This is a genomic window from Lysinibacillus fusiformis (assembly GCF_003049525.1).
GTDB classification, from domain to species: Bacteria; Bacillota; Bacilli; order Bacillales_A; family Planococcaceae; genus Lysinibacillus; species Lysinibacillus fusiformis.
Window position 1 is genome coordinate 346,029 of sequence record NZ_PYWL01000003.1, and the last position, 57,671, is coordinate 403,699.

The following is a 57,671-nucleotide window of genomic DNA, read 5'->3' on the forward strand; positions in this document are numbered from 1 at the left end:
CAATTGCCTCATTTTGGAACTTTAATCTGAATGGCTTTTTAACAGGGATTGGCTTAACAGGAGTAGCGATTGCTTTTGGGATTCGCGATACATTAGCTCATGTGTTTGGTGGTATGTCCGTGGCGCTTGACAATCCCTTTCAAATTGGGGATTGGATTGCGACCGAAGATCAAAAAATTGAAGGAACCATTGAGGATATTAATCTTCGCAGTACGTTAATTCAAACAGGGGATAAAGGGCTTGTCTATGTGCCGAACTCTTATTTGGTTAATCGACCTATTTACAACTTATCGAGACGAGAAAAGCGTAAATGCGAACAATTTTTATATGTAGCTGCTACCAATGAAGAAGACATATTACGCAGTGCCTTAACGGCTATTCATAAGGGAATTTATTTACATGCTAACACAGAGAAAGACATGATCCATGTTTATATCGATGAATTTCATCATGATAGTTATCGTGTGCTTATTCGTTTCTTCGTCGCTACAAATGATACAGCCGTCATGCTAGAAGTACGCCAGGAAATCTTCTTTGCCATCCGCCAAATCATGGAGGAGCTATCCATTACTTTAGCATCCCCAGATGAGGATGAGGAACCAAGAAGGAAAAAATAAATTGAATTGTAAGATAGTTTGCATTACAATATAATCTAGCAATCAGCGCTGATGAAGAGTAGTAGCTATTAGTATTTGTCATAGAGAGCTAGTGGTTGGTGGAAACTAGTACAAATAAATGGTGAATGGACTTCGGAGCTCTAATCCAGAATGGCAGTATGGATTAGCGTATGCCTACGTTATAAGGCTTAGAGAGGGTCTACTTAGTAGACCAATGAAGGTGGCACCACGGCTTTTCCGTCCTTTTGTGATGGAAAGGCCTTTTTATATGCATTTGGTGTAGAAGAGCAGAGCATAGAGAAGGAGAGAAGAGAATGACAGTTGAGCTTAGAAAGTATGCCATGAAAGTATTACAGGGAGATATGATGACCCCTATTTCTGTCTATCAATCATTGAGAGGGCAGCATAAAATGTTGTTCGAATCGTCAGCCAAGCATGAGGAAAGTGGACGTTACTCCTTTATTGCAGTGGATCCAGTGGCTGAATTAAAAGGAAATAATGATGCGTATACCTTTCTTAAAGGGGAGGAAAAGGAAAAATCGAATGGGAATGTGCTCGATTATTTAAAGCAAGTGATGCCATTCCATGAAGAAACTTATCCATTCCACTTTTTTGGAGGCGCCATTGGTTTCTTTGGATATGAAACAGCTTTTTATACAGAAGAAATAGGAGAATATTTACAGGATGAATTAGCCATGCCGGATGTTCATGTTTTGTTCTATGATACATTTATTGTATTTGATCATGTGACACAGGAACTTACATTGGCTTCAATAGATTTATTTAAAGAAGGGCGTTCCTTAGAGGAAATGGAAGAGGCTATTTCAACGATGGAGCGGCAGCTTTATATGGGGACAACATTTGATGCCATGAAGGTAGATAGTCTTGATTTTAAGCCAATGATATCAAAGGAGCAATTTGTCACATTAGTGGAGCGTGCAAAGCAGCATATATTAAAAGGGGATATTTTCCAAATTGTGCTATCACAGCGCTTCTCAGCCTCGTTTACAGGCTCACCTTTTGCGCTATATCGGCAATTACGCACATCCAATCCCTCTCCATATATGTTCTACATGGATTATGGATCCTATATTATTTTAGGAACATCACCAGAAAGCCTTGTAAAGGTTAAAAATCGGCAGGTGACGACAAATCCAATCGCAGGCACCAAGCCTCGTGGTGAGACAATGGAGCAGGATGAAGCCATTGCAAATGCCCTATTGGAGGATGAAAAAGAAGTGGCGGAACATCGTATGCTAGTGGATTTAGGCCGCAATGATCTTGGCCGAATTGCAAAAGTGGGTTCTGTAAAGCTGAAGAAATTCATGAATATTGAACGCTATAAATATGTCATGCATATTGTGTCTGAGGTAGTAGCGGACCTACGAGATGATCTCCATGTTTTGGATGTCCTTCGTGCTTGTTTACCTGCGGGTACAGTGTCAGGAGCACCAAAGATTCGTGCGATGCAGCTTATAAATGGATTAGAGCCTGTAAAGCGTGGCGTCTATGCGGGAGCTGTTGGTTATATATCTACGACAGGCGATATGGATTTAGCCCTTGCTATTCGTACCATGATCATCAAAGATGAGAAAGCTCATGTACAGGCAGGAGCGGGTATTGTTCACGATTCGGTCCCATTATCTGAATATGAAGAAACACTTAATAAAGCTCGAGCACTATTGGAGGTAAAAAAATGATTTTAATAATTGATAATTATGATTCTTTTACCTACAATCTATTTCAACAAATAAGTATGCTTGGGAAAAACGTTAAAGTCGTGAGGAATGATGCAATTACAATAGAAGAAATTCAAAAAATGTCACCAGAAGCTATTGTTTTATCTCCCGGTCCAGGAACACCAGCCGAAGCAGGTATCACGGTTAATGTGATCGAGGAGCTATATCAAAAATTTCCTATATTAGGAATTTGTCTTGGACATCAATCCATTGGGTTCGCATTTGGAGCAAACATCGTGCAGGCTCAAACGATCATGCATGGCAAGCTGTCACCTCTACAATATGAACAAACAGGTTTATTTGCACAATTAGATGGAGATATTCAAGTAATGCGCTATCATTCTCTAGTTATTGAAGAACCTTCATTACACAGTGATTTTAACATTATCGCAACAGCGAGTGATGACGGAGAGATTATGGCTATCCAACACAAAAAATATCCTCTTTACGGTCTGCAATTTCATCCTGAATCAATCGGCACGAAAGAAGGAAGTAGGATGATGCAAGCCTTCTTTGAAAGTATTGCTTAAATAAAAAGGCTGTCGCCTCCTTAATTTGGATGTGGCGACAGCTTTTCTTTATTGCTTTTTACCTGTAATTAACTTCGCAATTTCCTCTAAAGACATGGAGGAATTGACTTCGTAGGACCCAATTTGCAAGCTTCGTGCATATTTTGCGTTTGCGAGTAGTAACTCCATTTCTACGCTGTTAGAAATAATGCCACCATCCTCTAGCTTTTGGGCCACAATATACGGTGTAATCCCACTATATATTTGCAATGTCATTGTTGTATCATCCGCATTGGTATCTTCTTTAACAGACGGTTCTGAAGAATCAGCAGTAGTAGTTTCTTCAGTAGTATGTACTTGTTTTTTTAACGCAGCAATTTCTTGATTAGCCTGATTGAGCTTATTTTGCAATTCTTCAACCTGCTGCTGATTGGAAGAATCTTTTTCAGGGAGCCCAATGTTCACATCGAAGCGGCTTGCAAGAGCAAGTATGGCACCGACTAGGAAAATGGCTACGCCAAATGAGCGGATGGAAGACTTGTTCATAAATTAACGACCCCCATTTGCAATCACTTGACGAACTTGTTCTTCTGTTAAATTTGAACGGATACTAATATCTCCTACAGAAAGTCCTTGTTTATTCAATTCCAGCACCTGACTTACGATAATTTGATGAATCGGCTTTGCTTGTGATGGATTAGGCGTTACTTTTGAAGCTTGTGCGGCTTGTTGGACAGCTTGCATAACTTGTTGAACTTTAGGATTTTGTATGCTAGGACTAGGTGTTGATTTTGATTTTACTTGAAACTCTGGTTCTAATAGTAGCTCTTCCTCTACAATTTTTAAACGGCGCTTTAAATTATTCGTTTCTTGGAATATGGAGATAGATAATTCTTCGACATCCTTCTCGACTTTTTTCGAGCTATTTTTGAAAAAGAACGATACTATAATCAAAAGAATCCCGAAACTCATTAGTATGATGGATAAATCCAATAGCTTCACCTCGTGTAGTATGTAATTATAAGATATTTTACCATATGCAAACTTAATATGAAATGAAGGTAGATTTTTTTTCAGTTTGTGTTATAATAGGTTAGTCGTATAAATCATGCTCAAATTTAAATTCTTGATATAGAGTGGGAGGGTTAATGATGCGCGTAAACATTACTTTAGCTTGCACAGATTGCGGCGAACGTAACTACATTTCTAAAAAGAACAAGCGTAACAATCCAGAGCGTCTTGAACTTAAAAAATATTGCTCTCGCGAGAAGAAATACACTCTTCACCGTGAAACTAAGTAATCGCTCATTAAGCCAAAACCACAAGTGGTTTTGGCTTTCTACATTTTATGAATGATTGAAGTTTTACTATATAGGAGGTAGCCTGCATGGATAAAACAACATTACGGAACAAGGTACGAGAAACACTTGCGATAATGAATGATGAAGTTTATCGCAGACAATCTAAAGCTGTAGTGCAAAGAGTGCTACAGGAACCATATATAATAGAAGCAAATACGATCGGCATTACCATTTCAAATCAGCCAGAAGTCGACACCATTCTTTTAATTGAAGAACTATGGCAGCTTGGGAAAAAGGTCGCTGTGCCAAAGTGCCACCCCAAAACAAGAGAAATGACATTTTACGCCATTGAATCATTTGCTCAGCTCGAAACAGTATATATGCATTTGCGTGAGCCTATTCCTGAACGATGTGAGTTAGTTGACGCAAATGAGATGGATATCATCTTAGTACCAGGGGTTGTTTTTGATCGGTTAGGCTATCGAATAGGGTATGGCGGTGGTTATTATGATCGCTATGTATTAAACTATAAAAAGGGTAAATTGATGTCATTACTTTTTGACGAGCAGATCGTTAATCGTGTTCCTACTGAAGAACATGATTGCCCTGTAGACATCATAGTGACACCGACAGAACGTATTGACTGTCTAGCACATCGAGGAGCGAACGAAAATGGATAAAATGTTAGATATTTATGAACTCTTGAAAACGTATGGTACTTTTATTTATACACGGGACCCTATTGGTGATTTGATGTTAATGGAGGATGAAATAAAAGAGCTCTATAAAGCGAATGTACTAGACATAAAAGATTACCAAATGGCATTATTACTAATTCGACAAGAAACAACAAGACTTCGTATAGAAGAGAATAAAAAGTAATGTTTGAAATATAATGTAATGGGGTATTGTAAAATTAATGTAACATGTATGTAATATTCTTAAAAACAGTGGATTTCCGCTGTTTTTATGTTTTTACGAAACTTTTTACAATGTAAAACGTATATATAGATATCTGGTGCATATACGAGCGATGAGAGTAAAATTTCCAAAAGATATGTGTTGATTATCTGTAAAAAATGGATTAAGATATATTTTGTTTCCGTAACAAAATGTAAAAAATTATTATTTTTTTGTAAGGAAGTAGGGAGGATGTTAGGAATGAGATCAATAAAGTGGCCTAAACATTCATTTATGATACTAGCAATTATAGCAACTTGGATCAAAACGGTCATTGTTTACCACACGAGCTTTGAGATGAAAATTGAAAATGCAATGCAACAATTTATTTTGTTTATTAACCCATTAAGTTTCTTGCTATTTACGTATGGTTTAGCACTTTTCTTTAAATCACCAAAGGCTAGAAATCGTTATTTAATTACAGTCAGCATTATTTTATCAATAGTCCTTTATGGAAATGTAGCGTTCTATCGTTTCTATAATGACTTTATTACACTACCTGTATTATTCCAAACAAGTAACTTTAGTGACTTAGGAACTTCTGTAGCTGCCATAATAGAGCCATGGGATGTATTGTATTTTGTTGATGTACTTATTTTAATCTTAGCGAATAAATTTATACCAAAAATGAAAAATTCGTTTAAAGTTAATGTGGAATTCCGCCGTGCATTTTTTGTGCTGGCAATCGCTATGTCATTCTTAAACTTAGGTTTAGCTGAAACAGAGCGTCCACAATTATTAACACGTAGTTTTGACCGCGAATTACTTGTAAAAAACATTGGTACGTACAATTACCATTTGTATGATATTTATATTCAAACAAAATCCTCTGCCCAACGTGCGTTAGCGGACGGTAGTGAATTAGTTGAAGTAAACAACTATGTTCGCTCTAATCAGGCAGCAGTCAACCCAGAAATGTTTGGGAAATATAAAGGCCGCAACTTAATTGTTGTGTCTATGGAGTCTTTACAAAACTTTGTCATTAACAATGACATGAATGGTCATGAAGTTACGCCATTCTTAAACTCTTTAACAAAAGATAAAGATACGTATTATTTCAGTAACTTCTATCACCAAACAGGTCTAGGAAAAACATCTGACTCTGAGTTTATCGTAGAAAATTCACTATTTGGTTTAGGACGTGGAGCAGTATTCTTCACACATGGTGGAAATACGTATAACTCAATGGCAGAGCGCCTTGGGGAAAATGGATACTTTACAAATGTCATGCACCCGAATAATAAATCATTCTGGAACCGTGACATTATGTATCAATCTTTAAAAATCAATAAGTTCTATGATATCGATTCTTATACAGTAGAAGAAGGGCAAGCTGTGAACTGGGGAATGAAAGATACGCCATTCTTAGAGCAATCTGCAGCATTAATGAAAGATATGCCACAACCATTCTACTCAAGACTTATTACGTTAACGAATCACTATCCATTTACATTGGATCCGGAAGATATTATGATTCCTGAATATGATTCAAACTCAGGTACATTAAATCGTTACTTCCAAACAGTACGCTATATGGATGAAGCTTTAAAAGATTTCTTCCAACAACTGAAAGATCAAGGTGTTTATGATAATTCTATTATCGTTATGTATGGTGACCACTACGGTATTTCAGAAAACCATAATAAAGCGATGGCACAGTATTTAGGAAAAGAACAAATTACACCATTTGATAATGCATTGCTACAGGAAGTACCTTTATTCATCCATATCCCAGGATCTGACGATGGTAAAGAGATGACTGAAATGGCAGGACAAATGGATTTACGTCCAACAATTTTACACCTACTTGGCATTGAAACGTCAAAAGATATGCAAATGGGTGCGGATTTATTCTCTCCAGAACATGAAAACTTTGTAGTGTTCCGTGACGGACGCTTTATCACAGATAAATATGTGTATGCGGGAGAGGCTTGCTATGATAAATCAACTGGCGAAGAAATAGATGGGGAGCCATGTCAGCCATACGCTGATCGTGCAACAATGGAGCTCGAAAATTCTGACGCCATCATCAATGGAGACCTTCTTCGTTTCTATGATGAAAAGACAGGTAATTTAAAACAAGAATCCGTTAAGTAAACAAAGAGAGATCTCGCCATGAGATCTCTCTTTTACTTTGAGCAATTGACAAATTTGTTGAAGTGATTATAATTAGTGTAAATATCTGCATAACGAAGATTTGTTTTTCACATTTCGGAGTATAAGAGTTAAAGGCATGGAAAAGAACAAGTAACTTTAATAAAAACTGACAGAGAGTAGCCGGTCGTTGAGAGGCGCAAGGGATATTAAAGTGAATACATCTTGGAGCTGCGTACCGAAATTTTAGTAGGCTACGACGGGTTTGCATCCGTAATCATTGCAATAGTATTGCTGCGGCTGTACTAATGGAGGAGTGCTATTTGAGTAGCTCTCGAAAAAAGGTGGTACCACGTTCATTAACGTCCTTAGGATTTATTCCTAAGGGCGTTTTTTTTGCATCTGAACGTCTAGTGCCAAATTGGGCGACAGTAATCCTGTCAAGAACTCTTATAGATCTTGCAATATTAACTTTTTAATATTACAAGGAGATGTTTTGTATGTTTTTAACACCAAAGGAGCAGTTAGCCATTATTAAAAAGGGGACTGACAAAATTGTTGATGAACCCGAGCTACTAAAAAAATTGGAGCACTCATTTCAAGAGCAAAAGCCCTTAACGATTAAATTGGGGCTCGATCCATCTGCACCAGATATTCATTTAGGCCATGCAGTCGTATTGCGAAAAATTAAACAGCTGCAGGACCTAGGGCATCATGCAGTCATTGTCATTGGTGATTTTACGGGCCGTATTGGCGATCCTACCGGGAAATCTAAGGGACGTGTAGCGTTAAGTGATGAATTGGTGAAGGAAAATGCCAAAACGTATTGTGAGCAAATTTTTAAAGTGTTGGACGAGGAAAAAATGACTGTTCGTTTCAATAGTGAATGGTTAGCAAAATTAACGTTTGAAGAAGTCATCCAGCTGGCTGCTACTACATCTGTTGCCCGTATTTTGGAGCGTGAAGACTTCCAAAAGCGGTACCATCACCAAATACCAATTGGCCTACATGAATTTTTCTACCCTCTCATGCAGGCGTATGATTCTGTAGAATTAAAGGCTGATATTGAATTAGGGGGAACCGATCAAACGTTTAATATTCTCATGGGACGCACCTTACAAAGGCATAGAGGGCTAGAAAAACAAATTGCTATTTTTATGCCATTACTTGAAGGATTAGATGGTATTGAAAAAATGAGTAAAAGCTTGGGGAATTATATTGGTGTCCATGAAGCGCCTGAAGTTATGTTTAAAAAAATTATGGAACTACCAGATTCGCTCATTATCAAATATTTTGAATTAGCGACAGATGAGCATCCACTTCAAGTGCAAGCCGTTCAAGAAAGGCTACAAAACGGAGAGAACCCACGTGATATAAAACTACAATTAGCAGAAATAGTGACAGCTTTATATCATGGTCATGCAGCTACGATGGATGCAAAATCTTATTTTGAAGCTGCTTTCCAGAAGAAGATGATTCCTGCTAACATTCCTGTATTGCTACTTGAAATTGATAAAGAAAGAATAGAGGATATCATTCCACAATTAATTTCTATCCAATTTATTCAAAGTAAAAGTGATTTTATAAGGCTCATTAAACAAAATGGGGTTTCATTAAATGGAGAAAAAATTGCTGTGGATGATCTATCTCAAGTATTAATGAATGAGGATGTCCTGCAAATTGGTAAGAAGAGATTTCTAAAATTGAATAAGTAAAATGGGATGATGTCCAAGAAAAAAGAGCAATCTCACATAGAGACTGCTCTTTTTTCTGTCTAAATTTTAGTGTAATTTTGGTGGATACCCGCCATGAACGATTGTCATAATGACAAACCATCCAAAGACGACAGCACTTAATAAGTTGAAAACAACGCTTAAAAGGTTCTTTTCTTTAATTGCTTGGAATGTACCATATACAGCAAAAATTGAAACTAGACCAAAAATAACCATTAATAAGTTCATTAAAAATAGACACTCCTTTCGACATCAGAAAATGAATGTCGTAAACAATATTCCTCCTTAATTGTAATCGTTCTACCTGTTTTTGTCGAGAACTAATATAGTGCAAACTATGAACATTTATCGTCAAATTGTGGCAAAGCCTGTATAATAGAGAAATGAGGTGATATCTATGATGAACGTACGTAGTTTTTCTCTTGGTCCAGTCCAAACGAATTGCTATATCGTATCGAATAAAGACAAAGAATGTATCGTATTTGATCCAGGTGAAGAAGCGGAGCGTCTTATTAAAACAATCCGTAGCAATGGTTTAAAACCGTTAGCCATTTTTTTAACGCATGCACATTTTGACCATATTGGTGCAGTGGATGCCGTACGGGAAGCATTTAATGTACCTGTATGGATTCATGAAAAAGAGGTTAGCTGGCTAGGAGATCCAGAAAAGAATGGCTCTAGTAAATATGCTGCATTACCAGACTATAGGGTAGCTGCACCAGATCAAGACACGATCATTAAAAAAGAGCAACAATTTGAAATGAGCAACTTTGTGTTTCAAGCTGTATTTACACCAGGACATTCACCTGGTAGCATTTCCTATGTATTTGAAAATGATGGCTTTGCGATTGTGGGAGACACATTATTTGAACAAGGTGTAGGGCGGACGGATTTAATTGGTGGGTCCACCAAAATATTATTAGCATCTATTCATGACAAATTATTAACATTACCTGAGGATACAATCATCTATCCGGGTCATGGAAATTATACAACTGTCAGTGCAGAAATGGAAACAAACCCGTTTTTAAATGGATTTTAAAATAAAAAAAGCGTATCTCGTTGATGAGATACGCTTTTTTAGTTGTATTAATGACCGCCACCAGGTACGTGAATGAATGTTGTATAGTACGTGAAGCCAGCGAAGAATACAGTTAAATATGCTCCGAAAATGTACATGTACATACGTTCTGAAAGGTTTAAGAAGCCTAATAATAAGAATAAACCTGTATTACCTAAGAATAATAGCGATACCTCGTTCATACCACCAAGGTAGAACATAACGGCAAAAATACCTGTCCAGAATGCCATAACTTTATACATATTATCCATGAAATTTCCCCTCCTTTTGCCCACGACACAATAATCTCTTACTCATTATAAATGATAGGAAAGGTGTCTGTAAACTGGAACTTCTCCGTCTTTGTGACAAACGAATGGATTTTTTAACTAGCTATCGATTTCTGTCACGTTTATTTCATATTTACATAAATCGCAATTATGTATCATACTCTCAATTTGCACAAATTCATTGCTTGAAAATAACGCATCTAACTGCCCTTTTAAATAGGATTCATGTAATGAGCAGACAATATCCGAATATGTTGTAAGTTGCTCTTGGAATGGACAATTAAAAATGGAGAATATCACCTTTTTGCCACGCTCTGTTTGTTGAATTTGTGGAACATAGCCAATTAATGCGGCATTGTCAGTTAATAGTTGAAGCTTCTCGTCGAAGGAAAGGGAATTATTGATTGTCAATTCAGCGTTTATATTTTGTTTCATTTGCTGATAACCATCTTGATAGCTAATTTCCTGACATTTTTCTAAGACAGATGGTCCAAGCTCTTCCACTAATTGAATCGTCCATTTCAGTAAACGATCTTCGTCGCGTCTTGGGAAAGTTAATGATACACCTTTTTCTGAAGCCTTATACACCCGGCCAGGTCGACCACCTTTACCCGTTTTCACATAGTCTGCGGAAATAATATTAATTTCTGAAAGCTTTGTTAAATGAAGTCGAGCAACATTTGGATGGATGCCAAACTGATCAGCAATATGTTGGACGGTCACTGTTTTTTTCTCTTGCAATATGTACTCATAAATAGAGTATCTTGTTTCATCAGCTAAAGTGCTGGTAATTTTCAATGGATGGATCATATGCTTCACCTCATTAGTTTTTTATAAAATTATGTTCGTCTACCAAGTGTTAGGAAAATAATCATGTTCATTCTATTATATTCCATTATTGAAAAAGATACAGTTCATTTCAGCATAAATATTAATTTTTTCATGTATTTATCTTCTGTTTTAGTGGGAAATTGCACTTTATCCACATTTTTATAGCAAAAAACATGAATGATAGGAAATTTTATAACAAATTTTTATTTTCAGAAAAGGGCTTTCTTCGTAGGAAGATCCTATTTATACTAGGAAATAACGAATACGCGGTCATATTCGAATGAACTAGAAGAGGGGTGCATATATGCAGAATTTTGAAATAGTCGTTGAACAAAAATGTGAGCAACTTTTACTAAAAGCCTATCATTTTGGGGCAACCGATTTATTATTGGTGCCAAGCAATATAAATTATCGGATCTATTTTCGGAAATATGACAAGCTTCTTCATGCGGGTGAACTACCAAACGATCTGGCGGAACGGATGATATCCTATTATAAGTTTCTGGCGCAATTAGATATAAGTGAGAGACGTAAACCTCAAAGCGGCTCATTCCAAAAGGCGATGGAGCAACAGTCATATGCCTTTCGAGTATCTACACTGCCTTCCGTATTTTTAAAAGAAAGCCTCATTATCCGCTTACTTCTCCAAAATCATTCTTTTCCACTAACTTCCTTATGTTTTTTTAAAAGCTCAGCCTACAAATTAATGGAACTAGTACAGAATCGTCAGGGCCTTTTGTTTTTTACAGGGGCGACAGGATCTGGTAAGTCCACTTCACTTTATTCTTTAATCCATTATTGTTCTACCGAATTAAATAGGCATGTAATTTCCTTGGAAGACCCAGTAGAAAATAACCAAGCCAATTTACTTCAAATTCAAGTGAATGAACGAGCAGGCGTTACATACGCTACGGGGTTAAAAGCAATTTTGCGACATTCACCTGATGTGATCATGATTGGGGAAATTCGAGATAAAGAAACAGCAAAAATTGCCATCGAGGCAAGCTTGACGGGCCATTTAGTTGTTTCAACCATCCACTCGAAGGATTCGATTAGCTGTCTTTACCGTTTAATGGACTTAGGGGTGTCGATAGATGAGCTTCAGCAAACGATCATTGGTATTGTTGCCCAAGTCCTTTTTCATTCATCAGCCTTACAGGATGATCGTCGTGCGTTGTACGAAATTTTATCGGATATTCATCTCAATCAGGCCATTACCGCTATTTTAAATAAGGGGAATTTTCAGCTACCATACGAATTAACCATAAAGGGACAAAAAGAATTAGTGGAGAGCCATTATGCAGTTACAAACATACATCGCTAAATTTCAATTATATTACAACAGAGCTACAAAATGGCGTGTAAAAGAGCAAGCGCAATTTATTCAACGTTTATCTGTATTAATGCAGGAGGGCTACTTATTTCCACAGGCTATCTCGATGCTACTCCCTCATCATATAGATGTTCATGAGGAAATTCAGCAACAAATTGATGAAAAACTTAGACAAGGAGAAGGCGTAACAAGCATTTTAGAAACATTGCAGTTAGCTAAACATCATTTAGTAGCCATCAAAGTGGCAGAAAACAATGGGCATTTGCTTGAAGTATTAAAAGGTGTGGCTAAGCAAATGATTGTCGGTGAGCAGACGAAGAAAAAGTTAATTAAATTGCTTGTATATCCTGTCATGCTAATTTTATTTTTATTGTTGCTATTCTTTGTATTTCGAACAATTTTCTTACCTAATATTGAACAAATGGTATCAAGTCGCTCGATTGAAGGTGAGAAGACAAGTGTGGCGCTATCTAAACTATTACTGCATGTCCCCGATTTTGTGATGGTAACAGCTTTGATTGTAATAGTCAGTTTATTGGTTTTACACCTCTATCTCAAACGCCAGCCCATTCCCGTACGACTATCAATACTATTAAAAATTCCACTTTTTCAAATCTATATCCGACTCTCATGGACAAGGCAATTTGCTGCCTATTTAGGGAGTTTACTACAGAGTGGGTTTTCATTGCAGGCTAGTCTTCAAATTTTAGAAGAACAATCCTTTCAACCTTTTCTACAGCATCTGTCTCTGCGTATTAAAGAAAGGGTCATCTTTGGAGAGTCATTGACTCAAGCCGTTCATATGGTGTCTATTTTTCATAAGGATTTTGCTACCTTTGTAGAACATGGAGAACAAAGTGGCTACTTAGGGAAGGAACTTACATTATATAGCGAACTATTACTGGAAAAACAGGAGCAACTATTGCAGAAGGTGCTCGCCTTCATCCAACCAAGCTTCTTTATTGTAATTGCTATATGTATTTTAGCGGCCTATGTCAGTTTACTATTACCAATTTATCATATGATTGAATTAGTTTTGGAGGACTAAGATGAAACATATTAAACAACAAAATGGTTTTACTTTAATCGAAATGCTCATTGTTTTGTTAATCATTTCTATTCTTATTTTAATTACAATTCCAAATGTTACGAAGCACTTCGCTACGATTGATGAGAAGGGCTGTGCTGCCTATATTAATATGGTACAGGGGCAAGTAGAAGCCTATAGAGTGGATTTTATGGCATATCCAACTTTAGAGGATTTAGTAAAAGAAGGCTATTTGAAAGAAAATGAAACAACTTGTCCTAATAAAGAAGAAATAGTTATTACGACTAAGGGAGAGGTACGGTTAGCAAATGTCGGTGCAGGTACGAATGGCTAATGAGAGAGCGACAAAATGAATTGGGCTTTACGATCCTCGAAATGCTAATAGTTTTATTTCTTGTTATGAGTTTAACAGCCATTGTTAGCAAATTCTCTTTACAATTAGCGGAGTCAAAGGAATTAGAGCGTTTTTTTACTCAAATTCAACTAGACATTCAGTATATTCAAACCTATAGCATGAACCAGCGACAATATATCGCGATTAAATTCGAAAGCTCTACAAGGCGCTACGTTATTCAAAAAGATGCTTTTTCCAATCTATATGAACGTCCATTCCCTAAAGGAGTCGAATTTTTGCCTGATGAGAGCTCTATTTATACGATTGTTTATAATGTTAATGGCAATGTCAGGTCAGCTGGCACCATCGCGTTTCAAACGCCACAGGGAAAGAAAAAGGTAATCATTACATTAGGGCGAGGGAGAGCGAGAATTGAATGAATCAGGCTATTCTTTTGTTGAAACGATTTTGGCAATGGGCATCTTGATGTTACTTTGCAGCTCCTTATTGCCTATTACCTATACGATGAAAACGAATCTTATGAATAAAAAAATGGAAATGATTGCAGCTGAAACGGCGTATGAGGGCCTGAAATTATTTCAAGCTGTACAACAAACTGAGGGCACAAGAATTATTGAACAGGTTGAGTATCAATGGATGTTTAATGGTGAAGAAATTTGTGTTCGTTTTCACAATATACTTAAGCCACGCCAAAAATGTATTCCCCTTACAGGAAATGTCGATGAATAATGAGAAGGGCTATACCTTACTAGAAGCAATGTTTCAATTAATGGTGTTTGTGCTTATTTCTCATCTTTTTGTCCTAATTATGCTGTGGTATGCTGAAATGACCTCAACTATGCAAACGGATGAACAGTCGAAATGGGAGCAGTTTGTGTATGATTTAAATAAAGGGCTAAAGGATATTTTAACGTTCTCCGTGCGGGATGATCACAAAAGAATCACTTTCCAGACCACAGAATCTGTCCATTATATTGATTGCTATCGTAATACCATTCGTGAACAAGTAAATGGAGGACATGTTCCCATGCTAAATGGCATCAATAAATGTCAGTTCACTTATAGCGGAAATATGCTGACGGTAGCGGTGGAAATGCCTAGTGGTATGCAAAAGGAGAGAACCTTCTATGTGCCAATTATTGAAAAATGACAGTGGGGCTATTTTTTTAATCGCAATTGCATTATTATTTCTTGTAACTACTTTTCTTCTTGCGTATTGTATGTCATATGAAATGCAATTTCAAACATATGATGGGCTCGAAAAATTGAATGTTCAAGCTACGATAAATTTATTGGGACAAATTTTGTCAGACAGTGTAGAATCGTAGTTATAAGAAGGTGATTCGAATTGCGAAAAATATATTTAGTTGGTTTTATGGGTAGTGGAAAGAGTGCTTTAGGAAGACGTTTAAGCTTTTTATTAAAGATGCCATATTATGATATGGATCATGAAATAGTGAGACAGCAAGGAACGTCCATCCCGCAGATTTTTGAAAAGTACGGAGAGGCCCATTTTCGAAAAATAGAAACAGAATTTTTGAAAAGTTTCCGCGATGAGGCTTGTATCATTTCTACGGGCGGTGGAGTTGCGATGAATGCTGAAAATCGAAAAATTATGAGACGTAGTGGCTTAGTATTTTTTTTAGATGCTTCGTTTGAAGATATTTATAAACGAGTTCAGCATGATCCTAACAGACCAATCGTACAAAGCTCAACAAAAGAAGAGCTAGAAAGTCTGTATCATTACAGAAGAAAGTTTTATCGTGATGCAGGGCATATTCAGGTCCTGACAGAGGGCAGAACCATTCGCCAAATTTTAGAGTATTTAGTGTTCCAAGTAAAAAGGCTTAAAAACGAACGATGAAGGATGCGAAGTATATTAATGTTCGCATTTTATTATCTTTTAAAAAATGATTGCCTTTTCAATGCATTTAATGTTAGGATATAGACAAATAAGTAACTAAATGTTCATTGAATACTAAATAGTACCAAGATGTATCTTGGGCGGATGATTATACGGGGAGAGAGCGTAATTAAACGCCACCGAAGGAGCAAGTAGCAATGGCTATGAATCTCTCAGGTAAAAGGACTCGTATAAGACGCAACTCTGGAGAGAGCTGTAGTATAACAATAGCAGCCACCAAAGGGGAAAGCCGACTAATTGGCAGTATCAACCATGCGAGTTAGTCTGGTGTAACTTTCAGGTGCAAGGACAGAGAATCCCGAAAAGGGGTTCGTCTGTCTTTTTTTATGTCTTTAGGTACTCCGTGAAGCTTTTTACTTTGCTAAGTCATGATTGTACCCATACAAAAAGCAGACGAACTACTACCAGTAAAAATGTAACTAACAATAAGGGGGCAAAAAAGAATGACGAATGAATTAAAACGTACACCTCTATTTGAAGAATATGCGAAATACGGTGCTAAGACGGTTGACTTCGGTGGATGGGAATTACCAGTTCAATTCTCCTCTATTAAAGATGAACATGATGCAGTACGTAATCGTGCGGGATTATTTGATGTATCCCATATGGGTGAAATTTTAGTAACCGGTCCCGATGCATTAGATTTTTTACAAAATCTTTTATCCAATGATGTTTCAAAAATAGCTACTGGCCAGGCACAATACACAGCAATGTGCTATGAGGACGGCGGTGTTGTCGATGATTTACTAACGTATAAGCTAGCAGATCAACACTATTTATTATGCGTGAATGCAGCAAATATCGAAAAAGACTATGATTGGATGCTGGAAAATCAACATCAATATGATGTGACGATTGACAATCAATCGGAAGCCTATGCACAAATTGCCCTACAAGGACCTTTAGCAGAGGAGGTTCTTCAATCCCTAACTTCAACTGATGTAAGTGCCATTAAATTTTTCCGATTCCAAGAGAATGTAGAAGTTGCAGGACATAAGGTGTTAGTTTCTCGTAGTGGATACACAGGAGAAGATGGCTTCGAATTATATGGAGCACCGGAAGATATTAAAGCGCTATGGGGTAAAATTTTAGATGCTGGTCAAGACAAAGGTGTTGTTCCTGCAGGTCTAGGATGTCGAGATACACTACGTTTTGAAGCGGGTCTGCCACTTTACGGTCAAGAATTATCAGCAACCATTTCTCCTCTTGAAGCAGGTATTGGCTTTGCTGTGAAATTAAATAAAGAAGATTTTATTGGTCATGATGCATTAGTAGCTCAGAAGGAAAATGGTCTTCCACGCAAACTAGTTGGCATTGAAATGATCGATAAAGGGATTCCACGCCATGGCTATAAAGTGTTTAAAGATGGTCAGGAAATTGGTGAAGTTACAACAGGAACACAGCTTCCTTCTTCAAAACGTAATGTTGGTCACGCGTTAATTGACAGTCAATTCGCAACTATCGGAAATGAATTAGAAATTGAAATCCGTGGTAAGCAACTAAAAGTGATTACAGTTGAAACACCGTTTTACAAGCGTTCAAAATAATAGCTGAAAAGAGGGACCTACATTTATGAAACATCGTTATTTACCAATGACGGAGCAAGATCAAAAAGAAATGTTAGACGTAATCGGTGTATCCTCAGTTGATGAATTATTCGAGGATATTCCAGAGAAAGTACGTTTTAAAGGCCTTTATGACATCAAGGCAGCAAAATCGGAATCTGCTTTATTAAAAGAGTTATCGGCACTTGCTGCTAAAAACAAAGACACAAATGCGAATGCATCGTTTTTAGGTGCAGGCGTTTATAACCACTACAAGCCCGTGATCGTGGATCATGTTATTTCTCGCTCAGAGTTTTATACAGCTTATACACCCTATCAACCTGAAATTTCACAAGGTGAGCTTCAAGCTATTTTTGAATTCCAAACTATGATTGCAGAGCTTACTGGTATGGATCTTGCCAACTCTTCTATGTATGACGGTGGTACAGCATTGGCTGAAGCAGGAATGTTGGCAGCTGGACATACACGTCGTAAGAAAATTTTAGTATCTGAAACGGTACACCCAGAATATCGTGATGTTGTGGCTACATATGCCTATGGTCAATCTATTGAAATCGTAACAATTCCACATAAAGATGGTGTGACTGATATTGCAGCTTTAAAAGAGCTAATTGACGACAATACGGCAGCAGTTATTGCTCAATATCCAAACTTCTTTGGTCAAGTTGAGGATATTCAAGTAATTGGTGATATAGCACATGAAGCAAAAAGCTTATTCGTAGTATCGTCTAACCCACTTGCCCTAGGTATTTTAACTCCTCCAGGTAAACTAGGAGCTGATATTTGTGTAGGTGATGCACAAGTTTTCGGTATCTCTGAAGCATTTGGTGGTCCACACTGTGGTTTCTTTGCAGTGACAACTAAATTAATGCGTAAGGTGCCAGGTCGACTTGTTGGTGAAACAGTAGATGGTGAAGGACGTCGTGGTTATGTATTAACACTACAAGCACGTGAACAACATATCCGTCGCGATAAAGCAACTTCTAATATCTGTTCGAACCAAGCACTTCTTGCACTTGCAGCTTCTGTAGCGATGACAGCTCTAGGGAAACAAGGTATTCGCGAAATGGCTACACAAAATATTGCGAAAACACGTTATGCAAAAAATGCCTTTGAAGCAGCAGGCTTTACAGTAGCATTCCAAGGTGCACATTTTAATGAAATCGTAGTGAAAACAAATAAATGTGTGAAGGAAATCAATAAAGGCTTAATTGAAAAAGGTATTATTGGTGGATATCCTTTAGGTCAAAATTATGACTCTCTTAAAAATCATGTGCTAATTGCTGTGACTGAATTACGCACAAAAGAAGAAATTGATGCACTAGTTGCAGAAATGGGGGCTCTTCATGCATAACGAAAATCAAACACTCATTTTTGAAATTTCAAAAGAAGGTCGCGTTGGCTATAGTTTAGAAGCGCTTGATGTACCTGAAGTAGATCTAACAGATATATTACCTGCTAATTTAGTACGTACAGAGGCAGCAGAATTACCTGAAGTATCTGAGCTTGATATCATGCGTCACTACACAGCACTTTCTCGTAGAAATCATGGTGTAGACTCTGGCTTCTACCCACTTGGCTCATGTACGATGAAATATAATCCAAAAATTAATGAAGCGGTAGCTCGTCTTTCTGGCTTTGCCAATGTGCACCCACTACAAGATGAGTCAACAGCACAAGGTGCCATGGAGCTTCTTTATGATCTTCAAACGTCATTAGTAGAAATTACTGGTATGGATGAAGTGACATTACAGCCAGCAGCAGGGGCACATGGAGAGTGGACAGCATTAATGATGATCCGCGCTTTCCATGAAGCAAATGGAGAAGGTCACCGTAACAAAGTTATCGTTCCCGACTCTGCTCACGGAACTAACCCAGCTTCAGCAACAGTAGCAGGCTTTGAAACAATTACAGTTAAATCAGATGAAACTGGTTTAGTTGATATTGAAGACCTTCGAAAAGTCGTAGGTCCTGACACTGCTGCCTTAATGTTAACAAACCCGAATACACTTGGTTTATTTGAAGAAAACATCATCGAAATGGCGGAGCTTATCCACTCTGTTGGCGGTAAAGTGTACTATGATGGTGCCAACTTAAATGCCGTTATGAGTAAAGCACGTCCTGGCGATATGGGCTTTGACTGTGTACATTTAAATCTGCATAAAACATTTACAGGTCCACACGGTGGTGGTGGTCCAGGTTCAGGTCCAGTAGGCGTAAAGGCAGATTTAATTCCATTCCTACCAAAGCCAGTACTTGTAAGAACGGAAGAAGGAGCATACCATTTCGATTACAACCGTCCACAATCTATCGGACGAGTAAAACCATACTATGGTAACTTTGGTATCAATGTGCGTGCTTATACGTACATCCGTACAATGGGTCCAGATGGCCTAAAAGCTGTCACAGAATATGCTGTATTAAACGCCAACTATATGATGCGTCGTTTAGAGCCATTCTACGATCTTCCATATAACCGTCATTGTAAACATGAATTTGTTTTATCTGGTCATCGCCAAAAGAAATTGGGCGTTCGTACACTAGATATCGCAAAACGTCTGTTAGACTTTGGCTATCATCCACCAACAACATACTTCCCATTAAATGTGGAAGAGGCGTTAATGATTGAGCCAACAGAAACAGAATCTAAAGAAACATTAGATGCATTCTGCGATGTGATGATTCAAATTGCGAAGGAAGCGGAGGAAAATCCATCCATCGTTCAAGAAGCACCACATACTACAGTCGTTTCTCGCCTAGACGAAACACGTGCGGCTCGTACACCTGTACTACGTTATCAAAAAGCTTAAAATTGACAAACCGCTCACTTTTTTAGTGGGCGGTTTTTATATGATTTTTTTGTTATAATTTCCCTTAGATGGTTTGTGGAAGGAGGGATTCAAATGCAAACAACATCAGCGGAATTGAGTTTACCAATAAATAATCTATTAAATAATACATACAGCATCAAACGGCTCCTTGCAACGAGTAAATTATCATTTGTTTATATAGCCGAATACATAAGCACTGGAGAAGAAATTATTATAAAAGAGTTTTTCCCTTTAGAGATTGCTTTACGAGATTTGGATAACAAATCAGTAATCAATCGTTTACCTTCTACAAAGGAAAAATTTCAGGAATTAAAGGAGAGATTTCTAAGTGAAGCTTGCATGCTCCAGCAATTGAACCATCAACATATTGTTAAATATCGACATCATTTTTTTGAAAATGGTTCCATTTATATAGTCACAGATTATTATGAAGGGGTTTTATTAGAGCAATATATACAACGATTTTCATTGAGTGAGAGACATCTTCTCTATCAAGATATATTTTTACCCTTAATAGATGCGATTACTTATTTACATAATAAGGGGATCATACATCGCGATATTAAACCTAGTAATATTATGATTGATGCCAAGGGACAGCCCCATTTATTAGATTTTGGATCTGCCGTGTACTATAAAACCGTAACAAAATATCCGATATTTACTAGTCCAGGCTATTCTCCCCTTGAACAGTATTCCATGAAAGGAGAACAAGGAATCTATACCGATATTTATAGCTTGATGGCAACCTTATACTATGCATTAACGAATAAAATACCAGTAGATGTTTCACAGAGGTTAATTGAGGATAAAATTGCGAATGTGAGAAAATATAATCCGAAAGTAAGTATTTTTATGTCATTCACTATTATGTGGGGGCTGCAAATAGAAACTAAAAAAAGGTGTTCCTCCCTAAGATTTATTAAAAATATGATTGCTATTGAATTAAAGTTCAAATGCAAAAAGAACTATTTTGAGATTTTTGATTCCAAATGACCAAATTTACTATTCGCTTCATACTATTTATCCATTTTTACTATATTGAGTATTTATCATAAAACAGCTTATGGCCTAAGGTAAAACGGACCATAAGTTGTTTTTTTTATAAAAAAGTATTAAAAAAGCCATAAATTGTATGAAAATATCATATTTATTGCCATGTAATATTTTTACTAAAAATACTTATAAATGTTTTTCGTGACAATATATTCTATAGAAAATATTGACATTGATTTTAGATATTGTATAGTTACCAATGTGATACATTAATCATTAGTAAAGTTTGTAAGAAAGATGCATAAAGTTGGATAGAGATTCTTATAAATTAATTTCAATTTCACTACATAGCTTTGTGTAAGGTTGGTATATTTTAACTACTTTGTTTTATTGTTCTATATTACTATGTGTAGAACAGTGATAATTAGTTCATAAAACAATAGTATTTGATGTGGTTTTGCAATATCCAACCCTGTACTCATTATGCTCGTATGTTCTAATTACTTACTAATGCTTATGCCTACTCGAATTCGTTTTAAAAGGAGGGATGGCTGTAGAATTATACAGCCAAATGAATGGAGATTATTAATCAAACAAACCGAACTATGCTCTTTGAAGAAATAAATCCTGAGAAATTGGATTTAATTACGCTCGTTGGAGATGTCAAAGGAATTGATAGTCTAAGTGATGAAAAAATTAAAGAAATTAATCAAAGTCTTCTTGTAAAAAGTTTCGATGAATTTTTAGATAAGTTTTCTCCCACGGTTTACTCATTTTACAATGCCGCAAATCAAAAAGTCATGTATACCTTAAAAAAGCCAGAAGGAATTCAAGATGATTGTATTTCAGAAATAGCAATTGACCAAAATAATGATTTTTTAAAAATGCTATTTACGCTCATTGATACAAAAAGAAGTCAAGGAATTGCCAATGTAGATTTTAAATTTGAAAATTTACTTGATATGATCTCTCCTAAAAAAGTCATGGATGACATTCGTCAAGTACGTAAAGAGATTCATTACCTGTATGGTGAATATGACAAGCTAGATGAAGGCGACCCTAAGAAATTAGATACAGGTGACAAGCTTAATCTTATGTTTGAAGTAGCTAGTAGAAACTATAACAATGTGATGGCGATGTTACCGTTAGCAATTGAGGATATTAAAACAAGATTATTATTGGGTGGTAGTCAAGATGAGGGAGAATCTGAAAAGTTACAAATAGGTACTCTTTCAATTGGTGACAATGGTGAATTGAAAATCATTGAGGCACCACAAACAAATAGTGCAGAATTAATGGTCATTGAGGAAAATAGTAATTATGGCTTAAGTACTGTATTTGAGGAAGATTACGAAGCAATAACTGAATCACCATCTTCTTATGTGAAAGATTTAGTCGTCAGAACATTCTCGCCGCTTCCAGCAATTAAAGCTGAATTTGATGTAGAAACAGAAGTTCAAAACTACAATACATATCTTGAATTCTATAAGGATGCAAAGGATGAATTTGTCAAAACGGTTAAACCTTTAGTTGAAAAATTATTAGGGATCAAAATGTATTTTGATCAATATGCAACTAAAAACAAGGGTATGCAACCTTCATTAATCGTCACTAACACTAAGTTAGATATGCTGGTAAAAAGTAATAACCTACCGAGATTACGTACTTACTTAAACACTGTGAACTCGAAAAATGACTTTACAGATACGGTATGGTATGGAATTGTACCAGCCCTTGAACTTGAAGCATCTGGAAAAATGAAAGTAAGTCGATCTAGATTCAAAGGAAACGATAAAGTGACCAAGCAAGAGGGTAACACGATGGAATCACTATCCATTCTCTTGGACACTATAAAAGATTACAAGGTGCAAATTTTCTTTAACTTTATGGCTGAAGAAGAAACAACCTTCAATGGGATTGCAACAGCTGGTATTGATCGTCTTATCGATAAATGCTCTGTACTAGTTAGAAAGGATTATAGTGAGTTTGCTATACCATGTTTACCAAACTTTACGATTATTCCTAAAGATAAATCAGGAGTCGTTATTGATACACGTATGCATACTACTGAAAATGGAGCACGTTTATCAAAAGAGAAAGAAGATATCTTAAAGCTATGGATTGAAGGCGTTTATGTGGATGCTAGTTATGTTGCAGCAGGTATCGTATCTGCCTACCAATGTCCAGAGTATTTAAAGGAATCATTTAAAAATGTTAAACGAAATTATCCGGGAGTTCGATTCGATATTGAAGCGGGAGATAATTCACTAAGAGCAGTAACAACTATGGCAAAAGAGATTTCCGGTTTTACGAATAATATTAAGGATGCTATTAATAGCAGAAGCTTTGGTTTTGTATTCTCTTCTGAAAATGCTCAACTACAGGATAAAGATATTAGACGTATTACTGTCTATAAAGCAAGAAGTCTTGCGATGGAAGAAGATGGGTTTGATTCAATCTACAAAACTCAAGTTAGTACGTATATTGAAAGAATCCTTCGTTTCCAATCAGGGGACTTTAAACATGAAAATATTGTTCGTTTCTTTAGTAATAATCCAAGCAGTCAAAAAAGTAAGTGGCTCAATGATAAAGGCCATGTAAACTCTATTATCCATGATGGAGACGATATCGGCTACATCATTGATGAGAAAACAAGTCTATGTCAAATTGATCTTGTATTTAATGGGAATGTCAAAAATCTTGAAGTCACGATTACTAAAGGGACAAGCGCTGTTAAAGCCTAACAATTTATTTATTTCAATCATTAAAAATTTACGTAGGATGTTTAAGATTTATTAAATAATAAATCTTTTAACATAAATATGAATCGACTAACATCATCCAGATGAAAAATTACATATTTCACAATGCTTGTTTTAACACGTTGCTCTGTGAAATGAGATAGCTATGCTTAAACTTAATTCATCAGAGAAGATGGGAGTCATTCAACACAAATTAGGAGGAACTAAAAATGGGTTTTGTATTAAAAGTAGAAGGATCAGAAGCAATTGAATTAGGGTTAGAAAGCATTATGACTGTCGAGTATGAGACAGATACGCCAAACGATTCTAATGCTCGCTCTACAGATGTTGGAGCAACTTTAAAGGTAAAAGGTAAAATTTTAACTGCTACTGATGGTGATAATTCTGATGATACGATGAAATTAGGATTATGGTCATTAGTACCTGCTGAAAAAGCAGATTGTTACCGTAAAGTAACGCTTGAGGTTATCTCAGCGGATCAAGTAGTAAGAAAAATTCACTTCCCAAATGCTTTTGTTGTGGATTACACAGAAAGATATGGTGATACAGAAGGTATTGGTGAATTCTACTTATTCATTAAGCAAAAGAAAGACAAAACAGACTTGGCAAAAATCGAGGGTGGCTACGCTGTCTAAGGTTGTAGCTTGATAAAACTCTTCTAATTATCTAAGGAACTTATTTAGTTCCTTAGATAATTTTTAATAATCCTAAATTGGGGTTGAAAAGATGAAAACACATTATGAAATTTTAGGTGTTAGTAGAAATGCCACACAAGATCAAATAAAGCTCGCTTATCGGAAGCTATCCAAAAAGCACCATCCTGATGTAAGCGGGGGAAACAAAGAATCAGAAGAAATTTTCTTAAAAGCTACAGAAGCCTATAAAGTACTGAAAGATCCGGCATTGAGAGAGTCATATGATGCTAGTCTCGATGATCCAGGTACAGGCTGGCAATCGAAGCAAAAGGATGAAAGACATTCTAATGGACATCAATCTGCAGACAAAAAACCAGATTTTAATATAAATAATATTGAAAAAAACTTTGAACACTTTTTTGGCTTCAATCCGAAAACAAAAGAAATGTCCTCAACTCTACATAAAAATGCGAAGAAAAATCCCCTTGACACAACGGATTTATTTGAGCGCTTTTTTAATAAATAATCAAATGGTAAAAAGTGAGGAAGTGTGATTACATGTATGATCAATATCCAACTGAAGCTTACAGTGAAAATGCAAGAAAAAAAATGCTTATAAAAATTATCGATATCATTATTGTCACCATTGCCTTCTTTTTCATTTTATATGTTTTTGTTATGAATCAGGAGGTTCTTTTAAAATTTGTTATTGGCACAGTAATGGTCATTCTTGCTATTATTTATGGTTCTCTCAAATACGAGGCGAAAGCAATTACTCAAACTATGACAAATAAGGACATTTCTAAGCTTGTTCTCCTTAATGAAAGTGGGATTGAAGTGGATGAATGGGAGCTTGGTGATCAAATTTCATTACTTATAGGAAAAAGCTCAGCTGAATATAAGGCAGATATTGATTTAAGTGGAACAGAATATGAATCTCTTGTTAATTATGAACATGCGGTCCTCAACTGTGTAGCTGGTATTTGGTATGTAGAGGATATTGATTCTGTTAATGGGGTAGGTTTAAAAAAGGCGCATAAGCGGGTGAAAAATAGATTAAAACAAGAGATTCCATACCCACTAGGTAATGGAGATACGATATACATAGCAAATACGCGAATTTTGGTGAAATAGAGAAAAATTCGTAACATAGATGGGGGATTTTGGAATGAGTTTAATTAGATGTACAAATGGTCATATGTTTAGTTCAAGGAGACATCGTAATATTTGCCCGTACTGTAATGTCATGGTGGAGCAGGAGCAAAGACAAAATAGCCCATCCACACCTGTCGCTGAAGCAGATGATAAAACATTGCCTTATTTAGGAGAAATGGATGGAATTGATCCTGTTACAGGATGGTTGGTTTGTATTGAAGGGCCGCAAATGGGGAGAGATTATCGGATCTTATCGGAAAAGAATTTTATCGGTAGAGCAGAAGACATGCATATTCGAATTGCTGGAGACAATTCCATCTCTAAACGTAATCATGCAGTCATTGTATATGATCCTAAAAAACGTAACTTTTACTTGCTACCCGGAGATGCATCAGGACTAGCTTATCTAAATAATGAAGCGGTTTATACACCAACTGAATTAGCAGCCTATGATGTTATTCAGTTAGGGAGAAGTATGTTTTTATTTATTCCACTTTGTGGCGTCCACTTTGAATGGGAAAACAATCAAAGTGAGGAATGATGACGAATGGACCATAAGCTAGTACCTTACATAATTGCATTAATTTTTATTGTTGTACTTATTTTTTTACTCATCATACGAGGTATCCTTGCTCAAAAAATGGAAAAAGGGAAAATTTACATTGGAAATGGTCAGACGATAGGAAGGCGGGATGAACAGGATGATTATTTCTCAACCGCTGAGACGGCACAAGGCACAATCGCGGTGCTTGCAGATGGGATTAGTGGGTTAGCCAATGGTCGCATGGCCAGTACGATCGCAGTGACCACATTTATAGAAGAATTTAAAAAGCTTGGTAACCTCAATCAGCTACAAGATTTTTTAAAGAAAGCAGCTATGGCGAGTAATCATATGATCGTAGAAAACTTGAATGGCTCCAATGGAGGAACAACATTAGTCACCGCCATTATTGATAATGATGGCTACTTACATTGGGGTGCGGTAGGTGATAGTGTTATCACGATTTTTAGAAACGGTGAATTTTTAGCGATTAACCAAAAACATATTTTTGAATCGGTATTAACTGAACGTTATATTGCGGGTGAAATATCGCAACTTGAAGTGCAGGAAAATCCTTTGAAAAAGCGATTAATAAATTATTTGGGATATGAAGGCTTTAAAAATCTAGATACAGGAAATAATCCTATTCAACTACATAAAGGAGACAAGGTTTGCCTATTTAGTGATGGAATCTATGATGCTTTAACAGAGGTTGAAATGGAAAAAATCCTCTCTCAGCAAGCTCCACCCTATGATTTAGCACAAAACATTATAAAAGCCGTTGAACAAAAACGCCTAAAGAATCAAGACAATGCGACCATCTTGATTTTGGAAAAAATATGGTGACGGGGGAATAGAGAAGGAGGAGACTTATGAGAAAGGAAAATTGTGACTTTAAAACTAGTTTTCTATCTGAAGCTGGGTCCTTTCTGCAAAATAAAGACTACTTTGCGTATACAGAACTCGATGATGTTGCTTGTTGGGTAGCCATAAAGGGCTTAGATGCGGATCAGGAAATTAGCAGTGCCGAGCTTGCAGTAAAGGCTATTTTGGAACGTTTTATGGAAAAACCAACTATGTCGAGAAGAAGTATAAAAAAATATCTCAAGCATGCACAGAATATACTTCAAGCTCAAAGTTTACGTGTAAGATTGAAGGCTAGTGTTGTCATAGTTGTTTCGGATTATTCAAAGATGATTGTGGCAGTAGCGGGAAATTCACGACTTTATCATTTCCGTAATGGCACATTAACCTACAAAAGCACGGACCAAAGTTTAGCACAGGAAATTGTGAACAATCGAAATCGATCCTTAGATATTAGCCAGCATGAAGAGAGAGGGAATTTGCTAAATTATCTTGGTAAGCCAAATGATTTCCAACCATTTGTGTCTAAGAAAATGAAGCTCATGGATGGGGATGCCTTATTACTTTGTACGGCAGGATTCTGGGAAGATGTTAGTGAGATTGAGATGGCCGATGCACTTGAAGGTGCAAAGGATTCAGAACAATATACCGATTTATTGGAAGAAATTTTGTTAAGTAGACAAAGAAAAGTGGTAGAAAACTATACGGTTGCTGCAGTATTTGTTAATAAAGTTTATCAGGAAACAAATAAAAACAAGAAAAAGTATATAAAAATGATTGCTGCTGCATTAGTAGTAGCGTTGGTTGTAGGTGGTAGCACCATTTTTTATCAAGCAAAACAAGCTAAAAAAATTGCTGAGCTATCAGTAGAAATGAAGGATCATGAAAAGAGTGGCAATCAATATTTTCAGGATGGAAATTATGATGAAGCACTCCTTGCATATAGTGAGGGCCGAAATGCGGCAAAGAAATTGAAAGATCCTATACATAGAAATTTACTAGCTAGAAAATTAAGAGTGACACAACTCATTATCAATGGTGATCAATCAGCGGAAACTGGAAAATTTGCTGAGGCGTTGGAACACTATGAAAAAGCAAAAAAAGAGGGAAAAATCATTAATGGATTCGGTAAGGGAGAGGTAGTGCAAAGAATTGAAAATATGGATTCCATCGTTGAGATTGTTGACGCCATCAAGGATGCTGATTTTCGCTTTGAGGCTGAGGATTACAATGGTGCCTTAGCCATCTACCAAAAGGCTAGAAAAAAAGCACTGGCTATTTCTTTTACTGGCGAGCCACAGATTAAAACAAAAATAGAGGACACAGAGGAAAAAATAAAAGAATTAGAAAAGGCCCAAAAAGAATTAAAGGCAGAAGGATTAGAAAAGAATGGCGATCAGAGCTATGCCCGTCAGGAATACGCAAAAGCAATAGAATCCTATACGCTTGCTCAAGAGATTTATCAGGAAACAGAATTATTGGCAAAGGTTTTAGGGCTAGAGAGAAAAATTATGAATGTAAATGATAAATTGAATCCTATTCCACAAGGACAAGCACCGGAAAATGCTATCCCGAACGAGGCAGACTTACCGATTGATGAAGTACCTGATGCCAGTTAGCAATCCAATTCTGGGTTTATGAAAGAAGGAAAGTAAATTGTTAAAAGAGCTCATGTTCGAACGTTTACGAAAAATAGAAGATTTAGAGCAACGTCAATTACTAAAGGATATTGTAAGTGGTGTCTTTGTAAATCTTATCGACTATCAAGAGGATATGAACCGCAAGCTTGAGGAGCGTATTTTCAATGAGATGGATGATATAGAGAATAAATACGATATCTATGCAACACTGCTTCCTAGGGAGGATGTCGATCCCATCCATGACTGTTTATTTCCAATATGTCCAACAGATGTAGAGGAGAAAAAAATTTACACGGATAAGCTTCTTGGGTCCATTAAAAAGCATGAACCGGCAATGCTCATGACTATATTTTTAGCGTGTAATTCGGATGTGATTCAACATTTACTTGCACAGCCAAGAATATTTAGAGGAAGTTTAAAGACGTCAGAGGGTCAGGTTGAGATTCAAGTTGGCTTGATAAAGAATAATCGTTATGTAAAGGAAATCGAAAAGCTGTACTCTATTTTTCAAATAAATGGCCTTCCTTGGAAAACGATTAATCATCCATTTGTTCATAAATTTCTGGATGTCATCGTTGTAGACTGTCCGACGTTACATGAAGATGTGGAAATAGAAGAAGTGACGATTGATTTAGAGGAATATGAGCAATACAAACGATTGAACATGGTGCCGCTTTGGAATATTCAACCCCATGTGGTGAAGAATAGTGGTTTTCCATTCCCGGCTATAGATAGAGTCAATTTTGAGCATGTCTTATCATTACGAAAAACGGGTAATCAACATGGCTATGTCATCGATACAGAAGAGGAAAATGTTAGGTATGTAAAACGTTCAGACCATGAACTGACAATTGTTTCGCCACTAGAGCAATCGGGAGAATGGCGATTATTAAAAATTGCTAAAGTAGAGCAGGAGCATATTGGCAAATTAAATTTTGCGCTAGTTTCAAATAGTCGTAATGACTATTTTATGCACAAGCTTTCTTATAAAAATAATCAAAACGTTTCTACAAAAGGAGAAATTATTCGGCTGATAAATTCCTTTGAGGCAGCAGATATGCTTGAACTAGTGAAAATTGATGTTTTCGAGGAACACGAACCAATAGGGAGTCGTAACCTTATTCAACCATTTTTAATGGATAGACAAGAAGGAAGCAATTATAAAAAAACAATGCTATTGCAATTCTTATCTAAACAAGATAGAGACTTTATTGCGAATGATGTATTAAGCTTCCTGATTGCTGAAATACAAAGACATTTTATGGAATATAAATGTGTGGGTAAATGGCTATGAATTATATTTGGGATTTACTAATTAAAACAGAAGATGAAGGCTTTCAAACAAAGGATATTTACTTTCACCTAGCTCAAATTTATTCACCGTATATGGAGCTTAGTCCACAGCTATTAAATTCACAGGTAGTAGAGCAGCATGTTGAAGTAAATCCTTATTATCGTTATTTTCAAATCTTTAAAGACCTGTTTCATCCTGATCATACATCAGATAAAGAGTTTAGAGACTGCCTATTAGATATAACCTTACACTTTTTAGCTGAGATTGATCGCATGCAAGGTATGAATAAAAAAGAATTTTATATTCGCTTTATCCTGAGGGATATTCAGGCAAATGTATTTGGAAAACGGGTTCACGATCATATCAAGCTTTTTTCTAAAAAGGAACAAGAAATTGTGGCATTAAACATGCTTAGACTCTATCAAACAGGCGAAGAAATATACCTGATCAAAGACACGCTGAAAAATATTTTTAAAAATTGTTTCATTTACGTTAAGTCCGAGGAAAAAGCTGAGTTACTTCTTTACATTCAGCAAAAAAAGACAGAAAAAAATAGTAAAAAGGTTGAGCTCATTCAAGAGATTTTTCTGCCAGTTGGCTACCATATAGAAGTTTATTGGCAATACCATTTTGGCATTATAGGATTAGAAGAGACCATGATGCTAGATCGAATAGCTCTTTATTAAAGAGAGCAAGGGAGGGCTATAGGTGACGACCAAATACTCGTATAAATTGAATTTGAATAAGCGTTATTCAGAAAAAAAATATATGACCTATACACGTGTAGAGCTAATGGAAATGACAACCTTTCAGCTTAGAAATATTTGTTATAAGGAAAAGCTCATAACAGGTTTAATTAATACGCTGACAAGGGACGAATTAATTGAAAAGATTTTAAGATATCGTGGGGCTGAGGAACATCTTCTCATAAAAGAGAACCAAGATGGGGGCTTTGAAAGAGTAGAAGAGGCTTTGCAAAAATATTTAAAGACGCCGCTTTCTGATAATGGGGATATTAAAATCCCCGCCAAAATGAATGTCTATAAAGGTATGAAAATAGATAAACCTGATCAATATTTAGTTGAAACAGGTGGGTTTCTAGTGGAATCCAATGTATTACTTGTGAATGAGCAGCTAGAGTTATGTGGAATTTTAAATATTGTAAAGGATGATGAAAGACCACAAAGTTATTATTTAACTGCCGATCAAGCACTTGGCATACGTGAAACAAAAAATAAAAACTATAGCTTTATTTTTTTACGGAAGCAAGATTCTGAGTATATGTATAAAACGTACTATCAGGAAATTCCGCTACCACCAACAAATTTACATTATTACAAAGTACCGATACCAGATTTAGAGATGAAGCAATTAGAGACGACAAATGCTATCCTTGCGATTGATTTTGGTACAACAAATACAACTGCCGGTGTTTTTTTGGATAGTGATTATGTCTCATCTCCTTGTAGCCATGACCTTTTAAATAAGAGAATTGAGCTTAATAGCATTAATTTTGTCCAATTCCCAGACGCACTCCATCAAAATGAATGGATTGAAGTAGTGCCCACAGTGCTTTCAGTAGCAGATTGCTCGAACACTGAGCATGTCAGCTATCATTTTGGCTATGAAGCGCTTAAAGTGATGAAAAAAAATAGTTATACATCTTTGGCTACTAAATTTCAGGGAATCAAGCGTTGGGTTAGTAATTATGCAAAATTAGAAGAAGTGATGGATGCGAATGGCAATACAGCACTTGTCCCGCGTAGTCAAATCATCAGAGAATTTTTACTTTATATCATACGTATGGCTGAGCACCAATTTAAGTGTCGATTTAAACATTTGCATATTTCAAGTCCTGTCAAGTTGAAAACTCAATTTTTAGATATGTTTCAGGCCATATTACCTGAATATCAAATTGAAACAGAGCATGCTCTTGATGAAGGGATGTCCGTTTTATATAACACAATCGCCAATCAAATTGAGAATCAAAGCTTTATGGATAGTAAGGAATACAAAGCACTTGTTATTGATTGTGGTGGGGGAACGACAGACCTCTCTTCCTGTAAGTTTCGCATAGAGGACGGCCACATTTCCTACAAAATTGATATTCATACAACCTATGAAAATGGTGATACCAATTTTGGAGGTAATAATATTACATACCGCATTTTCCAATTTATGAAAATTGTATTTGCGAACTATTATAGCCGGGGGAAAAATGCGTATGACATTGATGCGTTAATTGATATCCCCGGAAAAGATATTTATCGATATGTAGATGATTATGGCGTAGAGGCCATCTACAAGCAATTCGAAAAAGCATTTGAGGATGCTGAATCTATCATTCCTACACGCTTTAAGGAATATGAAAATCGGACACGTGATGCGTATCTAAGAGTTCGCAATAATCATTATTTTTTATGGGAAATGGCAGAGGAAATGAAGAAGGAATTTTTCCGCAAAACGGGTATTTTGAGAAGCCGCTTTTATTCGGAAAGCGATACACAGCAGGATAGTGATTTGAATATTACAACAGTAGATCGCTGGTGCTTATCACTATTAGAACATCATCAATTTAAAGATGTTTACGATTATCCAAATGTTTTTTTCAATATTAAAGAAATCAATCATCTTATAAAAGCAGATATTTACGATATTGTACGCGAATTTTTAGAGGAGTTTTATGAAAGTGGCATGCTTGGTGAATATTCCATTATTAAGCTGACTGGACAATCCTGTAAAATTGATGCCTTCCGAGAGGCTTTAAAAGAGTTTGTGCCAGGCCGTAGCATTGAGTTTAGGCAAAAGGCTGAAAATGTAGGGAAAGTGCCAGAATTAAAGCTTGCCTGCTTAAGAGGAGCATTGCGTTACTTAAATGCGAAAAAAATTGGCATGATTGAAACGACCGTTACGAATAATGCTCCTATAGTACCTTATTCTGTTAGTGCATTTACACATAACCGGCAAGAAAAACTTCTTATCAGTAGCTTAGAACGATTAAATCAAATTCATGGAACTATTTCACGCCCATGGGGAGTCACAGAGGTCGAATTTTTCCTAACTGGAAGTGATCATCAGACAACCCAAAAGTACACCTATTTCAATAGGCAGGAAAATTTTGTACCCGTGCTTTATGAGAGTATTGTGTCGTTCTATTCCAATAAAATTCCACAGGACGAGACTGATTCAATAGCCAATGGTGAAGTGAAATTTTTCGTCTTCGCAGGAGAGGATCATTGGGGCTTCCATGTAGTACCAGTGGCTAGGAAAGAGGAGCAGCTGTTTATTGGCAGCAAGGAATTCTTTGCCTTTGAAACGGATCTATCAGAGTTAGATTTCTTTGATGGTTTAAAGTAAGTAGGCATCTGCTAAAAAATAAAAGAGGAGAATAACAGATGTTTACAAATCAATATCCACATTTTCAAAAAGGAAGAATTTTAAAGCTGGAAATGCTAGAGAACCTGCGGGATTTCCCGAGAGAGTTTTTAGATCTCTATTTCGAGGAATACTCAAACGGCATTATAGCAGGTTGTCATATTCATGTAACAGATACAAGCATTATTCTAACCAAGGGCATCCTGAAACATAATAAAAGACTCTATATGCTACATAGTAGCTATGAGCTGCCTTATGAGGCAACGGGAAATGAAATGATAGTAAAGGTGCGTTTTGCTGAAGAAGTAAATCATTTGGATTTCACGCAATTTACAACGACTATTGTTCTTGATAACTCCATGTATCTTGCCCCCAATGAATTGGAAATAGTGCGTTTTAAATTAAAGGTGGGAGCAAAACTGCGATCAGAGCCTATTGATTTTTCGGATTATACCACTGAATACAATACCGTTAACTATCTTCACTGTGAATATGCAGGTGTACAAAAAAGTACCTATCATCCTAAGGTTTTACAATGTTTTGCAAAGGAATTATTAAAAAATCGTCCAACCAATACTTATGACATAACATTTGCCTTAGCGTGTTTAAATGAAGAACGAGTACAGCGAGATGTCATTGAAATGTACATAAGTAATCGGTTAGAACTAGAGTTTCAACCATTTTCCAATAGTCAAATTCACAAATATTTATACCGTATATTAGGTGAAGCCAAGAATGGTGGTCGTGGAACTGGGGCTAGTCCAATGCCTAGTCCAGGTCGACCAAAGCGAATGATCGTTGATTAGTTGAAAAGTAGTTGATGAAAATACGTTGAAGAAGCGGAAGGTGAGTGGGATGAAATTTTTAGATGAAAAGATTATTGCATTAAGAAATGAAATGAGAGATCAGGAACGACATGAGTTAGCCCAGCAGCAAGCGGCATTACAAGTGGAACAGGAGCCTGAACAAGACGAACAGGAAGATCTACAAGAAGTCGATATTTACCAACATGTTATCACCATTGATGATGAAGAAGTACAAGTAATGGAGCAGTCATTATTGGATGGCAAAATGAAAATACGAATGCCAAAGCTTTTTTCTATTATGTCTGCTGAACTAGCGTCCTTAAAGTACCCATCTGAGCGTAGACCAAACCTAATTTATACAGATACCTCCTCATCAATCAATCTTGCCTTCAATTTGACACCACATCGATTAAACGAGGAGGGAGTCGCTGGATTTCAAGAAAATATGATGGACATCCTTGAACAAGCTCAGCCGTCAGCAGATTGGCTAGATACAGAGGTTCTGACGATCGATGGCAAAACAGTAGGCTTTTTAGAGGTCATTACACCTGCCATTGATGGGGAGATTTTTAATTTAATGTTCTTTGCCTCCGTAGAAGGGCGAGCACTTATTGGCACCTTCAATTGTATGGAGGATGATCTTGACACTTGGCGCCCTATCGCGAGAGCCATGATGGAATCCTTACAATTCGCTTCAAGTGAAGAGAAAGGAGGGGCAGTTCTATGAGTGGTGCAGTGACGACTTATCATCATATAAAAATATCGCCATTTGAGCTTGTCAGCATTCAAGAGCTCAGCCTTACCAAAAAAATGAACGAACATGCTAGGTTACGTTTTACTGGAATTGTGCCTGAAGAGGCGAGAGATACATATGTCGAAATGACCGAGGCACGATCTGCGATTGAAGTAAACCAGCTTAACCACCTCGGTGTCCCTTCTCCATTATTTAAAGGTGTTATTTTAAATGTGAAGGTTAGCTCGGTGCGTGGCATCTATTATATCGAAGTCGAAGCGGCTTCTAGTACCCATCAGCTAGATATTAAAAAGAAAAATCGCTCCTATCAGGATAAGGAAATGACCTATAAGGCATTATTCAAACTGTTAAATCCTTTTTACCCGGGTCTAGACATTATTGATGAAGCTACAAAGGGTGCTAAATTAGAAAAGTTTACCCTTCAATATTACGAGACTGATTGGGAATTTTTAAAAAGACTAGCCTCTCGTTTTAATACGGGGCTCGTGCCTGCTTCTACCTTTGACAAGCCAAAGTTCCATTTTGGTGTTCCAGCTGGAAGTGCCAAAGGAAAGCTAGAAGATTATCATTACACGACCAGGAAAAAAATAGCAGACTATCTACTATATACAGAGAATGGTAATGAAGGAATGGGTGAGCATGACTTCCTTTACTACGAGGTGGAAAGTGACAAGGTACTTCAGATAGGAGATCACGTTACATTTAATAAGCAAACACTTTATATATATGAAGCATATACAACTATGAAGGATGGCTTGCTGAAACATTACTATACACTGTCAACGAAAAATGGCATGAAAAAAAGTGAGCTATTTAACACGGATATTTCCGGCTTGTCCTTAGAAGGAAAAGTGTTAGAAGTCGCAAAGGATCATATTAAAGTACATTTAGCCATTGATGACAAGCAGGATAAGGGAAAGGCACATTGGTTCCTTTACTCAACGGGCTATACAGCTGAGGGACATAGTGGCTGGTATTGTATGCCGGAAATCAATGATTTTGTCCACATCTATTTTCCTTCTCACCGTGAGGAAGAGGGGATTGCTAGTACCTCAATACGAAAAAACTTGGATACAACGGCCACTAATAAACTAGACGATCCTTCGACGAAATATTATCGGACAGCCTTTGGTAAAGAGATTAAATTAAGTCCAACAGAAATTCTCATTACCGCACAGGATGGCGATATTTTTATTCGTTTAAATGAAGCAAACGGTATCGAAATTTATAGCAAAAAAGAGATTAAGCTTATATCTGAGGCAGATATTACGGTGAATGCTAGCAAAAAAATCCTTATGTCTGCAGAGGAAGAAATTTCATTACAATGTAAAGAAAGTAAAATTACTATGAATGGCAGTGTGCAAATTTTTGGAAAAGAAGTAAAAGCCAATTAAAGATGAACAAAAGAGAAAGAAGGAGTCACAAATGCAGGCACAGGAAATTCTACAGCATTTTTATGACACAGAAGTAGAAAAAAGAAGATTGAACTATCTTTTGCTACTCGAGGATTTTTTCCAAGCCTCCAAAGACAAGCTAGCCGAGGAATTTAGGTCGTCCTTTCAAAAGGTATGTCAGCAACTAGCCCAGCAGCAATCGCTTCACCAGAAAGGACCAATTGCCCATATTACATTTTCGATGCTACGCACAGAGCTATTGGAGAGAAATCCGCACTATTTAGTAGAGGCTACGGACGACGAATGGTTTTTTGACCTACAACCTCTTTTAACTACCTATGATGCTAGCTGGGTGCATCATTATTTAGAGCAATACATCCAAGAGCTAAGTTTGTATAGTAAAACCTTTATGGGGGCAATTACGCAAGCAGATATTGATCGCATTAGACTTCAGGACGCCAGCCATTTTCATCAATATTTAATCAGTCTTGCTAGATATGCGCTTCCAGACATCATCAGATGCCCAGAGTATTTAGCACTGGAGCGGGATGTAGCTGTCGAAATCCGTATTGGTGAGTTTATGGATATGAACGAAGTAGTTTATAGCGAGGACTTTTCATCGAAGGATAGTGATGAAATAAAAGCTTGGTTAGAAGAAAAGCTAGAGGATGCATATCCATATGAGGTATTTAATCAATTACGCTTAGCTGACGGAACGTATGAGGGCTTGGATATGCGCTATGCCTTTTTTCAGAAAACCCATTTAACCAACTGTCAAATGCGTGAATGTCTGTTGATAGGCGCCAATTTTCGGGAAAGTCAGCTAATGGACACAGATTTGAGCTTCAGCGCCATTCATGAGGCGGATTTTAGCAATAGTCAGTTACAGGGAGCCAATCTTCAACAGGTACAGGGAGCGAGTGGCTTGCTAGATCGCCAGAAATGGGCATCACCAGGCTATTTACCACTTCGTTTTACAAATGCGAATTTAGAAGGCGCTAATTTTGAGCTAGCAAATTTACGAGGGGCCAGCTTTATGGGAGCAAATGTAAGGAATACGAATTTTGCAGGGGCCAATTTAGAAAAGGCCATGTTTTCTAAGGAGGCTCAGCCATATTTAAAGCTAGATCCATTCCAGTCAGCAAGTGTCATTTGGAAGTAGACATGGTGAAAAAGGAGAAGAGAAATGAACTATTTTATTCTATCTCAGGATGAACGCATCTCAAATGCTGTTGAGCCTGTTGGTATAGCCCAAGTGATAAAAAAAGAGCTACTAACAATTGAAAGAATGGAGGAATTAGAGGAGCTCGAACGCCAATTTCCTGTATTAGAGAAAGGCGAGATGGTGTATACAGATTTGATTGAAAAGCCAATCATGCTCTTTTCTGATGCGGTTAAACAATTAGTGGAAAAATACGAACCACAAATGCCATTCAAAGCGGTTGTTCTCATGGATATGCCTAAAGTAATGCAAACATTATATTGGCTAGTTATTCCTCCAAAAGTTCCTTGTCTCTCTGCTCAAACTGAATTTCATCTGGATGGAACATTAAAAAAGCTAGTAATAGACGAGCATTTAGCAGCCCCTTATCCGATCTTTCAAATTGAGGGAATTAAAGAAAACTATATAGTAGTTAATATTGAATTAGCAGAGAGCATTCTGCGCAGAGATTTTAGGGGAATACGATTACGGAAAATACAAACTGAAGGAAGATGGAACGATATTCTGGCAGTAGGAAAATAGTTTGAAAAGACAAAAAAACTAAAGAGGAAATAATTGTTTTCTTTCCATCGTCAACTATGTTTAGTAAAAGTTACAACAGCTTACGTATAGAAAGGATGGTTTTTTGATGTCAGAAGAATTACAGACAAAGGGCGGCGACCAACGGAGCTATGTGGTAGCTGGTGCCAAATTATCCTGCTCACAAGGTGATCAAACAAGTATATTAAAAATGCCAGTCAGCCATGGGGTTTATACGAAAAATAAGGCACAGATGAATACGATGGATTTTAAGCCTCATGACAATATTCAACCATTTGGCTTATGCCAAACATTAGCAAATCCAATAGTTGCGGCAGCCACTGCTGACAATAATGGTGTTTTAAAGCCAATGCCCTGTACACCTGTCATCACAATGCCCTGGATTAATGGCAAGAATGATCAATTAATTGAAAATCATCCAGCGTTAATTAGTCAATCTATTAATATGTGTATGTATTGTGGAACGATAAAAGTAGAAGATGATGGACAAGAATAATCCATTGTCCCTTGAAGAAAGAAGGGAATTCATGTGAACACATACGAGGAAGTAATCGGATACGGTGAGCTTGAACTCGTATCCCCCTATGAAGTCCAGACGTTGCATCATCTCACGTTAGCACAGGCAGTGAATGACCACGCAAGGTTAACTATAAAGGGATTCATTCCTGCTGAAAAGAAAGACAGTTGTATGCGACTTGCTAGTCCGTCAGATCGAATAGAGCTATTTCAAAAAAATAAAGGGCAACGAATACGCACGCTATTTAAAGGTCAGGTTACAGAAATGGCTGTACGTATGGTGAGGGGAGTATATCAAATTGAACTAGAGGCTGTATCATCTACGTTCACCCTAGACTGTAAACAAAAATACCGTTCCTTTCAGCATAATAAAATGACTTATCAGGCACTGTTAAAAAAAGTTTTGAAAGACTATTCAGGTGCAGATGTTATTGATACCGTGTCGAAGGCTACTCCTCTCAAGCAGTTTATATTACAATATAAAGAGACGGATTGGCAATTTTTACAACGTATGGCGTCCCATTTTCGGACAGTGCTAATCCCTGCAATGGATGCGGATAAGCCGAAGTTCTGGTTTGGGCTACCTGAAGGACGAATGGAAAAGCTATCAGTGACAAATTATGAGATTTTAAAGGATCGCTCTAAGTTTTTACATAGTAAGCACAATGACATCGATCAGCCAATAGAGGAGCGGGATACCGTCGCCTATGTGATCGAGTCTAAAAAGACTTTGAAGCTAGGTGATCGTGTGCAGCTCCAAGGTAAGGAGCTGGTGGTAGCCAAATCCATCGCCCAAATGAAGCAAGGCATTCTTACCTATGAATATCATTTGCTGTTCAAAAAAGGCATACGTCAAGACAGACGAAGTATTCCGTTTCTACCAGGTACTGCTATTGAAGGAAAGGTGTTAGAGGTCAAAAAGGATCAGGTACGACTCCATCTCAGCATGGATGAGGCGCAAAAAAAGGAAGAAGCTACCTGGTTCCCATTGGCTACGCCATATACAGCAGAAGGACATAGTGGTTTTTACAGTCCGCCAGAGGTGGGCGATCATGTTCACCTTGCCTTCCCGACACATCGCGAGGAAGCTGCGATTGTTCGCCACAGTGTACGAAAAGGTGGCGAGGCCAACCCAAAAACGGCTGATCCGAAAACGTCTTATTGGGGTACGCCAAAAGGGAAGGACATGAAGCTAGATCCACAATCCGTGACATTTACGGCCAAGGAGGGTGCTGTTTTTCTGCAGCTTCATCAGGACAGCGGCATCACCGTTCATAGTAAGCCCTCCCTGCTAGTCAAAGCGAATGACACGATCACCTTCGCAGGGAAGCGAGTGTCCATGAGTGCAGCCGAATCCATGCGATTCACCTGCGGCTCCAGTAGTATAGTGTTTGACGGTATTACGGATATCCAAGGACAGGCGGTCACGATGGAAGGGTCCATCAAAGCCCCTGTGTCAGTCGCTTCACAGGAAGAAGAAGCAGACCTCGATTCCGCCCTAGACATGATGGGGATGATCCCTGTTGGTGGGGGTGATGCCTAATGGGTCTATTAGGATTAGCAGGAAGCTTACTGGGGATGATTCCAAAAGTAGGCTCCCCAAGTGGCAAGAAAAAAGGAAAGAGCGGAGGATCGAAAGGAAAGAGCTCCAAGAAATCCTCCAAAAAGAAAAGCTCCACTAAGAAAAAACAAAAGAAATCGAGTAAAAAGAAGAAAAAGAAGAAACGCAAGAAGAAAAAGAAAAAGTGGGGGAAATTCTTTACCAAGGCCAGGAAGCTAAAAAATAGTTTATCCAAGAGTAAATTGGTGAAACGGGCGAAGAAGGCCATTAAAAAAGCGATTCTGACCACGAAAAAGGTTGTGAAAAAAGCAAAGGCGGCTGTGACAAAAGCCAAGCAACAGGTAAAAGCCGCTGTCAAACAAACGAAGCAGGTAGTGAAGGAAAAGGTACTACCAGTCGTGAAAAAAGCTGCACAAGCAACGACCAAAGCAGTGAAAAATGCTGTAAAACCTAAAAATCTGTTGAATACGCTACAAGTAGGATTAGATCTTGTAGGGTTAATCCCAGGTGTCGGTGAAATAGCGGATGGCGTGAATGGCGTTATTTATCTGGCCAGAGGTGACAAAGTCAATGCGGCCCTTTCCTTTGGCGCGATGATTCCGTTTGTGGGCTGGGCGTCAACAGGTGGAAAATTTGTGAAAAAAGGTGCCGGGGTAGTTAAGAGTGTCACTGAAGGTGTTCAAAAAGCGCTGAAAGGTCCAGTAGGAAGTGTAGTAGACAAAGTCAAAAAGCAAGTAGTGAACGTGAAAACCCAGATACAATCCAAAGTAGCCGAAGTCAAACAGCAACTGCGTCAGATGGTACAATCACAGCAGGATGAATTTTCATTTGCAGGTATAAGCATAGAGGATACAGGAACAGTTGGAAGAAACACACCAACTCCAAGTCCGAAGCCGTCTAATAATTCTAATAAAAATAATTCAATTAAAAAAGAAATAAATTCATTAGACCAACAAATAACTGATCTGAAGAAAGCAGGAAATATAGACGAAATAAAAAAATTACAACGTGAAAGAAATAAATTAGCCAATAAACTTGATACTCCGGATGATTTAAGCAAGAATTTTAATTTGACAGAGGCAAAGGACTACGAAAGAAAAATTGATAATACTAAATATTTCTCACATGAAAAGGGGGATTTTGGAGAAGAAGTTTCTAAAATAGTAGCTAAGAAAAATGAATTAGGAGAAGATATATCAGAAATATTCCAAGTAGGCAGAAATGGTATTGATGGTACGTTTTTATCTAAAGGACCACCACCTAAGTTAACTATGATAGAATCAAAGGCTTCAGATTCTGCAATTTTTAGTTATTCAGAAAAACAAAAATTAGGTGGAAAAGAGTATTTTGAGGGCATGTTAAATAGCAACGACTCAAGATATTCTGATTTTAAAAAGCAATTTAAGAAACTTAAAAAGGAGAATCCAGGATTAGAATTAGATTTTATAAGGGTAGAAACAGATATTAAAATTACGAAAAAAGGCTTTGGCGTAGAAGAATTAAAAATAAAAGATTGGAATAAACAACTTGATTAAACGAGGTGAATATATTGATAAACCCTAAAAAATTAAAATTATCATACAATAGATATTGTGAAAATTTTGTCAAGGGAATAAAATTTGAGGAAGTAGAAGAAGAGTATATGGATAGTTTAAAGGAAAGTACCCATATTATAGAGCTCAATGAAGTTGAAAAGGATCATATTCTATTAATAAATTTAGAAACAATAAAATCATATTATTTGGCAAAATGGAAACAGAATGTATTAGTAAATCATCAAGAAAATTCTCACGAACTAAAAAAAATAATGATGATTACTTTTCATCAATGTATGGGGCAAGACCTTTATAAAAGTAAATATCCTAAAATGTCTTTGGAATATTCCTTTCAAGACGTTATTATGACCTTAATTCATTTTACAATGTTTGGTTGGGAGAAAGAGGAGGATATATTATTTAAATTTATTGAAGAGCATTTAGAAAGTCGTTGGATAAATGTGAATAATTTTAATAAACATACATGGTTCCTTTTAGAGTTATACCTCCAATTTAAAGAAAAAAACTTTTTGGGGACAAATCAAAACTTAAATGTTGTAGTGAGAGAGCAGCTGAAAGAAACTAATTTAGAATATGGCTTAATACCCGAGGAGTTAGAAATTTATAGTGAGGTATTAAAACAATGGTCAACAACTAAATTAGAAGAAATAGAGCCTTTAATTAACAAAATGTCTATATTCCATATGGCACTTGCTTCAGAGCTAGGGGAATCTATCGAATTTGGAGATTTTGGTTATGGATTTTACCCATACGAAATTTTGTTTTTACTTTTTGTGAGGAAGAAAAATGGATTACTTATCCCTGAAGAATTCAATGATTTCTTAATGAATACACCAGAAGCTAAAATACAAATAATGGATCCTGAACCTTACCCTGACTGGGATCCTTTATTAAAAATTATCGATAGCTTTTATCGAAAAAATTATCCAGAATATATTCCTAATCAACATGGAGAACTTTTTCAAAATTAAAAGCATTTTAGGGGGAAATCGAAATTGGGATTTAAAGATATAGTGTCTATAATCTTTGATGAGAGTGAATTGAGGGGACTAAATGATTTAGACAAAAAGGAAGATATTTATCAATGGATATTAGAACATGGGATGTCCACTAAAAGGTTTCTCTATCTTGATTTTAGAGGGGAAGAAGACTATGAAATAGTGAACTTTATCTTAGATTATGAAAGTAAATATGATATCGAGTTAGCTTCACAAAAAGAACTTGGGCAACTTGGCGAATATGAGTATGAGTTTTTACAAGAAAAAATAAGAGCAGTGAACAAAATTATTTCTTCTAAAGGGTATGGATTATTTTCATTTCCAACTACAGGTGATTATTATGCATTGTTCATTTCGATTCTAGCAAATAAAAAAGAACTCCTTCAAGATGAATTACTGGTGAATGAAAATGTACCTTTACGAGAAAGATATATACAGTTGTATGAATAGTTTTGTTTATAGTCATAACGATTTAGTATATCCAGAAAGAATATTGTTTGTGGAAATAAGAAGATAGCTTAAAGGTGGAATTGTTGCTTGGACGCCAAAACGACCAAATGTTCTAGTAGGTATCGATGCTAGAAAGTGGATTTTTCTGTTCACAACAATTATGTATAGGGTTAGAAGTGATGAGCAATTGAAGTAAGAGCAAAATAAACTTTTCGATATATTAATTATAACCTTGATTGGCTAACCACCTTTCAAGGTTTTTTGTTATGGTTAAATAAAAAGACAGCCTATATTTACTGTGAGAATATCTGCTTTACAGTACAGGTGTTAAATAAAGCTCCCACATTTACAAAATCAACATGTTATAAAGGCAGTACAGTACTATCAAAGAGTGTTACCCGATGCAAAAAAGCTTGAGACCTACGAATAGTTCAATTACAAAGGCAAAAACTGCGTCAGTGGATAAAAACAGGATAACAAGTGAAGCCGAACTAAAAGCCCTATTAGATGAGCACAGAAAAACGAGAGTTATCGGCAGTGATGGTGAACCAATCACAACACTTGCAGATAAACGCAAGGTCTTAAGTGCAGAATCAACTGTCACTCCAGATGGGCTATATCCTTATGTGATGCTAGGCTCCAAAATGTCATATGCCCTGTTTATTGAGGATTATCTCAAAGTGTCTGATGCAAATGCGCCAATTAAAGAAAATTTTGAAGCAGCAGTCTCATTAATTAACCCTGTTAGGAAAGTGAAAAAGGGCGAAGAAGTATTAGAAAACGTACGAAATTGGGAAAAGGTAATAGAAGAAACCTACGATCTTGCCAATAATAGCAAAAAGGCAAAGGATGCAAAGACAACCCAAAAAGAAATCGATCAACTAGGCGAGTATGTGAAGAAGCATGATAAGGGTAAGGATACCCTTTTAGATAATGATTTAGCTAAAATGTATAAGGATGTTCAACAAGGAATAGGTTCAACTGGTAGGACAATACCTAATACTCTAGATGAACAACTTGCTATGAAACAAGTCCTCTCAAATCCATTAGAAGGAGCAAAAGATTTATCTGATTATATAAAGATGTCGGATAAGGGCAGATGGGAAGCGAAAGATGGATGGATAAAAATGAGCAACAATGTAAATGGAAATGAAATTCACTTTGTTTATAATACAGTTACTGGAAAATTTGATGACTTTAAATTTAAATAGTAGGGGGTAGAAATATGAATGAAACAATCATTCTAGATACAGAAAATAAAAAGCTTAGTATTGAATACCTTTATAATGAAGAAGAGTATCATACTATGACTTTTAAGGTGGAATCTAAAGGTTTTAAAGGTAAATCCAACTTTTGTATTTCAAAAGACGATTTATTAGAGATTCTAGAAAAAATAGAGTCTATTATAACAGAATTGCGAGGGAGTATCGAAATTAGAGATCGAGATTCGGATGCTAATATATGTGTGACTTTGGGAAGTTTAGGACAACTTGTTGTACATGGACAAATCGGAGGTTCATATGAAGATCATTTCTTGAAATTTAAATTCGATAGTGATCAGACTATATTAAATAAATTTAGAGACTTTTTTAAAAGGGAACTATTTTAACAATAAAGCAATAAGAGCGAGAATAGGCGAGATGACAATTTATTTACAAGGACCACTTATGGATGTATTAAGCAACAAAAACACGAGATTAAACAAACTAAAAGGGCTTAAACGTTACACTTGCCATGTGATAAAAGATGTCATACTGTCAATACTAAAATAACTTATAAAACTTGCAAATATTAATCAACTTAGAAAATTTATAAACTTAAAGCACTTGATTGTCTATAACAGGCTACAAGTGCTTTTTGCATGTTTAGTTACGTAAATTGAAAAGATTACGAATATTAATTAGTGTACTAAGTGTTAAATAACGAAAATACAAGGGAAGAACAGGCGATGGAAATAGAGGTTTCGATAGATAAATTTGTTATAGATTTTAGGGATGTACCACATTCAGTTGCCCCGTCAGTGTTGGGAGTTTAAGAGGTACAAAACCGACTGGTGGATCTAAATACTAATCCTGATAATAACTTACAAAACATTGTAAATTATGGAAGTAGATTTCTACCAAAGCAAATTAACCCTTTTGAAGACAAACATATTATTGATAAAGTGGCAGAAGCGAGGGGACAATTATCCAAGAAATATAAAAAACAAGGTAATTTCGCATACGCAAAAATGGAGGTATCAGGAATTGATAAAAAAGATTTCTATGACCACAGTGGAATTCATGATCCCTCTTAAAAAATCCCTGGGACAGATAAATTTTCATTTAAAACAGACAATCCAATATTTCAAGCTACTGAAGCATCTAATAAAGCGGGACAAAATTTTTTAAGAGATGTAGATACTGAATATAAAATTTTAAATGATTTAGCAGATAAAATGGTAAGTTTAAAAAAATTGCAGTTTTGATCTATGTTTTTTATAAAGGAGTGTTTTTATGAATATAAAAAGTTTTGAAAAAATCTCGTTGAATGGTAGGGTTTCATTTGGCATTAGCTGCTTAGAAAGTACCTTGCAATATTTGGATTATAATGTAGATGAATGGAGAATAGTATTAGAATATTTGTGGGATTTTACAAGCGTAAAGTATATTGATGATTGGAGTGGTATTATATCTGAAATAATACCAGAAAATTTGCTGGAGTTTAAATTTTATGAAGAGCATGATTTTGAATATTTAGACGAAAAAAACTTTGAATACCTTTATAACTTATATCAAAATATTGATGAAAAAATTGATTTTGTTATTACATCAATTTACAATATTGGTACTAGTCATGCATATACTAAAATAGTTGAGTATGGTCAAGATAGTTTGGATGAGTTAGAGATTTTAATCAATTATTTGATTGAAAATGAGGTGCCATTACCTGATATTACCCCTTTTAAGAGCTTATCAATTGATGAGAACAAAGGTTGGGGGAATTCGTTTGTTGGAAGTAGATTATCTAAAATCTTATAATTAAAGTACAATATGATTTAAGAAAGTAAATCTCCTATTTCATTTCAATGTATTTTTTAGAAATGAAAATTAATATAGAATGAGGTTTATAACTTAAATATAGGACCAATTATTTTTAAGATAGAAATAAAATTGACATTAAACAAAAGAATTTGTTTAATGTCAATTTTTTATTTAAGGTATTAGAGGTCAAAAAGGATCAGGTACGAGTCCACCTCAGCATGGATGAGGCGCAAAAACGGCTGATCCGAAAACGTCTTACTGGGGTACGCCAAAAGGGAAGGACATGAAGCTAGATCCACAATCCGTGACATTTACAGCCAAGGAGGGAGCTGTTTTTCTTCAGCTTCATCAGGACAGCGGCATCACCGTGCATAGTAAGCCCTCCCTGCTAGTCAAAGCGAATGACACGATCACCTTCGCAGGGAAGCGAGTGTCCATGAGTGCAGCCGAATCCATGCGATTCACCTGCGGCTCCAGTAGTATAGTGTTTGACGGCATTACGGATATCCAGGGACAGGCGGTCACGATGGAAGGGTCCATCAAAGCCCCTGTGTCAGTCGCTTCACAGGAAGAGGAAGCAGACCTCCATTCCGCCCTAGACATGATGGGGATGATCCCTGTTGGTGGGGTGATGCCTAATGGGTCTATTAGGATTAGCAGGAAGCTTACTGGGGATGATTCCGAAAGTAGGCTCCCCAAGTGGAGCGAAAAAAGGAAAGAGCGGAGGATCGAAAGGGAAGAGCTCCAAGAAATCCTCCAAAAAGAAAAGCTCCACCAAGAAAAAACAAAAGAAATCGAGTAAAAAGAAAAAAGAAGAAGAAAAAGAAGAAGAAAAAGTGGGGGAAATTCTTTACCAAGGCCCGTAAGCTAAAAAATAGTTTATCCAAGAGTAAATTGGTGAAACGGGCGAAGAAGGCCATTAAAAAAGCGATTCTGACCACGAAAAAGGTTGTGAAAAAAGCAAAGGCAACTGTGACAAAAGCCAAGCAACAGGTAAAGGCCGCTGTCAAACAAACGAAGCAGGTAGTGAAGGAAAAGGTACTACCAGTCGTGAAAAAAGCTGCACAAGCAACGACCAAGGCAGTGAAAAATGCTGTAAAACCTAAAAATCTGTTGAATACGCTACAAGTAGGATTAGATCTTGTAGGGTTAATCCCAGGTGTCGGTGAAATAGCGGATGGCGTGAATGGCATTATTTATCTGGCCAGAGGTGACAAAGTCAATGCGGCCCTTTCCTTTGGCGCGATGATTCCGTTTGTGGGCTGGGCGGCGACAGGTGGAAAATTTGTGAAAAAAGGTGCCGGGGTAGTTAAGAGTGTCACTGAAGGTGTTCAAAAAGCGCTGAAAGGTCCAGTAGGAAGTGTAGTAGACAAAGTCAAAAAGCAAGTAGTGAACGTGAAAACCCAGATACAATCCAAAGTAGCCGAAGTCAAACAGCAACTGCGTCAGATGGTGCGACCACCACAGCAGCAGAAGTTTGCATTAGCAGGTGGAGACGTTAGATACATAGAGGATACAGGAACAGTTGGAAGAAACACACCAACTCCAAGTCCGAAGCCGTCTAATACCCAACCATCACAAAATGGCTCGAATAAAAAGCCTGCTGAGGATAAGGGTACGGATAAATATGATAAATCTGGTAATTACACTGGAGGACGAAGTAAAGAAGAGCTAGATAAACTTGCAGATGATCCAGCTCATGCGGGTTCTAAAAGACCAGACGATATAAATCAAGGATTACTTGAACAAAAAATTGGGTTGGGGTTAGAAGAAAAAGGTAAATTGAAAGGGCCAATAACCAGAGATCCATCTGGTAAATCAGAATTTTTCGATGCAGATGGGCAGGCATGGGATGTAAAATCATTTAATTCTAATTTCAAACCTAAAAAAGGAGGATATACATTGCAAAAATCTATGAAAAGTATAAAAGATTCACTAGCAGAAAATGAAAATGTGATATTGGATACCACAAACATGAGTGAAGCACATAGAGCAGAACTTTTGAGTGAAATTTCAAAGGAAGGATTAAAGGATAATATAATTTTATGGCCATAGAGGAGGGAAAGATGGATATATATATACAATTAAAGAAATACACAGATTATTCACTAGGATTATCAAATGAAAAATCTAAGCTTTTTTATGAGGATACCTCCTTAAATAATATAATATTTACAAATTACGATTTAAATAATAGTAGCTTTTTAGAAGTGAATTTTATTGAATGTGATTTTTCGCAAGTTTACATGAGCGGAGCTTCTTTATGCGGAAGTACTTTTGAAGAATGTATTTTCAAAGATAATGTTTACAAAAAAGGGAATTCCGATCATGCTATATTTAAAAATTCAAATTTTGAAGGAATTGATGCTTTTAGAACTAGTTTTTATGAATGCACTTTCTCTGAATTGACTATAATTGACTCAGATATGCGAAATTGTTCTTTTAGTGATGCGACTTTTTCAAATGTAATATTTAAAAATGTGAATTTTGATAGTTCGAGCTTTAACTCATCAGTATTTAAAAATGTTAAGTTTATTGATTGTTCTTTTGAAAAACTAAGATTTAATGATGCAATTGGAATTGAAAGCGTGGATTTTGAGAATACAAACATTATAATAGATGGTGAAACTAAAAGATATCTAGGGAATGAAATTAAAAACTACTTTTAATAATATCCTTATTTCCATTTTACCACTTATCAAAAATCTTGATTAAATTGAGAACATTTTTATTCGGATTTTTGGAAACCAATATTGATAAGAAATGAACTAGCGAAATAGAAAATTTGCTAGTTCATTTTATTACTCATCTAATATTTATGGTGTTAATTACTTCATGGCTGGAGTAAGTTAAATTGAATGAATGATAAAATGGTGGTAGTTGGAAAATTCAATTGCCAAGATTTCTTTTGTGGTTATGTTTATATAGTTTTAGGATACGGCTAAAGGTGGCACACCAAAAGGTTTTGAAACCAAGTTAAAACAGCAAATGATATTAGAAAAAAGCCAATGAAGGAAAAATTAAAGGATGCAAGAAACTATCATGATAGACTTGGAAAAGAAAAAGCGTTAGAAATATTATCTAATCCCGATTCGGTTTATGTTGCAAGTAATAATTCACAGAACCTAATTTATATAAGGGAGAACTATATTATTTAATAAGGAAGATTTGAATTTTATAGGAGCGGTAATAAAGTTAAACGAACCAATAATAGTAAAAATGGAAAAAATGGATAAAAACTTATTGGAAGAGAGAGATGGGAACACCAAAATAAGTGAGGAAAGGGATTTCAAATGTAATTTATCAGATTTTGCCGAGTACTATATTGAAGAGGATATTTTACTATCCTATTCTGAAAAATGGGACAGAGCAAACCTCTCCATTGAAATAAAGATAATCTCAGACTTTTCTGTTGTCTTACAGAATAATGAGATGATGGGAATTTTGATTTATAAGGCCAGTAACCATTTATTACCTGATGTAATTTACCAAGTCGATACAAATGAAAATATTGAATCGAACTTATGTATAAAGCTAGGTAGATTTTTTGAATTAATTGAGAAAATCGATAATGATGATGATTTAACTCAACATGAAGAATTAGAATTAAAAAAAGCATTTTTAGAAATTTACGAAGAAGTATTGCCCTATAATGAACTAAGTTTGTTGCGTTAAAAGACACTATATTAAATGTAGTTGACTATTTGTGAAATTAAAAAAATTACCAATATACGCTATAATATTGGGCGGGCTATAAGTCCTTGAATTTGAATTAATAACTCATGAAGGCTAGGCCATCAAGGAGTGCTATTTTAACAATTAAGCAATAAGAGCGAGAATAGGCGAGATGACATTTTACTTACAAGGACCACTTATGGATGGCATTAGCAACAAACACACGAGATTAAACAAGCTAAAGGGTTTAAACGTTACACTTGCCAAGTAGTATAAAAGATGTCATACTGTCGATTAAAAATAACTTATAAAACTTTCAAATATATTAATAAACTTAGAAATTTATAAACTTAAAGCACTTGATTGTCTATAACAGGCGACAAGTGCTTTTTTTGCATGTTTAAATACGGATTACGATTATTTAATTAATGTACTAAGTATTAAATTGTATACAAGTACTTGCATACAAGGGGAAGAACAGGCAATGGAAATAGAGGTTTCAATAGATAAGTTTGTTATAGATTATAAGGATGTACCATATTCGATATTTTTACGTGTTTATATGGTCGGAGTGCAGAAATATAAAGTGAAAATGAAGATTTATAGTGGAACATACAGCTATGAACTACACATGCGGAAAAGTGACGATGTATACATTCATATGTATTTTAAAAACTTTAGAGAAATAGAAGGTCACTTACATACCCTAAGAATTGAGACAAGGCCATAGCATTACTCACATTTCAGAGAAATAATAGAGATGATAGGAATACGAGCAAGCCGAGTAGAATTTGTGAGCTGTGATGTAGCGTATGATATACAAACAGGCTTGGAAAATATAGTGGTGATACCGATAGACGTACGGAGGAATATGACACACTTTGATACAACGCGATATTTTGGTAGAAGCGACCAGGTAAAAGGAATGGTTACTGTAGGATTTATGATAAAAGACTAGAGTTAGCAAAGGTGTAATCCACCTATACTCAGAAAGAAATGTATGCTTGAGTTGTAAAAATGTACTAAAATCATTTAGTAGTGATTATAAAAATATTGAATTATATATCTATGAAGCCAAAGAAAATATGTATAAATTAAAAAATGGTAAAGTTATGGAAGATTAATAAAATGATAGGTGATAATAGTGGAAAAGAATTTTATAGTACAGTATGAGTTAGAATTTCCAAATGAATATACAAGCGATCTAGTTAAGCAAGTAGGTGAAATTATGGAAATACCAACCAATTTAGCAAGAGAAACGAAGTTTGAAAATATTCAAGATTTTGAATCCGAATCAGAGATTATTCGCATAATGACAAAACCGGAAAACCCTAGTAATTTCATTTTAGTGAAATTTAGTAAAGTAGATTGGTACTATGCAATTGTAATAAGATGTAATCAAAGCGTACACGAAAAAATTAAGCATGTATTGATGGAATTAAATGAAAACATTATTGAAGAGTATGGGGATTCTCCTTATGATTCAATTGAGAATGTTTTTTCAAGTAGAGATAACCTATTGTTAAAATATGCAGAAAGATTCAATATACCTATATAAAAATTTTGAAAGTAATCAATTTTAGATTTAATTAAGAATTACTCACAGACCTCCATTCCGCCCTAGACATGATGGGGATGATCCCTGTTGGTGGGGTGATGCCTAATGGGTCTATTAGGATTAGCAGGAAGCTTACTGGGGATGATTCCGAAAGTAGGCTCCCCAAGTGGAGCGAAAAAAGGAAAGAGCGGAGGATCGAAAGGGAAGAGCTCCAAGAAATCCTCCAAAAAGAAAAGCTCCACCAAGAAAAAACAAAAGAAATCGAGTAAAAAGAAAAAAGAAGAAGAAAAAGAAGAAGAAAAAGTGGGGGAAATTCTTTACCAAGGCCCGTAAGCTCTATAATAAAGTAAGTAAAAGTAAAATAGCGAAGCAATTTAAAAAAGTAGTAAAAAGTGCTGTATTAGCAACTAAAAAAGCTTATAAACAAACTGTAAGTAAAACCAAGGAAGTTTATAAACAAACTGCAGCGAAAACAAAAGAGGTCTACCAGCAAACAAAACAAATCGTAAAAGAAGTTAAACAAACAACGAAGGAAATAGCCATTAAAACGAAATCAACTGCCAAAACGGTTGCGAAGGAAATCAAAAATCCAGTTGTTAAGTCATTCAATAGCTTCAAGGAAATTGGTAAAGATTTCAAAAATGGTTTAGATACTAGAAAAGATAAAGCACTTAACTCCCCATATGATTTTGCAAATTATCTTACACTAGGTGCAGTAGATGGCATTTGGTCAGGTGCAAAAAGTAGAAAAGATAAGATGTTCAATTCACCATCTGATTTTTTAAATTATGCAACATCAGGCTTGACGGACATGGTAAAAGGTTCGGTGAACCCGAAAGACCCACTATCGAAAGAGCATTGGTTAGATAGCTTTGGCGTAGCCACGTCAGTGTTGGGAGTTAAAGGGGTGTCTAGTACAAAACCGAATGGTGGATCTTCATACAAACCTTCAAATACTATTCCTAATAATAACTTACAAAACAGTGCGAATTATGGAAATAGATTTCCGACAAAGCAAATTAACCCTGTCGAAGACCAACATATTATTGATAAAGTGGCAGAAGCAAGAGGAGCATTATCTAATAGATATAAAAAACAAGGTAATTTATCTAGATATATAATCCAATATTTAAGTATATTTAGTATCTAAAGAACTATAAAGCCACTCATTTGAGTGACTAGAATCCTAACCTTCTTCACGGCAAATTCTTCTTGCGTTAATACGTCTAATAAATCTTTCAATTCGCAGATCGCGTCAACCACATCTTCAAGTGAATGCAGGATTTAATTATGACCAAAAAATCAGGATTGTTTGATGTAGAAATATCAATGAAAACGAAAGAACCTCCTTTATCAAAGAAAATAGGAATGTCAAAGCTGCATTCCCGGAAATAGCCACATAATTTATGACTTTTTATTTACTTCTAAACATAGACAATACTCTACTTTTTATGGCATATTTTTCTTGTATATGATAATATTATACCGTAACATGAGAAAAAAGAATTAAAATAAAAATAGGTTTTAATAGTACAATAGGAGGGATATCTATGAAAATAAGATTAGTATTAAGTTTGGCTTTAATTTTTATGATAGTATTATCTTCTTTAATATTTAATGTAGAAGCTAAAGCAAAATACGAAGGACGTAAGCCAGTAAGTGCAAGCTTTAAAGAAATTGTTTACTTAGAAGATAAAGGTTTATTACTTTATCCTGCAGATACATTTGATACTTTTGCTAAATTTACAGCGAGTAGAACTGAAACAATTTCAATGATAGCATTATCGTTAAATTTAGATGCAACTAGGAGAGATACTGTTTTTTTTGATATTCCTAAGGAATATGATCAAAGTGGTTTAATACAATCTGCATTTGAAAAAGGGATTGTCACAGGATACACGGATGGAACATTTAAACCTGCTGCATATGTAACAAGAGAGGAGTTAGCTGTATTTATTGATAGAGCATACGGAAAATATTTACCGAATAATGCAAAATTAGAATTTAAAGATGTGCCGAATACACGTAGTTCATACAATTCGATAAAAAAACTAGTTGGGGCAGGAATTGCAGCGGGTTATAGTGATGGAACATTTAAACCTAAAGGATTACTCACAAATGAAGAATTAGCAATTTTTATGTATAGAACTATTACGTATTTAGAAGGTAAAGGACTTGTGTTTAAGGAAGCATCAAATACTGATTATGAAGATTCTGGTATTAACTGGGGAATGTCGTATGATTCTGTATATACGTATGTGAAAAATAATATTACTAGTTCTACGGAGAACGCTAGGATTATTACAAATAGAGCAAGATATAATTTATCAGGAACAACGTATTACTTTTTTGATGATAACAATAGATTAAATTATTTTTGGCATGAATTTGATTGGAAAAATGAAGAAAATTTACCTAACACAGTACCTGAACTTCATAACATGTATGAAGAAGAAGTGATAGAGGAATTTGGAGTACCGGATTTAACAAATACAATCAATAATTCTAGTTTATTAACGTATTATTCTGCTTGGGATGAGGGTATATACTATGTAACCTTAGAAACTACTAAGTATGCCGATGGAAAAGTTAAAGTGATAATGAGTTTTTTCGACAGCAAAAAAGGTAAAGACTTATTTTAAGGGATAGAGCAAACTGCTCTATCTTTTTTTGTTGCCATGGCAAATGCCCACAGACATGCTACAAATAGTTTTGATGAAGTCATTACAGCTGGAAAATAGATCATTGGAGTGACATATGGGCTATGCTAGAAGGCTACAGAAGCTATTGAGGGTACAAAACAAAGCACTTATAACATGAAAATTTTACTAGGTTGGTGGACGAATTCCCCTGAGATGTTTCAAGGAGGTTTGTATCAACAGAAAAGTGATAAATATTGGTATGTCAACACTAAACTGGACAAAAATTATAAGGTCTGTTGCTTGAATTCCACTGGAGTTAAATTAATCCAACGGTCTAAAGCCGAAGGCGTTATATCGTATTCTCGGGCAATATCTGTACGGGATTTTCCATTTTCATAAAGTTTTACTAATTGCAATTTAAATTCAGATGTAAAAGTTCGACGTTGACGTGACATAGTAGCACGCTCCTTTAAGTTGGTAGTCTAAGTGTACTAGCCCTTATTGTCCAACTTAGTGTAGCCGATTCAACAGGTAATAGAAATAGGAGAAGCAATCCGGGGATAGATGTTCTTACAGATTCATATGTCATTAAAGGAAGGGATTAATTTATGCAAGAAGAAAAAAGAATTAATAATACTGTGTGGTATAGGCATGGAGATTATGCATTTAAAGTAAATTTATTAGGTGGAAATTCAGTTGTTTGGATTAATTTTAAAGGCTATAATTTAGCTTTTCCAATGATAATAAGAGAGTTTTTATATGAAATGGAAGAGTATAATTATTTTCGTGTGATGGTCAATTGTGACTGGAATGAACATAGAGGTCTTGAAGTAAAACCAGCAGAAATAGAAAAATGAAGTTTTGTCATTCTATGAATGGCGTTGCCAACATGAGAAAAGATAGCCATTCTCTAATAAAACCTATCATTCTTTAATATTTTCTAAAATTAAGGTGTGTATACAGATAGTCTAGGAAATTAGTGTTATAGCGTTATATTAAACTGATCAATTATAATTAGATATCACCATAATAGACCTTTTTTGAGTAGTTTATTAATAACCCTTGACTGGCTATTCTCCTTTCAAGTTTTTTCTTAATGGAATTGTGGTAAAAAATCTAATATTTGATTCTAAAACCATAAGGTCTGGACTGGGAGCATCGAGAAGTTGCTAGTGAAATAGTGGTATACCGTAAAAAGTTATTAGCTACTTTATAGTATGTTAGGTAGAGAAGGGGGACATGTAATCCTATGGTAGAAGTAAAGTTGAGAGAACGATTGTTTGCCACTTTATATGGTGGGATCATTGGTGATTTAATGGGCGTACCTGTCGAGTTTAAGAAGCGAGGGACTTTCCATGTAGAGGATGTGATAGGGTATGGTACTTACAATCAACCACCTGGCACCTGGTCAGATGATACTTCTTTAACGCTATGTTTAGTCGAAAACATGATTGAAAAAGGCGATACACGAAGCTTAATGGATAAGTTTGTACGATATATGGAGCAAGGCTATCTGACACCTTTTGGGGAAATGTTTGATATTGGCATTACTACTGCTGACGCTGTGTCTAGCTATAAAAAGGGAGTTTTGCCTGAGCATTGTGGGAAAACGGGCGAGTTTGATAATGGTAACGGTACGCTGATGAGGATTGCGCCTTTAGTATTTGTATTGATAAATGAAGGTGATTTTAAGAAAAGAAAAGCGTTGGTCCAGCAATATACCATGATCACACATGGACATCCACGTTCAATAGTAGGGTCTATCATTTATATTGAGTTATTATTAAGTTTATACCGAAACAATTCGCTTGAGTTTGCATTAAATGAGGTATTTAACTTGCTGCAAAATAATTTACAGCATGAATTGTATACAGAGTTAAACGCCTACAGTAGAATTTTTGATGAGAACTTTTTAAGTATCTCTGAAGATGAAATTAAATCAAGCGGTTATATTGTCCACTCACTTGAGGCAGCTATATGGAGTGTTGGTCATGCATCTACCTTTAAAGAAGCTATTTTAAAGGCAGTCAATTTGGGAGAAGATACGGATACAATAGCGGCAATAACGGGAGCTTTAGCAGGTATGTGTCATCAAATGAACGGAATTCCAGAAGATTGGTTGAACGCAATAGTAAAAAAACAAGAGATTGATGATGTAATCGAAGCTTTTTATGAGTTTTGTTTTGCAAAGATATGAAAAATCTTCAAGAAGGAGGTGACAAAATGTCTCCTTTACATAATATTTTTACTGCCAATCCTCCCGCTAACGAGCATGAAATTTTGCTAATAGAACAAACCATGGCTATTCATCTTCCAGAGGAATATAAAAGCGTACTGAAAGAGTCCAATGGTTTTTCATTTACGAATGGTGTTTTCATATATGGTACCGAGGAAATAATGGAAAGAAATGAGACTTGGGAAGTGAAGGAATATGCAAAAGGCTATGTTGCCATAGGGGATGATGGAGGCGGAATGGTCTTTTTAATGGCGTTAGAGAATGAAGCCTGTCAGGTTTTTGTTGTAGATGTTGGCGATATGAATCCGCAGCATGCTATATTGGGCTCTTCCCATTTAAACAAGTGGCTACAAGAGGGTTTTTTGGATTGAAAAAGTAAAAAATGTAGAAGCTTGTTCCTACCATTAGGAGCAAGCTTTTTCTATGTCAATCTATGGAGAACTAAGCAATTTCATTACATATTCTATTATATTATTGTATTTTTTAGAAAATTATGTTGAATTATAGGTGAATGATGGTATAATCAATTTATAGTTACAAATATGGTTAATAATTCCTTATAATAGAGGTTTTATTGGATAATAATAGTAACTGCAAAAACTAATGAAATGGAGCGATTTTATGATTAACATGGTTCAATATTTAGAGCAAAATCCGTCGTTGGTAACATTGTTAAAAGAAAAGAAAGCTTCTCTTGTTGGTGTAACAGAACTTGAACAAAAGGCAATTTTGGATTCGTTTGATGAAGATGTACGTTTAGAATATGGTCTGTGGTACTAGGCTAATAATAAATAAGTGGCTATGGCTTGCTATAAGTATATATTTAACATTAGGCGTTTACCTACTATATGTTACTTATAGCACGCCTTTTTTTGGTATAATACAAGAAAAAAATGATCAGTGGATTATAATAGATCCATACTATAAAGACTGGGCAGAAAAGCAAAGGATTGCTAATGGCGATATTATTCTAATGATTGATGATAAAGATATTAACGAATTGAATAATATTGTTTATAATCCTGTCATTAGGGTAGCAAATAAATTAACCTTATTGAAAGAGAATGGGGACATCAATCAAATTGATATTGCCCCTTTTGATATTCCGGAACAAATATTTTATGCGTTAATGTTACCAGGTTGTTTTTATTTATTAAGTTTAATAATCGCAATATATTTATATTACAAACAAATGAACTCAAGATTAATTAATTTACTTATTTTATTTATTCTCACTGTTTCATTAGCTTACGTTAGTATTGGAGCTTCTGGTAGATTAAATATTATT

62 protein-coding genes, 1 pseudogene, 1 riboswitch and 2 other annotated features (1 of these 66 only partly in view) are annotated in these 57,671 nt (G+C 35.9%); of the genes and pseudogenes, 57 read left to right on the plus strand and 6 right to left on the minus strand.

The features are described 5' to 3' along the window. The 3 genes from C9J29_RS10590 to C9J29_RS10600 all read left to right on the plus strand — a co-directional run. A protein-coding gene (locus C9J29_RS10590) for a mechanosensitive ion channel family protein (protein ID WP_107922120.1) crosses the window boundary here: on the plus strand, nucleotides 1–617 show its 3' portion. 454 nt of this gene lie to the left of the window's left edge; only the last 617 of its 1,071 coding nucleotides appear in the window; its start codon lies off the left edge, out of view; it ends in the stop codon at nucleotides 615–617. Nucleotides 618–656: 39 nt separating this feature from the next. Beyond that, nucleotides 657–865, plus strand: a binding site (T-box leader). A 66-nt stretch (nucleotides 866–931) separates the two neighbouring features. Next, on the plus strand, nucleotides 932–2,317 hold the full coding sequence (gene trpE / locus C9J29_RS10595; RefSeq protein ID WP_107922121.1) for an anthranilate synthase component I: 1,386 nt from the start codon (nucleotides 932–934) through the stop codon (nucleotides 2,315–2,317). Then, nucleotides 2,314–2,886 (plus strand): anthranilate synthase component II, encoded by a 573-nt coding sequence (locus C9J29_RS10600; RefSeq protein ID WP_089986118.1) that lies wholly within the window; start codon nucleotides 2,314–2,316, stop codon nucleotides 2,884–2,886. Before trpE ends, C9J29_RS10600 begins: the two co-directional genes overlap by 4 nt. Nucleotides 2,887–2,934: 48 nt before the next feature. Here the strand turns inward: C9J29_RS10600 and C9J29_RS10605 are convergent, their stop codons facing one another. Both C9J29_RS10605 and C9J29_RS10610 read right to left on the minus strand, forming a co-directional pair. Further along, nucleotides 2,935–3,411, minus strand: coding sequence for a hypothetical protein (locus C9J29_RS10605; protein WP_089986117.1), 477 nt, complete (start codon nucleotides 3,409–3,411; stop codon nucleotides 2,935–2,937). 3 nt (nucleotides 3,412–3,414) lie between these two features. Beyond that, entirely contained in the window at nucleotides 3,415–3,867 is a 453-nt protein-coding gene (locus tag C9J29_RS10610) for a hypothetical protein (protein WP_237068805.1), read from the minus strand. Nucleotides 3,868–4,016: 149 nt separating this feature from the next. On the opposite strand from C9J29_RS10610, the gene rpmG reads away from it, so the two are divergent. The 5 genes from rpmG (at nucleotide 4,017) to tyrS (ending at nucleotide 8,935) form a co-directional block, all read left to right on the plus strand. Beyond that, entirely contained in the window at nucleotides 4,017–4,166 is a 150-nt protein-coding gene (rpmG, locus tag C9J29_RS10615; RefSeq protein ID WP_008408521.1) for a 50S ribosomal protein L33, read from the plus strand. Nucleotides 4,167–4,252: 86 nt separating this feature from the next. Beyond that, nucleotides 4,253–4,846 carry a 5-formyltetrahydrofolate cyclo-ligase gene (locus C9J29_RS10620; RefSeq protein ID WP_107922122.1) on the plus strand — a complete coding sequence of 198 codons (594 nt, stop codon included), beginning with the start codon at nucleotides 4,253–4,255 and terminating at the stop codon, nucleotides 4,844–4,846. After that, nucleotides 4,839–5,048, plus strand: a complete 210-nt coding sequence (locus tag C9J29_RS10625) for a YqgQ family protein (protein WP_008181996.1) — start codon at nucleotides 4,839–4,841, stop codon at nucleotides 5,046–5,048. Before C9J29_RS10620 ends, C9J29_RS10625 begins: the two co-directional genes overlap by 8 nt. Before the next feature lie 279 nt (nucleotides 5,049–5,327). Next, entirely contained in the window at nucleotides 5,328–7,223 is a 1,896-nt protein-coding gene (locus C9J29_RS10630) for an LTA synthase family protein (RefSeq protein WP_036222318.1), read from the plus strand. A gap of 128 nt (nucleotides 7,224–7,351) precedes the next feature. Then, nucleotides 7,352–7,593, plus strand: a binding site (T-box leader). 127 nt (nucleotides 7,594–7,720) lie between these two features. Continuing rightward, on the plus strand, nucleotides 7,721–8,935 hold the full coding sequence (gene tyrS / locus C9J29_RS10635; protein WP_089986115.1) for a tyrosine--tRNA ligase: 1,215 nt from the start codon (nucleotides 7,721–7,723) through the stop codon (nucleotides 8,933–8,935). A gap of 66 nt (nucleotides 8,936–9,001) precedes the next feature. On the opposite strand, the gene C9J29_RS10640 is transcribed toward tyrS, so the two are convergent. Continuing rightward, complete coding sequence (locus tag C9J29_RS10640) at nucleotides 9,002–9,181, minus strand: DUF2759 domain-containing protein (RefSeq protein ID WP_008181026.1); 180 nt, start codon at nucleotides 9,179–9,181, stop codon at nucleotides 9,002–9,004. Nucleotides 9,182–9,350: 169 nt separating this feature from the next. On the opposite strand from C9J29_RS10640, the gene C9J29_RS10645 reads away from it, so the two are divergent. Continuing rightward, entirely contained in the window at nucleotides 9,351–9,995 is a 645-nt protein-coding gene (locus C9J29_RS10645; RefSeq protein ID WP_089986114.1) for an MBL fold metallo-hydrolase, read from the plus strand. Nucleotides 9,996–10,042: 47 nt separating this feature from the next. Here C9J29_RS10645 and C9J29_RS10650 read toward each other — a convergent pair whose 3' ends face one another. Together C9J29_RS10650 and C9J29_RS10655 are read right to left on the minus strand one after the other, a co-directional pair. Next, nucleotides 10,043–10,285 (minus strand): DUF2626 family protein, encoded by a 243-nt coding sequence (locus C9J29_RS10650; protein ID WP_004231035.1) that lies wholly within the window; start codon nucleotides 10,283–10,285, stop codon nucleotides 10,043–10,045. A 117-nt stretch (nucleotides 10,286–10,402) separates the two neighbouring features. Continuing rightward, nucleotides 10,403–11,113: a helix-turn-helix transcriptional regulator gene (locus tag C9J29_RS10655; RefSeq protein WP_008181032.1), complete on the minus strand. Its 711-nt coding sequence runs from the start codon at nucleotides 11,111–11,113 to the stop codon at nucleotides 10,403–10,405. 325 nt (nucleotides 11,114–11,438) lie between these two features. On the opposite strand from C9J29_RS10655, the gene comGA reads away from it, so the two are divergent. From comGA to C9J29_RS10870, 44 genes and pseudogenes are all read left to right on the plus strand, one after another. Next, nucleotides 11,439–12,458: a competence type IV pilus ATPase ComGA gene (comGA, locus tag C9J29_RS10660; protein ID WP_107922123.1), complete on the plus strand. Its 1,020-nt coding sequence runs from the start codon at nucleotides 11,439–11,441 to the stop codon at nucleotides 12,456–12,458. Continuing rightward, nucleotides 12,433–13,515 (plus strand): competence type IV pilus assembly protein ComGB, encoded by a 1,083-nt coding sequence (comGB, locus tag C9J29_RS10665; RefSeq protein ID WP_107922124.1) that lies wholly within the window; start codon nucleotides 12,433–12,435, stop codon nucleotides 13,513–13,515. Before comGA ends, comGB begins: the two co-directional genes overlap by 26 nt. A gap of 1 nt (nucleotide 13,516) precedes the next feature. Beyond that, a complete protein-coding gene (comGC, locus tag C9J29_RS10670; protein WP_008181040.1) occupies nucleotides 13,517–13,849 on the plus strand; it encodes a competence type IV pilus major pilin ComGC in 333 nt (110 codons plus the stop codon). Then, nucleotides 13,849–14,289 carry a competence type IV pilus minor pilin ComGD gene (comGD, locus tag C9J29_RS10675; RefSeq protein ID WP_008181042.1) on the plus strand — a complete coding sequence of 147 codons (441 nt, stop codon included), beginning with the start codon at nucleotides 13,849–13,851 and terminating at the stop codon, nucleotides 14,287–14,289. The genes comGC and comGD overlap by 1 nt, the downstream gene beginning before the upstream one ends. After that, nucleotides 14,282–14,599, plus strand: coding sequence for a hypothetical protein (locus C9J29_RS10680; RefSeq protein WP_089986112.1), 318 nt, complete (start codon nucleotides 14,282–14,284; stop codon nucleotides 14,597–14,599). Before comGD ends, C9J29_RS10680 begins: the two co-directional genes overlap by 8 nt. Then, nucleotides 14,592–15,020 carry a competence type IV pilus minor pilin ComGF gene (gene comGF, locus C9J29_RS10685; RefSeq protein ID WP_008181045.1) on the plus strand — a complete coding sequence of 143 codons (429 nt, stop codon included), beginning with the start codon at nucleotides 14,592–14,594 and terminating at the stop codon, nucleotides 15,018–15,020. Before C9J29_RS10680 ends, comGF begins: the two co-directional genes overlap by 8 nt. Before the next feature lie 198 nt (nucleotides 15,021–15,218). Then, nucleotides 15,219–15,734, plus strand: a complete 516-nt coding sequence (locus C9J29_RS10695) for a shikimate kinase (RefSeq protein ID WP_107922125.1) — start codon at nucleotides 15,219–15,221, stop codon at nucleotides 15,732–15,734. A 144-nt stretch (nucleotides 15,735–15,878) separates the two neighbouring features. Continuing rightward, nucleotides 15,879–15,972: riboswitch (glycine riboswitch) on the plus strand. Nucleotides 15,973–16,237: 265 nt separating this feature from the next. Continuing rightward, complete coding sequence (gene gcvT, locus C9J29_RS10700; protein WP_096365269.1) at nucleotides 16,238–17,341, plus strand: glycine cleavage system aminomethyltransferase GcvT; 1,104 nt, start codon at nucleotides 16,238–16,240, stop codon at nucleotides 17,339–17,341. A gap of 25 nt (nucleotides 17,342–17,366) precedes the next feature. Further along, a complete protein-coding gene (gcvPA, locus tag C9J29_RS10705) occupies nucleotides 17,367–18,713 on the plus strand; it encodes an aminomethyl-transferring glycine dehydrogenase subunit GcvPA (protein WP_008181054.1) in 1,347 nt (448 codons plus the stop codon). Beyond that, a complete protein-coding gene (gcvPB, locus tag C9J29_RS10710) occupies nucleotides 18,706–20,169 on the plus strand; it encodes an aminomethyl-transferring glycine dehydrogenase subunit GcvPB (protein ID WP_008181056.1) in 1,464 nt (487 codons plus the stop codon). The genes gcvPA and gcvPB overlap by 8 nt, the downstream gene beginning before the upstream one ends. A gap of 93 nt (nucleotides 20,170–20,262) precedes the next feature. Next, the gene (locus tag C9J29_RS10715) at nucleotides 20,263–21,186 is read left to right on the plus strand and encodes a serine/threonine protein kinase (RefSeq protein ID WP_107922126.1); all 924 of its coding nucleotides are present in this window, start codon (nucleotides 20,263–20,265) and stop codon (nucleotides 21,184–21,186) included. A gap of 575 nt (nucleotides 21,187–21,761) precedes the next feature. Beyond that, on the plus strand, nucleotides 21,762–23,930 hold the full coding sequence (locus tag C9J29_RS10720) for a hypothetical protein (protein ID WP_008181059.1): 2,169 nt from the start codon (nucleotides 21,762–21,764) through the stop codon (nucleotides 23,928–23,930). 227 nt (nucleotides 23,931–24,157) lie between these two features. After that, nucleotides 24,158–24,583, plus strand: coding sequence for a hypothetical protein (locus tag C9J29_RS10725; protein WP_008181062.1), 426 nt, complete (start codon nucleotides 24,158–24,160; stop codon nucleotides 24,581–24,583). Between the two features lie 91 nt (nucleotides 24,584–24,674). Continuing rightward, nucleotides 24,675–25,109 (plus strand): J domain-containing protein, encoded by a 435-nt coding sequence (locus tag C9J29_RS10730; RefSeq protein WP_036221533.1) that lies wholly within the window; start codon nucleotides 24,675–24,677, stop codon nucleotides 25,107–25,109. Between the two features lie 32 nt (nucleotides 25,110–25,141). Next, nucleotides 25,142–25,717, plus strand: a complete 576-nt coding sequence (locus C9J29_RS10735; RefSeq protein WP_089986106.1) for an FHA domain-containing protein — start codon at nucleotides 25,142–25,144, stop codon at nucleotides 25,715–25,717. 34 nt (nucleotides 25,718–25,751) lie between these two features. Next, on the plus strand, nucleotides 25,752–26,279 hold the full coding sequence (locus tag C9J29_RS10740) for an FHA domain-containing protein (RefSeq protein WP_036127052.1): 528 nt from the start codon (nucleotides 25,752–25,754) through the stop codon (nucleotides 26,277–26,279). Nucleotides 26,280–26,285: 6 nt separating this feature from the next. Next, complete coding sequence (locus C9J29_RS10745; protein WP_107922127.1) at nucleotides 26,286–27,125, plus strand: PP2C family protein-serine/threonine phosphatase; 840 nt, start codon at nucleotides 26,286–26,288, stop codon at nucleotides 27,123–27,125. Between the two features lie 26 nt (nucleotides 27,126–27,151). Beyond that, nucleotides 27,152–28,762: a serine/threonine protein phosphatase gene (locus C9J29_RS10750; RefSeq protein ID WP_237068806.1), complete on the plus strand. Its 1,611-nt coding sequence runs from the start codon at nucleotides 27,152–27,154 to the stop codon at nucleotides 28,760–28,762. Nucleotides 28,763–28,799: 37 nt separating this feature from the next. Further along, entirely contained in the window at nucleotides 28,800–30,077 is a 1,278-nt protein-coding gene (locus C9J29_RS10755; RefSeq protein ID WP_237068807.1) for a normocyte-binding protein, read from the plus strand. After that, nucleotides 30,068–30,763: an iron-dependent peroxidase gene (locus C9J29_RS10760; RefSeq protein ID WP_096365273.1), complete on the plus strand. Its 696-nt coding sequence runs from the start codon at nucleotides 30,068–30,070 to the stop codon at nucleotides 30,761–30,763. Before C9J29_RS10755 ends, C9J29_RS10760 begins: the two co-directional genes overlap by 10 nt. 82 nt (nucleotides 30,764–30,845) lie before the next feature. Then, a complete protein-coding gene (locus C9J29_RS10765; RefSeq protein WP_107922173.1) occupies nucleotides 30,846–33,434 on the plus strand; it encodes an acetate and sugar kinases/Hsc70/actin family protein in 2,589 nt (862 codons plus the stop codon). A gap of 38 nt (nucleotides 33,435–33,472) precedes the next feature. Further along, on the plus strand, nucleotides 33,473–34,258 hold the full coding sequence (locus C9J29_RS10770; RefSeq protein ID WP_107922128.1) for a DNA and RNA helicase: 786 nt from the start codon (nucleotides 33,473–33,475) through the stop codon (nucleotides 34,256–34,258). Between the two features lie 49 nt (nucleotides 34,259–34,307). Then, nucleotides 34,308–34,985, plus strand: coding sequence for a hypothetical protein (locus tag C9J29_RS10775; RefSeq protein ID WP_216604729.1), 678 nt, complete (start codon nucleotides 34,308–34,310; stop codon nucleotides 34,983–34,985). Continuing rightward, nucleotides 34,982–36,406 carry a hypothetical protein gene (locus C9J29_RS10780; RefSeq protein WP_107922129.1) on the plus strand — a complete coding sequence of 475 codons (1,425 nt, stop codon included), beginning with the start codon at nucleotides 34,982–34,984 and terminating at the stop codon, nucleotides 36,404–36,406. The genes C9J29_RS10775 and C9J29_RS10780 overlap by 4 nt, the downstream gene beginning before the upstream one ends. 31 nt (nucleotides 36,407–36,437) lie before the next feature. After that, nucleotides 36,438–37,568 carry a pentapeptide repeat-containing protein gene (locus C9J29_RS10785; protein ID WP_107922130.1) on the plus strand — a complete coding sequence of 377 codons (1,131 nt, stop codon included), beginning with the start codon at nucleotides 36,438–36,440 and terminating at the stop codon, nucleotides 37,566–37,568. 24 nt (nucleotides 37,569–37,592) lie between these two features. Further along, nucleotides 37,593–38,150: a serine protease gene (locus C9J29_RS10790; RefSeq protein ID WP_107922131.1), complete on the plus strand. Its 558-nt coding sequence runs from the start codon at nucleotides 37,593–37,595 to the stop codon at nucleotides 38,148–38,150. A 106-nt stretch (nucleotides 38,151–38,256) separates the two neighbouring features. Next, nucleotides 38,257–38,664 (plus strand): DUF4280 domain-containing protein, encoded by a 408-nt coding sequence (locus C9J29_RS10795; protein ID WP_089986100.1) that lies wholly within the window; start codon nucleotides 38,257–38,259, stop codon nucleotides 38,662–38,664. A 33-nt stretch (nucleotides 38,665–38,697) separates the two neighbouring features. Further along, the gene (locus tag C9J29_RS10800) at nucleotides 38,698–40,227 is read left to right on the plus strand and encodes a contractile injection system protein, VgrG/Pvc8 family (RefSeq protein ID WP_107922132.1); all 1,530 of its coding nucleotides are present in this window, start codon (nucleotides 38,698–38,700) and stop codon (nucleotides 40,225–40,227) included. Then, nucleotides 40,227–41,780: a hypothetical protein gene (locus C9J29_RS24630; RefSeq protein ID WP_237068808.1), complete on the plus strand. Its 1,554-nt coding sequence runs from the start codon at nucleotides 40,227–40,229 to the stop codon at nucleotides 41,778–41,780. Before C9J29_RS10800 ends, C9J29_RS24630 begins: the two co-directional genes overlap by 1 nt. Before the next feature lie 14 nt (nucleotides 41,781–41,794). Continuing rightward, nucleotides 41,795–42,772 (plus strand): hypothetical protein, encoded by a 978-nt coding sequence (locus C9J29_RS10810; RefSeq protein ID WP_107922133.1) that lies wholly within the window; start codon nucleotides 41,795–41,797, stop codon nucleotides 42,770–42,772. Nucleotides 42,773–42,796: 24 nt separating this feature from the next. Next, on the plus strand, nucleotides 42,797–43,249 hold the full coding sequence (locus tag C9J29_RS10815; protein WP_107922134.1) for a DUF6630 family protein: 453 nt from the start codon (nucleotides 42,797–42,799) through the stop codon (nucleotides 43,247–43,249). Nucleotides 43,250–43,650: 401 nt separating this feature from the next. Next, on the plus strand, nucleotides 43,651–44,460 hold the full coding sequence (locus C9J29_RS24635) for a hypothetical protein (protein ID WP_237068809.1): 810 nt from the start codon (nucleotides 43,651–43,653) through the stop codon (nucleotides 44,458–44,460). A gap of 14 nt (nucleotides 44,461–44,474) precedes the next feature. Then, nucleotides 44,475–44,858: a WapI family immunity protein gene (locus C9J29_RS10825; protein ID WP_107922135.1), complete on the plus strand. Its 384-nt coding sequence runs from the start codon at nucleotides 44,475–44,477 to the stop codon at nucleotides 44,856–44,858. Between the two features lie 444 nt (nucleotides 44,859–45,302). Continuing rightward, nucleotides 45,303–45,545 carry a deaminase domain-containing protein gene (locus C9J29_RS10830; RefSeq protein ID WP_107922136.1) on the plus strand — a complete coding sequence of 81 codons (243 nt, stop codon included), beginning with the start codon at nucleotides 45,303–45,305 and terminating at the stop codon, nucleotides 45,543–45,545. A 3-nt stretch (nucleotides 45,546–45,548) separates the two neighbouring features. Next, entirely contained in the window at nucleotides 45,549–45,716 is a 168-nt protein-coding gene (locus C9J29_RS25225) for a deaminase domain-containing protein (protein WP_473808334.1), read from the plus strand. 28 nt (nucleotides 45,717–45,744) lie between these two features. Then, complete coding sequence (locus tag C9J29_RS10835) at nucleotides 45,745–46,269, plus strand: hypothetical protein (protein WP_107922137.1); 525 nt, start codon at nucleotides 45,745–45,747, stop codon at nucleotides 46,267–46,269. 286 nt (nucleotides 46,270–46,555) lie between these two features. Then, on the plus strand, nucleotides 46,556–47,074 hold the full coding sequence (locus C9J29_RS10840; RefSeq protein WP_237068810.1) for a hypothetical protein: 519 nt from the start codon (nucleotides 46,556–46,558) through the stop codon (nucleotides 47,072–47,074). Between the two features lie 95 nt (nucleotides 47,075–47,169). Further along, entirely contained in the window at nucleotides 47,170–48,327 is a 1,158-nt protein-coding gene (locus C9J29_RS24490; protein ID WP_147291920.1) for a DUF4112 domain-containing protein, read from the plus strand. 11 nt (nucleotides 48,328–48,338) lie between these two features. Next, nucleotides 48,339–48,941: a pentapeptide repeat-containing protein gene (locus C9J29_RS10845; protein ID WP_164908728.1), complete on the plus strand. Its 603-nt coding sequence runs from the start codon at nucleotides 48,339–48,341 to the stop codon at nucleotides 48,939–48,941. A gap of 499 nt (nucleotides 48,942–49,440) precedes the next feature. Then, complete coding sequence (locus tag C9J29_RS10850; protein ID WP_141390479.1) at nucleotides 49,441–49,947, plus strand: hypothetical protein; 507 nt, start codon at nucleotides 49,441–49,443, stop codon at nucleotides 49,945–49,947. Nucleotides 49,948–50,912: 965 nt separating this feature from the next. Beyond that, nucleotides 50,913–51,071: pseudogene (locus C9J29_RS24640) on the plus strand (deaminase domain-containing protein); the annotation flags it as partial. 20 nt (nucleotides 51,072–51,091) lie between these two features. Continuing rightward, nucleotides 51,092–51,505 carry a hypothetical protein gene (locus C9J29_RS10865; RefSeq protein WP_107922141.1) on the plus strand — a complete coding sequence of 138 codons (414 nt, stop codon included), beginning with the start codon at nucleotides 51,092–51,094 and terminating at the stop codon, nucleotides 51,503–51,505. 166 nt (nucleotides 51,506–51,671) lie between these two features. Beyond that, nucleotides 51,672–52,655 (plus strand): hypothetical protein, encoded by a 984-nt coding sequence (locus C9J29_RS24310; protein WP_164908681.1) that lies wholly within the window; start codon nucleotides 51,672–51,674, stop codon nucleotides 52,653–52,655. 400 nt (nucleotides 52,656–53,055) lie between these two features. Beyond that, the gene (locus C9J29_RS10870) at nucleotides 53,056–54,147 is read left to right on the plus strand and encodes an S-layer homology domain-containing protein (RefSeq protein WP_107922142.1); all 1,092 of its coding nucleotides are present in this window, start codon (nucleotides 53,056–53,058) and stop codon (nucleotides 54,145–54,147) included. Nucleotides 54,148–54,431: 284 nt separating this feature from the next. Here C9J29_RS10870 and C9J29_RS10875 read toward each other — a convergent pair whose 3' ends face one another. After that, the gene (locus C9J29_RS10875; protein ID WP_107922143.1) at nucleotides 54,432–54,602 is read right to left on the minus strand and encodes a transposase; all 171 of its coding nucleotides are present in this window, start codon (nucleotides 54,600–54,602) and stop codon (nucleotides 54,432–54,434) included. A gap of 153 nt (nucleotides 54,603–54,755) precedes the next feature. Between C9J29_RS10875 and C9J29_RS10880 the strand changes: the two genes are divergently transcribed. The 4 genes from C9J29_RS10880 to comX all read left to right on the plus strand — a co-directional run bounded on the left by C9J29_RS10880 (nucleotide 54,756) and on the right by comX (nucleotide 57,163). Beyond that, nucleotides 54,756–55,004 (plus strand): hypothetical protein, encoded by a 249-nt coding sequence (locus tag C9J29_RS10880; protein ID WP_107922144.1) that lies wholly within the window; start codon nucleotides 54,756–54,758, stop codon nucleotides 55,002–55,004. A gap of 392 nt (nucleotides 55,005–55,396) precedes the next feature. Beyond that, the gene (locus C9J29_RS10885) at nucleotides 55,397–56,344 is read left to right on the plus strand and encodes an ADP-ribosylglycohydrolase family protein (protein ID WP_107922145.1); all 948 of its coding nucleotides are present in this window, start codon (nucleotides 55,397–55,399) and stop codon (nucleotides 56,342–56,344) included. Between the two features lie 26 nt (nucleotides 56,345–56,370). Further along, a complete protein-coding gene (locus tag C9J29_RS10890) occupies nucleotides 56,371–56,754 on the plus strand; it encodes an SMI1/KNR4 family protein (protein ID WP_107922146.1) in 384 nt (127 codons plus the stop codon). A gap of 250 nt (nucleotides 56,755–57,004) precedes the next feature. Beyond that, complete coding sequence (gene comX / locus C9J29_RS10895; RefSeq protein WP_036126978.1) at nucleotides 57,005–57,163, plus strand: competence pheromone ComX; 159 nt, start codon at nucleotides 57,005–57,007, stop codon at nucleotides 57,161–57,163. Nucleotides 57,164–57,671 lie beyond the last annotated feature (508 nt).

Excerpts from the sequence above, each read along its gene's own strand:
- C9J29_RS10630 (WP_036222318.1), top strand. The coding sequence starts at position 5,328 with ATGAGATCAATAAAGTGGCCTAAACATTCATTTATGATACTAGCAATT.
- C9J29_RS10645 (WP_089986114.1), top strand. The coding sequence starts at position 9,351 with ATGATGAACGTACGTAGTTTTTCTCTTGGTCCAGTCCAAACGAATTGC.
- comGF (WP_008181045.1), top strand. The coding sequence starts at position 14,592 with ATGAATAATGAGAAGGGCTATACCTTACTAGAAGCAATGTTTCAATTA.
- C9J29_RS10655 (WP_008181032.1), bottom strand. The coding sequence starts at position 11,113 with ATGATCCATCCATTGAAAATTACCAGCACTTTAGCTGATGAAACAAGA.
- C9J29_RS10835 (WP_107922137.1), top strand. The coding sequence starts at position 45,745 with ATGAATATAAAAAGTTTTGAAAAAATCTCGTTGAATGGTAGGGTTTCA.
- C9J29_RS24630 (WP_237068808.1), top strand. The coding sequence starts at position 40,227 with ATGGGTCTATTAGGATTAGCAGGAAGCTTACTGGGGATGATTCCAAAA.
- comGC (WP_008181040.1), top strand. The coding sequence starts at position 13,517 with ATGAAACATATTAAACAACAAAATGGTTTTACTTTAATCGAAATGCTC.
- C9J29_RS10760 (WP_096365273.1), top strand. The coding sequence starts at position 30,068 with ATGGCTATGAATTATATTTGGGATTTACTAATTAAAACAGAAGATGAA.
- C9J29_RS10730 (WP_036221533.1), top strand. The coding sequence starts at position 24,675 with ATGAAAACACATTATGAAATTTTAGGTGTTAGTAGAAATGCCACACAA.
- comGA (WP_107922123.1), top strand. The coding sequence starts at position 11,439 with ATGCAGAATTTTGAAATAGTCGTTGAACAAAAATGTGAGCAACTTTTA.
- C9J29_RS10845 (WP_164908728.1), top strand. The coding sequence starts at position 48,339 with ATGGATATATATATACAATTAAAGAAATACACAGATTATTCACTAGGA.
- C9J29_RS10885 (WP_107922145.1), top strand. The coding sequence starts at position 55,397 with ATGGTAGAAGTAAAGTTGAGAGAACGATTGTTTGCCACTTTATATGGT.
- C9J29_RS10780 (WP_107922129.1), top strand. The coding sequence starts at position 34,982 with ATGAGTGGTGCAGTGACGACTTATCATCATATAAAAATATCGCCATTT.
- gcvPB (WP_008181056.1), top strand. The coding sequence starts at position 18,706 with ATGCATAACGAAAATCAAACACTCATTTTTGAAATTTCAAAAGAAGGT.
- C9J29_RS10625 (WP_008181996.1), top strand. The coding sequence starts at position 4,839 with ATGGATAAAATGTTAGATATTTATGAACTCTTGAAAACGTATGGTACT.
- C9J29_RS10765 (WP_107922173.1), top strand. The coding sequence starts at position 30,846 with ATGACCTATACACGTGTAGAGCTAATGGAAATGACAACCTTTCAGCTT.
- C9J29_RS10640 (WP_008181026.1), bottom strand. The coding sequence starts at position 9,181 with ATGAACTTATTAATGGTTATTTTTGGTCTAGTTTCAATTTTTGCTGTA.
- gcvPA (WP_008181054.1), top strand. The coding sequence starts at position 17,367 with ATGAAACATCGTTATTTACCAATGACGGAGCAAGATCAAAAAGAAATG.
- C9J29_RS10620 (WP_107922122.1), top strand. The coding sequence starts at position 4,253 with ATGGATAAAACAACATTACGGAACAAGGTACGAGAAACACTTGCGATA.
- comGD (WP_008181042.1), top strand. The coding sequence starts at position 13,849 with ATGAGAGAGCGACAAAATGAATTGGGCTTTACGATCCTCGAAATGCTA.
- C9J29_RS24635 (WP_237068809.1), top strand. The coding sequence starts at position 43,651 with ATGCAAAAAAGCTTGAGACCTACGAATAGTTCAATTACAAAGGCAAAA.
- C9J29_RS10890 (WP_107922146.1), top strand. The coding sequence starts at position 56,371 with ATGTCTCCTTTACATAATATTTTTACTGCCAATCCTCCCGCTAACGAG.
- comX (WP_036126978.1), top strand. The coding sequence starts at position 57,005 with ATGATTAACATGGTTCAATATTTAGAGCAAAATCCGTCGTTGGTAACA.
- gcvT (WP_096365269.1), top strand. The coding sequence starts at position 16,238 with ATGACGAATGAATTAAAACGTACACCTCTATTTGAAGAATATGCGAAA.
- rpmG (WP_008408521.1), top strand. The coding sequence starts at position 4,017 with ATGCGCGTAAACATTACTTTAGCTTGCACAGATTGCGGCGAACGTAAC.
- C9J29_RS10775 (WP_216604729.1), top strand. The coding sequence starts at position 34,308 with ATGAAATTTTTAGATGAAAAGATTATTGCATTAAGAAATGAAATGAGA.
- C9J29_RS10785 (WP_107922130.1), top strand. The coding sequence starts at position 36,438 with ATGCAGGCACAGGAAATTCTACAGCATTTTTATGACACAGAAGTAGAA.
- C9J29_RS10825 (WP_107922135.1), top strand. The coding sequence starts at position 44,475 with ATGAATGAAACAATCATTCTAGATACAGAAAATAAAAAGCTTAGTATT.
- C9J29_RS10600 (WP_089986118.1), top strand. The coding sequence starts at position 2,314 with ATGATTTTAATAATTGATAATTATGATTCTTTTACCTACAATCTATTT.
- C9J29_RS10745 (WP_107922127.1), top strand. The coding sequence starts at position 26,286 with ATGGACCATAAGCTAGTACCTTACATAATTGCATTAATTTTTATTGTT.
- C9J29_RS10790 (WP_107922131.1), top strand. The coding sequence starts at position 37,593 with ATGAACTATTTTATTCTATCTCAGGATGAACGCATCTCAAATGCTGTT.
- C9J29_RS10650 (WP_004231035.1), bottom strand. The coding sequence starts at position 10,285 with ATGGATAATATGTATAAAGTTATGGCATTCTGGACAGGTATTTTTGCC.
- C9J29_RS10875 (WP_107922143.1), bottom strand. The coding sequence starts at position 54,602 with ATGTCACGTCAACGTCGAACTTTTACATCTGAATTTAAATTGCAATTA.
- C9J29_RS10720 (WP_008181059.1), top strand. The coding sequence starts at position 21,762 with ATGGAGATTATTAATCAAACAAACCGAACTATGCTCTTTGAAGAAATA.
- C9J29_RS10750 (WP_237068806.1), top strand. The coding sequence starts at position 27,152 with ATGAGAAAGGAAAATTGTGACTTTAAAACTAGTTTTCTATCTGAAGCT.
- C9J29_RS10715 (WP_107922126.1), top strand. The coding sequence starts at position 20,263 with ATGCAAACAACATCAGCGGAATTGAGTTTACCAATAAATAATCTATTA.
- trpE (WP_107922121.1), top strand. The coding sequence starts at position 932 with ATGACAGTTGAGCTTAGAAAGTATGCCATGAAAGTATTACAGGGAGAT.
- comGB (WP_107922124.1), top strand. The coding sequence starts at position 12,433 with ATGCAGTTACAAACATACATCGCTAAATTTCAATTATATTACAACAGA.
- tyrS (WP_089986115.1), top strand. The coding sequence starts at position 7,721 with ATGTTTTTAACACCAAAGGAGCAGTTAGCCATTATTAAAAAGGGGACT.
- C9J29_RS10880 (WP_107922144.1), top strand. The coding sequence starts at position 54,756 with ATGCAAGAAGAAAAAAGAATTAATAATACTGTGTGGTATAGGCATGGA.
- C9J29_RS10770 (WP_107922128.1), top strand. The coding sequence starts at position 33,473 with ATGTTTACAAATCAATATCCACATTTTCAAAAAGGAAGAATTTTAAAG.
- C9J29_RS10870 (WP_107922142.1), top strand. The coding sequence starts at position 53,056 with ATGAAAATAAGATTAGTATTAAGTTTGGCTTTAATTTTTATGATAGTA.
- C9J29_RS10605 (WP_089986117.1), bottom strand. The coding sequence starts at position 3,411 with ATGAACAAGTCTTCCATCCGCTCATTTGGCGTAGCCATTTTCCTAGTC.
- C9J29_RS10840 (WP_237068810.1), top strand. The coding sequence starts at position 46,556 with ATGAAGCTAGATCCACAATCCGTGACATTTACAGCCAAGGAGGGAGCT.
- C9J29_RS10795 (WP_089986100.1), top strand. The coding sequence starts at position 38,257 with ATGTCAGAAGAATTACAGACAAAGGGCGGCGACCAACGGAGCTATGTG.
- C9J29_RS10725 (WP_008181062.1), top strand. The coding sequence starts at position 24,158 with ATGGGTTTTGTATTAAAAGTAGAAGGATCAGAAGCAATTGAATTAGGG.
- C9J29_RS10740 (WP_036127052.1), top strand. The coding sequence starts at position 25,752 with ATGAGTTTAATTAGATGTACAAATGGTCATATGTTTAGTTCAAGGAGA.
- C9J29_RS10735 (WP_089986106.1), top strand. The coding sequence starts at position 25,142 with ATGTATGATCAATATCCAACTGAAGCTTACAGTGAAAATGCAAGAAAA.